Origin of the sequence: Fibrisoma montanum (genome assembly GCF_003583365.1) — a bacterium.
GTDB classification, from domain to species: Bacteria; Bacteroidota; Bacteroidia; order Cytophagales; family Spirosomataceae; genus Fibrisoma; species Fibrisoma montanum.
On the sequence record NZ_QXED01000002.1, the window covers coordinates 230,686 to 286,478 of the forward strand.

At 56.1% G+C, this 55,793-nt stretch carries 57 protein-coding genes (2 of these 57 only partly in view); 24 read left to right on the forward strand and 33 right to left on the reverse strand.

The features are described 5' to 3' along the window. Window positions 1-426: the 5' portion of a glycosyltransferase family 9 protein gene (locus DYU11_RS06760; protein ID WP_119666900.1), read on the reverse strand. The gene continues 579 nt to the left of window position 1, outside the view; only the first 426 of its 1,005 coding nucleotides appear in the window; the start codon lies at window positions 424-426; its stop codon lies beyond the left edge, outside the window. Window positions 427-454: 28 nt separating this feature from the next. Here DYU11_RS06760 and DYU11_RS06765 point away from each other — a divergent pair, with 28 nt between their 5' ends. The 3 genes from DYU11_RS06765 to DYU11_RS06775 all read left to right on the forward strand — a co-directional run bounded on the left by DYU11_RS06765 (window position 455) and on the right by DYU11_RS06775 (window position 2,898). Next, the gene (locus DYU11_RS06765) at window positions 455-1,693 is read left to right on the forward strand and encodes a M16 family metallopeptidase (protein ID WP_119666901.1); all 1,239 of its coding nucleotides are present in this window, start codon (window positions 455-457) and stop codon (window positions 1,691-1,693) included. Window positions 1,694-1,769: 76 nt separating this feature from the next. Then, window positions 1,770-2,096 (forward strand): nucleotide pyrophosphohydrolase, encoded by a 327-nt coding sequence (locus DYU11_RS06770; protein ID WP_009283616.1) that lies wholly within the window; start codon window positions 1,770-1,772, stop codon window positions 2,094-2,096. A gap of 205 nt (window positions 2,097-2,301) precedes the next feature. Beyond that, complete coding sequence (locus DYU11_RS06775) at window positions 2,302-2,898, forward strand: RNA polymerase sigma factor (RefSeq protein WP_119666902.1); 597 nt, start codon at window positions 2,302-2,304, stop codon at window positions 2,896-2,898. A 3-nt stretch (window positions 2,899-2,901) separates the two neighbouring features. Here DYU11_RS06775 and DYU11_RS06780 read toward each other — a convergent pair whose 3' ends face one another. The 11 genes from DYU11_RS06780 to DYU11_RS06825 all read right to left on the reverse strand — a co-directional run bounded on the left by DYU11_RS06780 (window position 2,902) and on the right by DYU11_RS06825 (window position 15,805). After that, complete coding sequence (locus DYU11_RS06780; protein WP_119666903.1) at window positions 2,902-3,180, reverse strand: DUF2147 domain-containing protein; 279 nt, start codon at window positions 3,178-3,180, stop codon at window positions 2,902-2,904. A gap of 6 nt (window positions 3,181-3,186) precedes the next feature. Beyond that, a complete protein-coding gene (locus DYU11_RS33775; protein WP_262697095.1) occupies window positions 3,187-3,321 on the reverse strand; it encodes a hypothetical protein in 135 nt (44 codons plus the stop codon). A 222-nt stretch (window positions 3,322-3,543) separates the two neighbouring features. Further along, entirely contained in the window at window positions 3,544-4,023 is a 480-nt protein-coding gene (rfaE2, locus tag DYU11_RS06785; protein WP_119666904.1) for a D-glycero-beta-D-manno-heptose 1-phosphate adenylyltransferase, read from the reverse strand. Window positions 4,024-4,030: 7 nt separating this feature from the next. After that, complete coding sequence (locus DYU11_RS06790) at window positions 4,031-5,080, reverse strand: lysylphosphatidylglycerol synthase transmembrane domain-containing protein (RefSeq protein ID WP_119666905.1); 1,050 nt, start codon at window positions 5,078-5,080, stop codon at window positions 4,031-4,033. Between the two features lie 136 nt (window positions 5,081-5,216). Beyond that, entirely contained in the window at window positions 5,217-5,570 is a 354-nt protein-coding gene (gene panD, locus DYU11_RS06795) for an aspartate 1-decarboxylase (protein WP_119666906.1), read from the reverse strand. A 166-nt stretch (window positions 5,571-5,736) separates the two neighbouring features. Continuing rightward, entirely contained in the window at window positions 5,737-6,918 is a 1,182-nt protein-coding gene (gene moeB / locus DYU11_RS06800) for a molybdopterin-synthase adenylyltransferase MoeB (protein WP_119666907.1), read from the reverse strand. 160 nt (window positions 6,919-7,078) lie between these two features. Next, complete coding sequence (locus tag DYU11_RS06805) at window positions 7,079-10,081, reverse strand: sialate O-acetylesterase (protein ID WP_119666908.1); 3,003 nt, start codon at window positions 10,079-10,081, stop codon at window positions 7,079-7,081. Window positions 10,082-10,310: 229 nt separating this feature from the next. Beyond that, window positions 10,311-11,483 (reverse strand): DUF4272 domain-containing protein, encoded by a 1,173-nt coding sequence (locus tag DYU11_RS33455; protein ID WP_199736685.1) that lies wholly within the window; start codon window positions 11,481-11,483, stop codon window positions 10,311-10,313. A gap of 3 nt (window positions 11,484-11,486) precedes the next feature. Further along, complete coding sequence (gene aspS, locus DYU11_RS06815; RefSeq protein ID WP_119666909.1) at window positions 11,487-13,283, reverse strand: aspartate--tRNA ligase; 1,797 nt, start codon at window positions 13,281-13,283, stop codon at window positions 11,487-11,489. Window positions 13,284-13,518: 235 nt separating this feature from the next. Beyond that, on the reverse strand, window positions 13,519-14,985 hold the full coding sequence (locus tag DYU11_RS06820; protein ID WP_119666910.1) for an amidohydrolase: 1,467 nt from the start codon (window positions 14,983-14,985) through the stop codon (window positions 13,519-13,521). Between the two features lie 82 nt (window positions 14,986-15,067). After that, window positions 15,068-15,805, reverse strand: coding sequence for a Fic family protein (locus DYU11_RS06825; RefSeq protein WP_119666911.1), 738 nt, complete (start codon window positions 15,803-15,805; stop codon window positions 15,068-15,070). A 112-nt stretch (window positions 15,806-15,917) separates the two neighbouring features. Here DYU11_RS06825 and DYU11_RS06830 point away from each other — a divergent pair, with 112 nt between their 5' ends. The 3 genes from DYU11_RS06830 to DYU11_RS06840 all read left to right on the forward strand — a co-directional run bounded on the left by DYU11_RS06830 (window position 15,918) and on the right by DYU11_RS06840 (window position 17,783). Continuing rightward, window positions 15,918-16,898, forward strand: a complete 981-nt coding sequence (locus DYU11_RS06830; RefSeq protein WP_119666912.1) for an HNH endonuclease — start codon at window positions 15,918-15,920, stop codon at window positions 16,896-16,898. Between the two features lie 215 nt (window positions 16,899-17,113). Beyond that, window positions 17,114-17,371: a hypothetical protein gene (locus tag DYU11_RS06835; protein ID WP_119666913.1), complete on the forward strand. Its 258-nt coding sequence runs from the start codon at window positions 17,114-17,116 to the stop codon at window positions 17,369-17,371. A 4-nt stretch (window positions 17,372-17,375) separates the two neighbouring features. Next, window positions 17,376-17,783: a type II toxin-antitoxin system VapC family toxin gene (locus DYU11_RS06840; RefSeq protein ID WP_119666914.1), complete on the forward strand. Its 408-nt coding sequence runs from the start codon at window positions 17,376-17,378 to the stop codon at window positions 17,781-17,783. 2 nt (window positions 17,784-17,785) lie between these two features. Here the strand turns inward: DYU11_RS06840 and DYU11_RS06845 are convergent, their stop codons facing one another. Then, a complete protein-coding gene (locus DYU11_RS06845; RefSeq protein ID WP_262697096.1) occupies window positions 17,786-18,199 on the reverse strand; it encodes an aminotransferase class V-fold PLP-dependent enzyme in 414 nt (137 codons plus the stop codon). 167 nt (window positions 18,200-18,366) lie between these two features. Here DYU11_RS06845 and DYU11_RS06850 point away from each other — a divergent pair, with 167 nt between their 5' ends. Then, entirely contained in the window at window positions 18,367-18,651 is a 285-nt protein-coding gene (locus tag DYU11_RS06850; RefSeq protein ID WP_147367893.1) for a hypothetical protein, read from the forward strand. A gap of 14 nt (window positions 18,652-18,665) precedes the next feature. Here the strand turns inward: DYU11_RS06850 and DYU11_RS06855 are convergent, their stop codons facing one another. From DYU11_RS06855 to DYU11_RS06865, 3 genes are all read right to left on the reverse strand, one after another. Continuing rightward, complete coding sequence (locus tag DYU11_RS06855; RefSeq protein WP_119666916.1) at window positions 18,666-19,916, reverse strand: asparagine synthetase B; 1,251 nt, start codon at window positions 19,914-19,916, stop codon at window positions 18,666-18,668. A 26-nt stretch (window positions 19,917-19,942) separates the two neighbouring features. Continuing rightward, window positions 19,943-20,407, reverse strand: a complete 465-nt coding sequence (locus DYU11_RS06860; RefSeq protein ID WP_119666917.1) for a YybH family protein — start codon at window positions 20,405-20,407, stop codon at window positions 19,943-19,945. A 153-nt stretch (window positions 20,408-20,560) separates the two neighbouring features. Then, a complete protein-coding gene (locus tag DYU11_RS06865) occupies window positions 20,561-21,472 on the reverse strand; it encodes a DMT family transporter (RefSeq protein WP_119666918.1) in 912 nt (303 codons plus the stop codon). A 164-nt stretch (window positions 21,473-21,636) separates the two neighbouring features. Between DYU11_RS06865 and DYU11_RS06870 the strand changes: the two genes are divergently transcribed. The 4 genes from DYU11_RS06870 (at window position 21,637) to DYU11_RS06885 (ending at window position 24,953) form a co-directional block, all read left to right on the forward strand. Next, entirely contained in the window at window positions 21,637-22,026 is a 390-nt protein-coding gene (locus DYU11_RS06870; protein WP_119666919.1) for a PEGA domain-containing protein, read from the forward strand. Window positions 22,027-22,119: 93 nt separating this feature from the next. Beyond that, a complete protein-coding gene (locus tag DYU11_RS06875; RefSeq protein ID WP_158600226.1) occupies window positions 22,120-22,791 on the forward strand; it encodes an outer membrane beta-barrel protein in 672 nt (223 codons plus the stop codon). A 173-nt stretch (window positions 22,792-22,964) separates the two neighbouring features. Continuing rightward, entirely contained in the window at window positions 22,965-23,147 is a 183-nt protein-coding gene (locus DYU11_RS06880) for a DUF1269 domain-containing protein (protein WP_158600227.1), read from the forward strand. Window positions 23,148-23,267: 120 nt separating this feature from the next. Further along, the gene (locus DYU11_RS06885) at window positions 23,268-24,953 is read left to right on the forward strand and encodes a serine hydrolase (RefSeq protein ID WP_147367894.1); all 1,686 of its coding nucleotides are present in this window, start codon (window positions 23,268-23,270) and stop codon (window positions 24,951-24,953) included. Between the two features lie 7 nt (window positions 24,954-24,960). Here DYU11_RS06885 and DYU11_RS06890 read toward each other — a convergent pair whose 3' ends face one another. Next, on the reverse strand, window positions 24,961-25,701 hold the full coding sequence (locus DYU11_RS06890) for an EcsC family protein (protein ID WP_119666923.1): 741 nt from the start codon (window positions 25,699-25,701) through the stop codon (window positions 24,961-24,963). 105 nt (window positions 25,702-25,806) lie between these two features. On the opposite strand from DYU11_RS06890, the gene DYU11_RS06895 reads away from it, so the two are divergent. Then, entirely contained in the window at window positions 25,807-26,499 is a 693-nt protein-coding gene (locus DYU11_RS06895) for a murein L,D-transpeptidase catalytic domain family protein (RefSeq protein ID WP_119666924.1), read from the forward strand. On the opposite strand, the gene DYU11_RS06900 is transcribed toward DYU11_RS06895, so the two are convergent. Next, entirely contained in the window at window positions 26,481-27,689 is a 1,209-nt protein-coding gene (locus DYU11_RS06900) for a L,D-transpeptidase family protein (RefSeq protein ID WP_119666925.1), read from the reverse strand. The genes DYU11_RS06895 and DYU11_RS06900 overlap by 19 nt on opposite strands. A 101-nt stretch (window positions 27,690-27,790) precedes the next feature. On the opposite strand from DYU11_RS06900, the gene DYU11_RS06905 reads away from it, so the two are divergent. Further along, the gene (locus DYU11_RS06905) at window positions 27,791-28,732 is read left to right on the forward strand and encodes an NAD(P)-dependent alcohol dehydrogenase (RefSeq protein WP_119666926.1); all 942 of its coding nucleotides are present in this window, start codon (window positions 27,791-27,793) and stop codon (window positions 28,730-28,732) included. A 222-nt stretch (window positions 28,733-28,954) separates the two neighbouring features. On the opposite strand, the gene DYU11_RS06910 is transcribed toward DYU11_RS06905, so the two are convergent. Next, the gene (locus tag DYU11_RS06910; RefSeq protein WP_119666927.1) at window positions 28,955-29,212 is read right to left on the reverse strand and encodes a hypothetical protein; all 258 of its coding nucleotides are present in this window, start codon (window positions 29,210-29,212) and stop codon (window positions 28,955-28,957) included. A 220-nt stretch (window positions 29,213-29,432) separates the two neighbouring features. Between DYU11_RS06910 and DYU11_RS06915 the strand changes: the two genes are divergently transcribed. Beyond that, a complete protein-coding gene (locus DYU11_RS06915; protein ID WP_119666928.1) occupies window positions 29,433-30,449 on the forward strand; it encodes a hypothetical protein in 1,017 nt (338 codons plus the stop codon). A 125-nt stretch (window positions 30,450-30,574) separates the two neighbouring features. Here DYU11_RS06915 and DYU11_RS06920 read toward each other — a convergent pair whose 3' ends face one another. Next, complete coding sequence (locus tag DYU11_RS06920; protein WP_119666929.1) at window positions 30,575-31,177, reverse strand: fasciclin domain-containing protein; 603 nt, start codon at window positions 31,175-31,177, stop codon at window positions 30,575-30,577. A gap of 267 nt (window positions 31,178-31,444) precedes the next feature. Between DYU11_RS06920 and DYU11_RS06925 the strand changes: the two genes are divergently transcribed. Then, window positions 31,445-31,912 carry an FKBP-type peptidyl-prolyl cis-trans isomerase gene (locus DYU11_RS06925; RefSeq protein WP_119666930.1) on the forward strand — a complete coding sequence of 156 codons (468 nt, stop codon included), beginning with the start codon at window positions 31,445-31,447 and terminating at the stop codon, window positions 31,910-31,912. A gap of 66 nt (window positions 31,913-31,978) precedes the next feature. On the opposite strand, the gene DYU11_RS33780 is transcribed toward DYU11_RS06925, so the two are convergent. Next, window positions 31,979-32,104 carry a hypothetical protein gene (locus DYU11_RS33780; RefSeq protein WP_262697097.1) on the reverse strand — a complete coding sequence of 42 codons (126 nt, stop codon included), beginning with the start codon at window positions 32,102-32,104 and terminating at the stop codon, window positions 31,979-31,981. 331 nt (window positions 32,105-32,435) lie between these two features. On the opposite strand from DYU11_RS33780, the gene DYU11_RS06930 reads away from it, so the two are divergent. From DYU11_RS06930 to DYU11_RS06940, 3 genes are all read left to right on the forward strand, one after another. Beyond that, entirely contained in the window at window positions 32,436-33,605 is a 1,170-nt protein-coding gene (locus tag DYU11_RS06930; RefSeq protein ID WP_119666931.1) for a serine hydrolase domain-containing protein, read from the forward strand. Window positions 33,606-33,689: 84 nt separating this feature from the next. Next, window positions 33,690-34,646, forward strand: coding sequence for an alpha/beta fold hydrolase (locus DYU11_RS06935; protein WP_119666932.1), 957 nt, complete (start codon window positions 33,690-33,692; stop codon window positions 34,644-34,646). Between the two features lie 17 nt (window positions 34,647-34,663). Continuing rightward, window positions 34,664-34,993, forward strand: a complete 330-nt coding sequence (locus tag DYU11_RS06940; protein ID WP_119666933.1) for a tRNA-binding protein — start codon at window positions 34,664-34,666, stop codon at window positions 34,991-34,993. 1 nt (window position 34,994) lies between these two features. Here the strand turns inward: DYU11_RS06940 and DYU11_RS06945 are convergent, their stop codons facing one another. Genes DYU11_RS06945 through DYU11_RS06960 form a run of 4 tightly spaced genes read right to left on the reverse strand, consistent with a single transcriptional unit; the run spans window position 34,995 to window position 38,727 of the window. Continuing rightward, window positions 34,995-36,053, reverse strand: coding sequence for a methyltransferase (locus DYU11_RS06945; protein WP_119666934.1), 1,059 nt, complete (start codon window positions 36,051-36,053; stop codon window positions 34,995-34,997). A 9-nt stretch (window positions 36,054-36,062) separates the two neighbouring features. After that, window positions 36,063-37,106, reverse strand: a complete 1,044-nt coding sequence (locus tag DYU11_RS06950) for an MlaD family protein (RefSeq protein ID WP_119666935.1) — start codon at window positions 37,104-37,106, stop codon at window positions 36,063-36,065. 27 nt (window positions 37,107-37,133) lie between these two features. Further along, entirely contained in the window at window positions 37,134-37,907 is a 774-nt protein-coding gene (locus tag DYU11_RS06955) for an ABC transporter ATP-binding protein (protein WP_119666936.1), read from the reverse strand. A gap of 4 nt (window positions 37,908-37,911) precedes the next feature. Beyond that, window positions 37,912-38,727, reverse strand: coding sequence for an MlaE family ABC transporter permease (locus DYU11_RS06960; RefSeq protein ID WP_119666937.1), 816 nt, complete (start codon window positions 38,725-38,727; stop codon window positions 37,912-37,914). Window positions 38,728-39,033: 306 nt separating this feature from the next. Here DYU11_RS06960 and DYU11_RS33785 point away from each other — a divergent pair, with 306 nt between their 5' ends. Beyond that, a complete protein-coding gene (locus tag DYU11_RS33785) occupies window positions 39,034-39,159 on the forward strand; it encodes a hypothetical protein (protein ID WP_262697098.1) in 126 nt (41 codons plus the stop codon). Between the two features lie 3 nt (window positions 39,160-39,162). Continuing rightward, entirely contained in the window at window positions 39,163-39,330 is a 168-nt protein-coding gene (locus DYU11_RS33175; RefSeq protein ID WP_158600228.1) for a hypothetical protein, read from the forward strand. Window positions 39,331-39,575: 245 nt separating this feature from the next. Here DYU11_RS33175 and DYU11_RS06965 read toward each other — a convergent pair whose 3' ends face one another. Further along, window positions 39,576-40,355 (reverse strand): lytic transglycosylase domain-containing protein, encoded by a 780-nt coding sequence (locus DYU11_RS06965; RefSeq protein WP_119666938.1) that lies wholly within the window; start codon window positions 40,353-40,355, stop codon window positions 39,576-39,578. Window positions 40,356-40,684: 329 nt separating this feature from the next. Continuing rightward, a complete protein-coding gene (locus DYU11_RS06970) occupies window positions 40,685-40,855 on the reverse strand; it encodes a DUF1059 domain-containing protein (protein WP_119666939.1) in 171 nt (56 codons plus the stop codon). 150 nt (window positions 40,856-41,005) lie between these two features. Here DYU11_RS06970 and DYU11_RS06975 point away from each other — a divergent pair, with 150 nt between their 5' ends. Next, entirely contained in the window at window positions 41,006-42,712 is a 1,707-nt protein-coding gene (locus DYU11_RS06975; RefSeq protein WP_119666940.1) for an IlvD/Edd family dehydratase, read from the forward strand. A gap of 129 nt (window positions 42,713-42,841) precedes the next feature. Further along, the gene (locus tag DYU11_RS06980; protein ID WP_119666941.1) at window positions 42,842-43,630 is read left to right on the forward strand and encodes an SDR family NAD(P)-dependent oxidoreductase; all 789 of its coding nucleotides are present in this window, start codon (window positions 42,842-42,844) and stop codon (window positions 43,628-43,630) included. 9 nt (window positions 43,631-43,639) lie between these two features. Here DYU11_RS06980 and DYU11_RS06985 read toward each other — a convergent pair whose 3' ends face one another. The 5 genes from DYU11_RS06985 to DYU11_RS07005 form a co-directional block, all read right to left on the reverse strand. After that, window positions 43,640-45,496, reverse strand: coding sequence for a serine hydrolase domain-containing protein (locus tag DYU11_RS06985; RefSeq protein ID WP_147367895.1), 1,857 nt, complete (start codon window positions 45,494-45,496; stop codon window positions 43,640-43,642). A gap of 44 nt (window positions 45,497-45,540) precedes the next feature. After that, window positions 45,541-46,179: a DJ-1/PfpI family protein gene (locus tag DYU11_RS06990; protein WP_119666943.1), complete on the reverse strand. Its 639-nt coding sequence runs from the start codon at window positions 46,177-46,179 to the stop codon at window positions 45,541-45,543. Window positions 46,180-46,241: 62 nt separating this feature from the next. Next, on the reverse strand, window positions 46,242-47,162 hold the full coding sequence (locus DYU11_RS06995; protein ID WP_119666944.1) for an EamA family transporter: 921 nt from the start codon (window positions 47,160-47,162) through the stop codon (window positions 46,242-46,244). A gap of 217 nt (window positions 47,163-47,379) precedes the next feature. Continuing rightward, a complete protein-coding gene (locus tag DYU11_RS07000) occupies window positions 47,380-48,810 on the reverse strand; it encodes a leucine-rich repeat domain-containing protein (protein WP_119666945.1) in 1,431 nt (476 codons plus the stop codon). Window positions 48,811-48,973: 163 nt separating this feature from the next. Then, window positions 48,974-51,787, reverse strand: coding sequence for a M16 family metallopeptidase (locus DYU11_RS07005; RefSeq protein WP_119666946.1), 2,814 nt, complete (start codon window positions 51,785-51,787; stop codon window positions 48,974-48,976). Window positions 51,788-52,064: 277 nt separating this feature from the next. Here DYU11_RS07005 and DYU11_RS07010 point away from each other — a divergent pair, with 277 nt between their 5' ends. Together DYU11_RS07010 and treZ are read left to right on the forward strand one after the other, a co-directional pair. Continuing rightward, entirely contained in the window at window positions 52,065-53,672 is a 1,608-nt protein-coding gene (locus tag DYU11_RS07010) for an alpha-amylase family glycosyl hydrolase (protein ID WP_119666947.1), read from the forward strand. 111 nt (window positions 53,673-53,783) lie between these two features. After that, the gene (gene treZ, locus DYU11_RS07015; protein WP_119666948.1) at window positions 53,784-55,631 is read left to right on the forward strand and encodes a malto-oligosyltrehalose trehalohydrolase; all 1,848 of its coding nucleotides are present in this window, start codon (window positions 53,784-53,786) and stop codon (window positions 55,629-55,631) included. 60 nt (window positions 55,632-55,691) lie between these two features. Here treZ and DYU11_RS07020 read toward each other — a convergent pair whose 3' ends face one another. Continuing rightward, window positions 55,692-55,793, reverse strand: the 3' portion of a protein-coding gene (locus tag DYU11_RS07020; protein WP_119666949.1) for a CsbD family protein. 84 nt of this gene lie beyond the right edge of the window; 102 of the gene's 186 nt are visible here — the last part of the coding sequence; its start codon lies off the right edge, out of view — the gene reads right to left on this strand; its stop codon occupies window positions 55,692-55,694.

The following is a 55,793-nucleotide window of genomic DNA, read 5'->3' on the forward strand; positions in this document are numbered from 1 at the left end:
CAGACTCCGGTTGCGGTCAACTTCGTGTACACCCGGCAGAATGTGGTGCGGAAGGGCGTAGGTAAAAAAACGGGAAAACGGATTTTTGTCGAAGCCAATCGTCGTTTTGGCATTGGACAGAGCCGTCAGCAGGCCCGTTGTGCCGAAGCGCTGCAGGTTTACGACGGCATCGTACGGCTCGGCCCGGATGCGCTGCAGCACCTGCCACAGACTCTGGTATTTTTTTTTCTTGTCCCAGACCAATACCTCGTTAAGAAACGGATGGCCCTGCAGCAACCCCTCATTACCTTTGCGTACCAATACATCGAGCCGGGCGTCCGGCCGGGTCTGGTGTATTTGTTCAAGCACCGCCGTAGCCAGAATCACATCGCCGATAAAGGCAGTTTGAATGATCAGGAACCGGGGTGAATTGGTTACGGTTATCATTAGTACGCTGTCGTGCGTAAATCTACGAATGGAAGATTACGAAATTTATACATTGCCAAACGGGATACGGATTGCTCACAAACAAATTCCGCACACCCAGATTGCCCACTGCGGCATCATGCTCGACATCGGTAGTCGGGATGAACAACCGCACCAACAGGGATTAGCCCATTTTTGGGAACATATGGCATTCAAAGGTACGGAGAAACGTAAATCGTACCACATCATCACTCGCTTAGAAACGGTAGGGGGGGAGCTTAACGCATACACCACCAAAGAAAAAGTTTGTTTCCACGCGTCGGTGCTGGGTGCTCATTTCGAAAAAGCAACCGAACTACTGGCCGATATTGCCTTTCATTCGGTCTTTCCGGAAAAGCAGATTGAGCGGGAGCGGGGTGTCATTCTGGAAGAAATGGCGATGTATTACGATTCGCCCGAAGATGCGATTCAGGACGATTTCGACCAGTTGATTTTTCCCAATCACCCGCTGGGGGGCAACATCCTCGGTACGCCCGAAACCGTGCAGTCGTTCCGCCGGGAGGATCTGCAGCGGTTTATCGCGGAGAATTATGACACCAACCACATCGTGTTTGCGTCGGTGAGTAATGAGCCGTTCAAAAAAGTGGTGAAAACGGTGGAAAAATACCTGCGCGACGTACCGACGCAGACGACGCAGCGCCAGCGTCGGGCCCCCTCGGTGTATGCGGCTCAGCATACGCAGGTGGAGCGGCCGATCACCCAGGCGCAATGTGCCCTGGGGCGACCCGCCTACAGCCTGACCGATCCGCGCCGACTGCCGTTTTTTATGCTTGTCAATCTGCTGGGCGGACCAGGTATGAACTCGCGGCTAAACATGAACCTGCGCGAAAAATTCGGGTTGGTGTATTCGATCGATGCCAGCTATACGCCGTTTCTGGATACGGGGTATCTGGGCATCTATTTTGGTACGGACCCCCGAAAGGTGGAACGTAGCCACGCGCTGATCATGAAGGAATTGAAGCTGCTGCGCGAAAAACCCCTGACAACGCTTCAGCTGCACCAGACCAAAGAACAGCTGATGGGACAGTTGGCCATGGCCGAAGAGAGCAACAACAGCTTTATGCTGATGATGGCCAAGAGTATTCTGGACATCGATCGGGTCGAAGCCCTGACGGATATTTTCAACGACATCCGGGCCGTAACGGCACCTGCCATTCAGGACATCGCTCAGGAGATGTTCGACGAGAGCCAGTTCAGTTCGCTGACGTTTGTACCGGAGAAGGATTGATGGTGTACGGTTTTCGGTAGGTCATTCGGCTTTGTCCAGCCACAAACCGAAAACCACAAACCAAACAACTAACGCTATGACCCTTAAAGAAGCACAGGACACCGTTGATCAGTGGATAAAAACGGTGGGGGTTCGCTATTTTGGCGAGCTGACTAATATGGCCATTCTGACGGAGGAGGTTGGTGAACTGGCCCGGATCATGGCCCGGCGGTACGGCGAACAGTCGGAGAAGGAATCGGACAAAAACCGCGACCTGGGCGATGAAATGGCCGATGTGCTCTGGGTACTCATCTGCCTGGCCAATCAGACCGGTGTGGACCTCACCGAGGCTTTTGCCAAAAACCTGGAGAAAAAGAACATCCGCGACGCTACCCGGCATCTGAACAACGAAAAGCTCAGGTAATCTTCCCTTTATTCCGGATATAGGACGAACCGTTGCCCGCCGACAAACTGACGACTTCACTACGTGTAGGCAGACAGGTACATTCGTTTTCTTCGGCCAGATATGATTTGAATAAGATCAAGTAGTAAAAAAACAGTATGCAGAATGTCGTTAAACTACGCGAATTGGTGTAGCTTTATCCATTTATAAGATTAAGTCAATAGGAGTGGAGGAGGTTCGTACATACGATCAGGCAACCGATGCCCAGATTTGGGATGACTTTCTGCAGGGCAGTAAGGCGGCCTACTCGTTCATGTACGAAAAATACGCGCGAATCCTGTACAACTATGGCTATAAGATCGCCCAGGACCGGCAGCTAACCGAAGATTGCCTGCAGGATTTGTTTCTGACCATACTCGAAACCCGCGAACGGCTGAGTCATACGGATTCCATCAAATTTTATCTCATGCGGGCGCTCCGGCGGGATATTGTCCGGAAGCTGAATGCCCAGCACCGATTTGCCGATGCCGCGGAACCGGAAGTGGGCTTCAGGGTCGAGTTTCACTACGAACCTACCTGGCTCGATTCACAGATCTCGAAGGAGCGTTCGGAAGCCCTGCTTGAGGAGTTGAATCAACTCCCCGCCCGCCAGAAGGAAGCCTTGTTCCTGAAGTTTTTCGACAACCTCAGTTACGAGGAAATTGCGGGGATTATGGGGATTGAGACCACGTCGGCCTACAAAGTAATCTATAAAGCCATCGCGTCGCTGCAAAAACGCATGCTGCTGGACCTTTTCTGCTGGGTAGCGATACTGAGCCAGTGACCCCTACGATGACGAACGGGTAAGGGTATATTCCTTGTGCAGCCAGCGGCAACCTTTGTAGACCCGGGCCACTAGGGTTCTGGAATCCTGAAGTTTCAGCTCCACATCAAAATGGTCGCCTGTTTTGGGATGGACCAGTTTGCCCCCCGACCAACCCGTGCCGTTGAACGATAGGTTGCTGATCAGCAACTGATTCTTGACGATGCCAAATTGTTGACGGCCCTTACCGCTTACATCGGCGATACGCCCAAAGTAGCGGTCGCCGGAACGGTATACCTCAATGCTCGACTATTTGGCCGGGAAAAGCCAGCGCCCCAGAATCAGATCGGCCGAACGGTCGTCGGATGGCTGGCCCGAATGGGGCCATAACAGAAAAAACAGCAGGCCACCAGCCCAGGTAGTACGTTGAAGCAGCAGTTTCATATAGGTATCCGGGACTTTATAGACAACTAACTCTATTGGAAAAGTCGTTGTTATAACGAAACTAACACGTGAATATGTGCTAATCTCACTAAAGTTATAAAATTCCGGGTTTTACTGCTACCCGTAAAGGCGTTCAGGTGCAGTCTGTCGGCTGGGTCAGGCCACAGGGCAGGCTTTGTGGAGACAAAAACGTACTGATCGTCAGGACGCTGGGCCGTTCGCTCAGAAACTGGTTTTGATACGTTCAATCAGCCGGGTGGTCGAATAGCCGGGTACCAGCGCAATGGTTTCGACCCGGCCGCCCCGGCCCAGAACAAAATCCGACCCGACGATATTGGCAACCGTGTAATCATCGCCCTTTACCAGAATGTCCGGCTGAACGGCCTGGATCAGTTCGAGGGGAGTCGGCTCATCGAATAAGGTAACCAGATCAACAAATTCCAGAGCGGCCATCAGCCGGGCGCGGGCGTATTCGTTCACCACCGGACGCAGCGGCCCTTTGATGGCACTGACCGACGCGTCGGTGTTCAGGCCCAGAATCAGCCGGTCGCCGAGGTGGCGGGCTTTTTCGAGGTAGTCGATATGACCCAGATGAACAATATCGAAGCAGCCATTGGTAAACACAAGCTGCTGGCCGGCCGCATGCCAGGCTTCGGCCTGCCGTATGGCTTCATCGCGGGAGACAATCTTGGAGGCTGTCATGCAAAAGTTACCGTTCGGCGTTGATGGGGGCGGGGTTATTGACCGGTACGTCTGCACCTGTCTGGTTCCGGCGCAGCAGAACAACCAGCAGGCTCAGAACGCCAAGGATGATGATCATGATCGTGGAAACGCCATGAATAAACGTTGCCAGCACCTGGCCGTCCTGGCTGGTCAGGCCGTAGAGCAAGGCCACCTGTCCCACCAGCAGGTGGAACGAACCGATACCGCCCGGCGTAGGCGCGGCCATACCGAGCGATCCGACCACGAGGATGGTTAGTCCCGCCAGCGGACCGAGATTGGCCGTACTGGGCAGCGAGAAGAACAGCGTATAGGACATGAAGAAATACATTGTCCAAATCAGGGCCGTGTGGAACAGAAACAACCCCGGCCGACGTAGTTTCCGGACGCTCAGCAGCCCTTCCAGCAGGCCACTGACAAAACCGCTTACTTTCTGGTAGAGCGGATGCCGACCCAGGGCTTCGCGGTAGCGGGTGTACAAAAACCAGCCGAGCACGGCCAGGCCCAGCAAAACGGCACCGACCAGCAGCAGAATACCCGCCCCACTGGTACCCTGGGGGAGCTTGCCGCCAAAAAACTCAATGAAAAACTGGCTGAGCCGGTTAAACTCCAGCAGGAACGTAACACCCAGCAGCACCAGCAGCATCAGGACGTCGAACAGCCGCTCGGCTACCACCGTTCCGAAACTTACGTTGACCGGTACGCCCGACAGCCGGTAGAGCGTACCGCAGCGCGCTACTTCGCCCGCCCGGGGCAGCGCCAGATTGGCCAGGTAGCCCGTCAGAACGCTCACCGTGGCATCGACGGAAGAAGGCCGGTGCGAAACAACCGGTTCCAGCAGCACCCGCCAGCGTTCGGCCCGGCTCCAGTGCGCCACGATCGTCAGAACGGCCGAGACCAGCACCCACCGGTAGTCGGCGGCACTGATTTTGCGCCAGAGGTCAGCCGCATCAATATGACTTTGCTGGAACGTAAACCAGAGCAGGCCACCCGCGATGACCAGCGAAATCAAGTATTTCAGAACGTTCGTGAGGTTCATACCGCAAAGTTGGGGAAAAAGGACGAAAGGAGGAAGGGGGATGAAAGGGAGGAGAGGAGGAAAGGAGAAAGGGAGGAAAGGAGAAAAGGGTATGGATCGATTTCCTTTTCTCCTTTCCTCCCTTTCTCCCCTCTTTTTACCCCTTCACCAATTGATTGTTATCGTCCGGAAACACAACCGTGGGCTTGAACGTACGGGCTTCGTCGGGTGTCATCATGGCGTAGGCGATGATGATCACGATGTCGCCCACCTGCGCCCGCCGGGCAGCGGCTCCGTTCAGGCAGATGATGCCCGAGCCGCGTTCGCCCTTGATGACGTAGGTGATAAGCCGTTCGCCGTTGTTGTTGTTGACGACGTGGACCTGTTCATTTTCCATCAGTCCGGCGGCATCCATCAGGTCTTCATCAATGGTGATGCTGCCGACATAATTTAACTCAGCCTGCGTGACTTTGACGCGGTGCAATTTCGATTTCAGTACGTTGACGAACATGAGTGTCAGTGAACAGCGGCCTGTGCGAGCACAAACCACGTAGTAGGCCCTTGGGCGCGGCAAAGATAGCGTAATCGCTGACCGATCCCAACGGCACTTCCAAAACAGCCGGCCGGCGGGCTTGGTTCCGCCGGAGTTTTCCGCTGCTTTGGTCTGACCCGAATGCTTAATACACGGCCATTTCGGGCTCGATCTCCCGCGCCCAGGCGTCGATACCGCCTTCGAGGTTGTAGAGATTCGTCAGGCCCTCCTGGGCGTAGAGGTAGTTGGCGACGTTGGCGCTGCGGATGCCGTGGTGACAGTACACCACCACCGGCCGATCCGTCGGGATGCGCTTGCGGTTGTTCGGTATCATGCCAATCGGAATCAGTACGGCCTGCTCCAGATGGCAGAGATCGTACTCCGGCCGTTCGCGAACGTCCAGCAAAAAGATCGATTCGCCCCGGGCAAGCCGGTCGGCCAGATCCCGCGCCGACATTTTCTGGGGGCCGGTTGAGGTGGCCGTTGCTGGTCGGTAGCCCGAGGCCAGTCCCTGCCGGGCCAGTTCGTCGGCGTCGGTCCGGCGTTTTACCTTGATTTTCTGCTGCTGCATCGACAGCAGGTCCATCATCAGCAGGTGCTCGTTCAGGGGTTGACCAATGCCCGTGATGAGTTTAATGACTTCGTTGGCCTGCAACGTACCGATCACGCCCGGCAGCACGCCCAGCACCCCCGTATCATTACAGTTCGGAATTTCAATATCGTTGGGATACTCCGGAAACAGGCAGCGGTACGTTGGCCCCCGGCGAACGGTAGGGTTTTTTCTGTCGTCAGACGTTCCGTCAGACGAGGGAGCGGGAATGGGGGCGTTCAGCACGGCTACCTGCCCTTCAAACCGGTGGATGGCCCCGTATACGAATGGTTTGCCTACCGTAACGCATACGTCGTTGACCAGATACCGGACCTTAAAATTGTCGGTGCAGTCGACCACAATGTCGTATTCTTCAATGATGCTGCGGGCGTTGCTGATATCCAGCGCCAGCGTGTAGGTGTTGAACTGAATTTCAGGATTCAGCCGCATCAGATGACTAACGGCAATCTTGGCTTTGGGCTTGCCCACTTCGTCGGTGGTGTACAGAACCTGCCGCTGCAGGTTGCTCATGTCTACCACATCGGGATCAACGACGCCAATTTTCCCGACGCCCGCGGCCGTCAAGTACAGCAGGACGGGGCAGCCGAGGCCACCGGCCCCGACAACCAGTACACGCGCATTCTTTAACCGAAGCTGGCCTTCCGGACCAATCTCGGGTAGATTCAGGTGCTTCTGATAGCGTTGTTGTTCGGTAGGTAATAAGGTCGTTGATTCCATAGTGTCACACGTTGAGCAACTGCCGTTGCTATATTCCAACAGGTTTGGCTCTACTAAAATTGCACCAAAACCCTAAAATTGTTCCAATATTTCGTAAGCGTCGACTCTAGGGGGTGGCGAAAATTTACCGCTGCCGGTTGTCTACTGACCAACAGCGCGGTTACCGTACGCGGATGCTGACGGCCGCTTCGTCGTCTTCGCCGGTGGTGTAGCCGTTGCCGGGCGTCGAGTCCGGATCGGCCGGCGTGGCGCTCTGAAGCTGGGACCGGATAGTGCCTGATCCACTCACCCGCACCGACAGCGACAGCGAGGCCGAGCCGCTGGGCGGAATGTTCGTCAGCGTACCCGTAACCGTCTGTCCATTGACCGATAGACCCGTGGTGTTGGTTAGCTGCCAGCCGGGGGGCAGGAGTGTCTGCACCGCAGTCGACGAGACCGTCAGGCCGCCCCGGTTGCTGACCTGCAGCGTGACGGTAATGACATCGTTCGGGCTGGGTACCTGATTGCTCACGAACGCGCCAAGGCTCAGGTCGGCTTTGGCTGGGTCGGGCGTAGGCTGGTTGCTCTGAACGGGTGGGAGGGGTGTCTGATTGGGATTGGCCGAAACAATCAGCGGACCGGTGGCGTCGGCCGTGCGGAAAAGGACCGTGGCGGCATCATCCTGGCCGTCGCCGGTGCCCGAATCTGGCTGGCTGTCGGGGTCGGTGGCGTTGCTGGCCGTAAGCTGAGCGGCCGTGGCGAATGTACCCGACTGCACCGCTTTCGCCCGGAACGAGTAGGTTACGGCGGTGCCATTGCCGATGGTCCCGGCGTTCACCGTCACGACGCCGTCGGCCGCGCTGAGGCCGGGTGTCGACGTATCGACGAAGCTGAGACCGGTGGGCAAAAGGCTTCGGGCCACGACCCCCGTTGCATCCTGCGGCCCATCGTTGGTTACCCGAATCGTATACGTAACGGGCTGGTCGATCCTCGGCGTCCGGCTGGTGAGCTGCATGGTCAGCGACAGATCGGCCGTGCCGCCTGCGACGGGACAGAGCGTAAGCGGTTCGCTGGGCGGGCTTTCGACTGCCGGGTTACTGCCTGTAATCTTGATGCGGTACGTAGCGCCGGTCGACAGGTTGTTCGGAAGGGTTGCCGTAATGGGACTGCTGGTGCCAGTGCCGATAGTCGTGGCATTGGTAAACGAACCCAGCGCGTCCGACAACAGCACCGAAAACAGATTGCCGGTACCCATTACCCCTTCGCTGACGTCGAAGGACACGGCGAATGACTGACCGGGGCAGGGCGTTGCCGGCGACAAACCCGTCTGGCTGATGATAGGAGGCACGGGCGCGGTGGCTTCCTGGCCAATGTACACGGTCTGACGGCCATCGAGCAGGTACGTTTCGATCTGGTAGCCGCTGCCCGTATCGCCCGTGCGCCGAACCGAGAGCCGGTAGCGACCCGGCTCAACGCCCCCCACGGCGAAGGCAACGGGGGAATAAAACCGCACAAAATTATAATCGGCAAACTCCGGATAGTCGGGGGCCTGGGAGCGGGGTGGAGCCTGGTGCCAGGCCGAATCGTCGAACGGGCCGCCGTCGATACGTTCCATCCGGACATCGATCTGGCTGGTGGCTTCGACCATGATAAAATAACCGTGGCTGCCTGATTCGTACCGGTAGCCAATCCGAATGATTGATGGGTCGGGGGTACCGTTGTAAATAACCCGGCCAATCGTTGATTGAGTAGACGTAGGAGAGGTGTCGAAGGTGACTGTTACCGGCTCGCCCGCGTGGCCGATCCAGGCAGGTTTGGTGCCCACAGTCCGAATCTGGTAACTGCCCGGTGCCAGATTCGCCGGAAGCGTCACCGGCAGCGGGTTCTGTAAGCCGGGAGCCGACTCGCTCACTACGGTCCCGTCCGACGGCCGGATCACCTGCGCCTTGTACGTATTGTCGGCTTCGGTGGGGTTGTTGCGCAAAGACGGAATCAGAATGGTTTCGCCCGGTCGGCGTTTCACGGGCAGCGTATAACCGGTGGTCAGTAGGGTTGTCGGATCGGAGGGCGTGAAAGGCTGCGACTGCGCAAAAAACGCGTCGGTCAGGCTTTCGTTCCAGCGGTCGGTTAGCCGCAGCATACCAATCCCGCTGAAGTGAACGCCATCCCCCCGGCGGTTCTCGTTGAGCATATCGTCGGTCGATGGTCCGGGAAAAACGTCCGGCACCTCCGCAATCAGCCGGTTCTGAGCCGAAATAACCGACGAATTTGTTGAGTTGTTGATGTAGCTCACCCGCGACACAAGCCAGGGCAGCCGGTTGAAGCCGGTCTGCTGCCGACTTTTATTGATGACGTACTGGATGTTGTTAAAATACTGCTGGGTACTGACACCGTTCAGGTTATCGCTTTCACCCTGGTGCCACAGTATGGCCCGCACACCGGTTCGGGCTACGTAGTGCAGCAACGCTACGCCCAGACAACGGTAGGGAACCGGTTGGTTGTAAGCCGGATCGTTGATGCCCTCCGCCGACTGCCGCCACTCCGTACTGCTGGTTCCGCCCTGGGCCGCGCCCAGGAACAGCACCGGTACGTTCAGCCGGGCAACCAGTTTATCCCCCAGCGGCCCCCAGATGTAGGGAGGGTTGGAGGGGGCTATGTTGGTACCACTACTGATTTTACTGAACAGGAGAGGAAACATCTGTTCATCCAGAGCCCGCTCCTGCCGGAAGTCGACGCAGGAAACGCGGTCGTCGCCGGCCCCTAATCCCGGTTCAAAGCCGCCGAGTGCGTTGGACTGGCCCGCCACCACAAACACCTCGCCGATACCGACCCGAAAGACCTGCTTCTGCTCAAGGAGTGTAGCCCCGTTTTTAGCCCGGACATCGAGCCGGTACCACCCGCCCGAAGCGGTCAGTGGTCCCTGAAAGGCCGTGGAGGAAGCCAGCCGTGGAAGGGCTACCCAAGCAGTCGGCTGCCCCTGACCAGCCACCAGCGGTACCAGCCGGGCTTCAACGAGGGTTGCAGCCGGAGGAGCCGTACCCGTTACGATGATTGTGGCCTGATTAGCCGGGTTGCGCTGAAAGACCATCCGTTGTACCGGATTGGTGATGACCAGTTGAGCAGATAAAGAGAGCGGAAGTAGGCAGCCAGCCAGCAACCCCATAACCAGTACATGTAGTTTCATGAACTATGGCAATACAAGTGGTATGAATTATTAAAATATGTAATATCGATAATTTAAAGGAATCGTAAGACCGCATAAACGCAAAAAAGCAGCCCTGACCGGGGCTGCTTTTTACAGAGCAAATTTCGTGCTGAGGACAACTAGTTTCGTAACGCATTGTCTGTGCGTACACGATTAATTCGCATCGGCTGCCTCAACGGGCAGGCTGGTAAACGGATTCAAGCGGATATCAGGTATCGGTACGTACCTCATCCCAAGGTTGATCCATATAGCGTGTAAGCCAATTGAAGGCGTAATGACGCTCATACACGACGCTCGCGTTGAGGCCGGCGGGGGCCGGCTGGCCCATGACCCGAGCATTGACACAAGCCCAGTCCAATCGATACGTAATGTCTGCCTGATCCAGAAGGGTGGCTGGGCTTCGAAGCGTAGCCTGGGCGAGCATGGAAGCGTAATCGCCCGTACGTTGAATTATGCTGGCTGTTGCTGGTACGTCACAAATCTGATCGGGAAAGGCCAGGTCGTCCACGAACGACAGCGCCCATAATAACACCCACAGGGATTCATACCGCCAAACGAATCGTAAGCGATCGTCGTCTGTGGGTTGAGCGATGTCTATAAACGCTCGTTCGACCGGTGAAAAGAACGGAGCTGCGTCAAACCGTCTGATTACTTCCTGAACGATGGCATCTTCCAGACCTTCAGCCTTTACCGCGACAATAGCGAGGGCAATGGTGCGTTGGACTATGTCTTGTTTCGTCCGGGGTTGAAGCTCTTCGTCGGCAATAATGCATGGTAAATGCTCGATAACCGGCACTCCCCGTTCACGCAGTACCGCCATGCTTCGATTCTTGCGGGCTACCTGCGATTCGTACAGGTTGTGCGGTGAGCGCTGATCGGCTTGTCCCAACTGGACAAATGCATCGGGCACCGGCAGGTCGTCGATTGCTGATTCACCGGCGTCATTCAAGACCAGTTGCCCTGTGTTATCAATAAAATGCGTGTTATCGATCAGCGCATAGCCACCAACGGCTTCTAAAAATCGAAGGATGTCGTCTTTGAACACCTCAACCCCGCCCGTACCAATCAGCACCAGCGACAGCTTTGTGTTCTGGATGATTGTCATCAACTTTTCCTGTACGTTCGGCTTATGAGCACGTATCGGGCCGGCGAGGTTCATGGCCCGTGTCAACACAGACGCAAACTCGTCATGACCAGCCGGACGGTACTGAATGATCAACGCTCTTCGTTTAAACCAGCCCAACTTCCTTCGTACAATAGCATTCTCCCACTGGTCGGATGGACCATAGAACGAAAGAGGTTGCCCGGCGAAGGTTTGTTGAAGTAAGCTGGTAACGGTTAGCGAATCCTCCGCCGGGAGAAAAATGGTACAGTGAACCATCGGTCAGGCAACCGGCTTTATCTTCAGTTCGTCCAGTTGCGCCTGGCTGATAACCGACGGTGAATCAATCATGACGTCGCGGCCGGAGTTATTTTTCGGGAACGCGATGAAGTCGCGGATGGAGTCTGCCCCGCCGAAAATCGAGCACAGCCGATCGAAACCGAACGCAATGCCGCCATGGGGTGGTGCGCCGAATTCAAAGGCGTCCATCAGGAAGCCGAACTGAGCTTTGGCTTCTTCGGGCGAGAAGCCCAGCAAAGCAAACATCCGGGCCTGCAGTTCGCGCTGGAAAATCCGGATGGAGCCACCCCCAACTTCCGTGCCGTTGATCACCATGTCGTAGGCGTTGGCCCGCACTGCCCCCGGGTCGGTGTCGAGCAGCGGAATGTCCTCGGGTTTCGGCGACGTAAACGGGTGGTGCATGGCGAACCAACGGCCCTCGCCAGGGCGGTGTTCGTCCTCGCCGTATTCGAGCAGGGGAAAGTCGAGCACCCACAGGGCTTTGAATTCATCGGGCTTGCGCAGGCCTAGCCGGCTGCCCATTTCGAGCCGCAGTTCGCTCAGCTGCTTCCGGGCTTTGGCTGCTTCGCCGGAGATGATCAGGATCAGATCGCCGGGCTGGCAGGTTTCGCCTTCGCCGTTGAACCGGGCGACCCACTGCATCAGATCGTCTTCGGAGTAAAACTTATCGACCGACGACTTGAGCGTTCTATCTTCGTTGTAGCGGACATAAATCAGACCTTTAGCTCCGATTTGCGGGCGCTTTACCCATTCCGTCAGCTCGTCGATCTGTTTGCGGGTGTAGCTGGCTCCGCCCGGTACGCAGATGCCCACGACGAGTTCGGCGGAATCGAACACGCCAAAGTTTTTGCCGGAGGTCAGGTCAACCGTATCGAACGTACCTTTCAGTTCGACGAACTTCATGCCGAAACGCGTATCGGGTTTATCCGATCCGTAGAGGCTCATGGCTTCGGCGTAGGTCATGCGGGGCACTTCAGGCAGATCGATATTTTTCACCGTTTTGAAGAGGTGACGTACCAGCCCTTCGAACATCTGAAGAATATCTTCCTGCTCAATGAACGACATCTCGCAGTCGATCTGCGTAAACTCCGGCTGGCGGTCGGCGCGCAGGTCCTCGTCGCGGAAGCATTTGACAATCTGATAATAGCGATCAAACCCCGACACCATCAGCAACTGCTTGAACGTCTGGGGCGACTGCGGCAGGGCGTAGAATTCGCCGGGGTTCATGCGGCTGGGGACGACGAAGTCCCGTGCGCCTTCGGGCGTTGACTTGATCAGTACCGGCGTTTCGACCTCGATGAACCCCTGGCCGTCCATATAAATCCGGGTCTGCTGGGCCATCTTGTGCCGTAGTTCCAGGTTCCGGCGTACGGTATTCCGGCGCAGGTCAAGGTAACGGTATTTCATGCGGAGGTCGTCGCCCCCGTCGGTATCGTCTTCAATGAGAAACGGCGGCAGTTTAGCCGGGTTCAGTACGTCCAGAGCGGTGACCCGAACTTCGATGTCGCCAGTAGGAATATTCGGGTTTTTCGATTTCCGCTCAACCACCTTGCCGGTGGCTTTGACGACGTATTCGCGGCCCAGCGTCCGGGCGGCTTCAAATAAGTTGGAGGCCGAAACGCCTTCTTCCAGAATAAGTTGTACGAGACCGTAGCGGTCGCGGAGGTCAATCCAGAGGACACCGCCCTTGTCGCGGACGGTCTGAACCCAGCCGGCCAGGGTAACTTGTTGATCAACGTTGGACAGGCGGAGTTCCCCGCAAGTGTGTGTTCGGAGCATGTTTTAATGAGTGAAAGAGCGAAAGAGTGAAAGAGTGAAATCGGACCGCCGAAGCGGAGCGACCTGGCTCCGAGTTTTTTACTCTTTCGCTCTTTCACTCTTTTACCCTTAGAAAGCTGGTTGCAAAGGTAGGGAGTTTGCCGCTACTGCGCAGCAGTTATCTATTTGCGCGTTCATTGATTCACCCTTTCGCTCATTCACCGCCCGGCGACCCGGTCATTCACCCTTTCACTCTTTACTTCCTATAGTCCAGCGCCGGGGCGCGGTCGCCGAGCAGGGCTTCGTATTTGAAATTGGCTCCGCGTTTCTGTTGCCATTCGGCGCGGGCTTTCTCGATCAGGGCGGGGGTTTTGTAGAGATCCAGCGCGGTCAGGGCCAGGGTTTTGGCGGCTACGAGCATACCTTTCTGGCCGATGCTCATACCACTGGCGGCCGTGGACTGCCAGCTATGCGCCGATGAGCCCGGTACCCACGTAGCGGTCTGGAGGCCAACCGTCGGAACGGCCCAGCTTACGTCGCCGACATCGGTAGAGCCGCCACTGGTCGCACTCTCCGACGCATCGCGGAAGTCTTTAACGAGGGCCGCGTTTGTGACGGGTACTTTCTGCCCTTCGCCGAAGGTTTCGCTGATTTTCTGCGCAAACGCCGTCTCCTCGGGCGTGTACTGGATACCGCCGACCGTTTGCAGGTTTTTGTGCATTGCTTCGGCCAGCGTCACGTTGGGCAGGAGGTTATAGACCCCGCCCAGCACTTCCCATCCCACTTTGGTGCCGGTGCCTTTGGCGGCTCCCTCGGCTGCGTTCTCGATGCGCTTCCAGACGCTCTGCAGAATATCGCGGTCCTTGTGTCGGGCGTAGTAATACACCTCCGCGAAAGCGGGTACGACGTTGGGCGCTTCTCCGCCTTTGGTGATGACGTAGTGAATGCGGGTGTCGGACGGAATGTGTTCGCGCATCATGTTCACCATGTAGTTCATGGCCTCCACACCGTCGAGCGCCGACCGGCCCCGTTCGGGCGAAGCAGCCGCGTGGGCGGCAATGCCCCGGAACCGGAACTTGGCGTTTTTGTTGGCCAGCGACGTACCGGCATCGGCGGCATTCTGCGAGCCCGGGTGCCAGTGCAGCACCACGTCTACGTCGCTGAACAGCCCTTCGCGGACCATGTAGACCTTCCCCGAGCCGCCCTCTTCGGCCGGGCAGCCGTACACGCGGACGGTTCCGGTATGCCCGGCTTTGAGCCAGTTTTTGACTTCGATCCCGGCGGCAACCGAGGCCGTACCGAACAGGTTATGACCGCAGCCGTGGCCGCCTTTCTGGCCCTGGATAGGCGTAAATTCGGGTTTAGCTTCGGTAGCCAGACCGGGCAGGGCGTCGTATTCGGCCAGGATACCGACAACGGGTTTGCCGCTGCCATACGTCGCGACGAAGGCCGTCGGGATGCCGGCTACGCCCGCTTTTACGTCGAAGCCTTCTTTCTTGAGCTGTTCCTGCAGCAACAGTGAGCTTTTTTCTTCCTGATAGCCCAGCTCGGCAAAATCCCAGATTTGTTTGGAGATGCCCGCGTACTCGGCGAAGCGGTTGTTCAGGCTGGCGATGGCAGCCTGTTTGTCTCTGTCTGGAGCAGGGGTGGCTGATTTCTTCGCCGACTGCGTATAGCCGGCCAATGGCAGCAGCAGGGCCAGGGTAAGTAGGTGTTTCTGCATAGCGGTTGTATCAATTCGTGGGTTGTGAATTGATAAAAATAGGGAAGAAGCAGAGAAAACAATACGAACGTGTACCGGAATATTACCGCAACAACGACAGTAGCCGCTCCAAAGCGGCCTGAACCGTATCGGCTACCAGCCGTATGAAATCGCTTTTGTCGCCGGACGTTTGGGCCGTTTCCAGGGCGTTGTAATACGTAATTCGGGCATCAGCATCGCCCTTGAGAATAGCCAGTGGAAAGCCATGACGAAGCAAGATCAGATTCATGATTAACCGCGCCGTTCTACCATTGCCATCGATAAACGGATGAATAGTGACAAGGCGTTCGTGAAGTTCGGCTGCCAGCACTACTGGATGAAGTGACTTTGTTTCGTTCTCATACCAATGAAAAAGGTCTTCCATTTGCCTGGCCACCAAATAAGGCTGAGGGGGTACGAACCGACTACCGCGAATCAGGACCGGAACCTGCCGATACCGACCAGCATTTTCCCGGTCAATCCCACGCAGAATCAGACTATGCAAATCCAGCAGGACCCGCTCTGACAAGTTAACACGCTGCTGTACAATATCTTTCATGTAGTCGAGAGCATCGCGGTGGTTAATGGCTTCCAGATGGTCTTTCAGCGGTTTCCCCCCGATGGTTAGTCCCTCATTGAGGACCAGGTCCGTCTCACGCAGGGTTAGCGTATTGCCCTCAATGCGGTTGCTTTCGTAGGTATATTCCAACTCCAGCGCCTGCCGAATGCGGTCGTTGTCACGATGACGTACGGTGTCGAGCTGGGCTTTAAGCTGGTCTAAATGGTCGAGCTGGGATTGCATGACGAATGAAGCTGGTAAAACGCAAGTGTGTTTTGTTGCTTAGCAAGCTACAAATTGTGTCTTTGCTGAATGGTAAATTTTACATCTTTGTAGAAGTAGCTATTCTTAATGCATGTCTGAAAACGCACTAACCTACTACCTCTACGCCTTTACCCATCTCAAGTTTGATAAGAGTAAAGGCGACGCTCCACACAAGCCTGTTCTGTTAATAAGCATCCTGCAAGCGTTTGAACGTAAACTCATTGCTGATAGCCAGATTTACATCACGCCCGAACTGACTGATCTGTTCAAAACGAATTGGAACTTACTTGTAACAACTAATCATACACTAGGTTTTGCGCTGCCGTTCTATCATCTTAAAAACGAAAGAGGTGGTTGGTGGGAATTGGTACCTAAGCCTGGCTGTGAGATTTGGTTGCAGAATGCTGGTTCAATGAAGACATTCGGTAACCTAAACGCGGCCGTTGCTTACGCTGAGATTGACCAAAATCTAACTATACTACTGAAAGACGAGCAATCACGTACCGTTTTGAAACAAGCCCTGCTGGAAACTTACTTTCCTGGTCAAGTTTTCACCAATCCAGGCTTTCCGAATAATCATTTGAACGACTTGAAACGCGAAATGCTGGAGGAGTCGCCGGCCGAATACATCGCTAAGTTAAAGAGTTTAAAGACGAGGCTTGATCCAGAAACGTATCAAATCGAAGTGTACTCACGCGATTCTATCTTTCGCCGGGAAATCGTCCGGCTCTACGACGATATGTGCTGTATTACCGGTGCTCGTGTATCAGCCCCCTATTCGTTTTCTATGGTTGATGCCTGTCATATTGTACCGTTTTACAAGACGTTCAATAACCATCCAGCCAATGGCATCGCCCTCTGTCCAAACCTTCACCGGGCGTTTGATAAAGGTGCTATTTCAATTGATGATGACTATTGTGTGATTGTTTCGACCACGTTTGTTGAGAGTGAAAACAGTGCATATAATTTGAAAATGCTGGCAGGAACACAAATTCATTTACCGAAAGACGAGCAGTTTTTACCTGATTTGAAAGCGTTTGCGTGGCATCGGGAGCATACCTACAAAGGCTAATCGAATAGGCTTAGCTATATCTGTCATGCTGCGTAGGTACTGCTGGTTACTTTGTAATAAGTTGAAAGAGTATTATAGGGCTGAATCTATTACCGACAATCGAGCTTATTATACGTTCGTGAGCGGCACCTCTCGAAGACGAGTTTGCCGATTTTAAGCAAGCAACTCAGATACCCTGGATTTCGTTATCTTGCTGGAAGATAAACAGGATAAGCATGGAAACAACATTTGTCGCTAAACCCAGCGAGCTGAAAGAACAACTTTTGGCGAAGATCGAATCTTTATTTTCTGACAGCGATACGCCGGTGACCATTACACTAAAGCAAGAAGAGGTTAAGCCACGTCCTGACCAATGGGAGATTTTCCTGAAGATGGAAGAAATCCGCAAGCGGACCGAATTAGTATCAGTGACCTTGCCGCCCGGAATGGACATAAACGATATTATTGATGGTGTAAACGACGTGGACTTATAACTTGATGCAATATTTCGATACCGACGTTCTAATACACTATCTGGTCAATCAGGAACCGCTCAAGCATCAGCAAGCTCGACAATTATATCAACAGGCTGCCACTAATCAGACATTCTTCATTTCGTTACTCTCATTGCAGGAGTTGACGTACGCACTGGCGAAACTACAGGTTACCAATATCGACGTTGAAGCATCAGCGATGAATTGGCATTCTACAAGTCTAATCAACTATACGGCCGAAAACTTTGCACGAGCGATTGAACTGTCGCGGCAGATTGGCTTTAAGCATATCAATGATTGTTTGCATATTGCCTTTGCTGAAGCTAATAATTGCTCAGAGTTATTAACTTATAACCGTAAAGAGTTTAGCCGCATACAGCCGCTAACCAGTCTGACAATTACCATTCTGTAGCTTTACACCAACGCCCGCAACTCCTCCACGATTCCTTTCACTGCATCGACCGTAGCCGCTACGTCCGCTTTGGTATTAAACCGGCCCAGACTGAACCGAAGGCATGAAAATGCTTCCTGCTCAGTCAGGCCCAGCGCCAGCAATACGTGGGAGGGGTCGATCGAAGCCGCTGTACAAGCCGACCCATTGGAGACGGCCATACCATCCAGGCCCATAATGAGCGCGTCGGAGTCGCAGTTTTCAAAATAGATGTTTGTGGTGTTATAAAGCCGATGTTCCCGCGGTCTGTCGCTACGGTTGCCGTTTACCCTTACCCTGGTGCCGGGAATCGTCAGCAAGGTAGTTTCCAGTTCGTCCCGTAGAGACGCAACATATTGTCGCTCCGGTGCCGGTACAGCAGATTTGCCAAGTCCCACAATACTCGGTCCTGGCGTCGGGACGACAAAAAATGCTCCTTTTATATTCCAGAGCTATTTATACCTCACGTTAAATTATGAAAGATAAGCAGCAGGCTGGCGTATACGTCGCAAAATTCTTACTTTTCATGCGACCACTGTCCGGTCAACTGACTAATCACAACCTTATGAAAAACATCACCATCACTTTGGATCTTAAATCCATCTGCATCGGGGCGCTGGGTGTATTCGCCATCATGTCATTGTCTAACTTTAACAACGCCGACGACCGCCGGAACGATGCCGCCGATGAAGTACGTCGCTACCAGGCCGTTTCTGGTCCGCAAGGGTTGATCATACTTGACACAAAGACAGGAAAGTATGTACACTCCCCGAGTTACGTCGGACGGACGCGCTGGATCAGGGGCGATTTTAACGCCAAGCTCAGCGATACGTCAACGAAGGAAGACTAAAAAAGGATAGAGTCTTACGTCTTCCGCTTCTTCTTGCGGGCCGACGGAAATAATACGTTGTTCAGGATGAGCCGGTAACCGGGTGAGTGGGGGTGGAGGTTCAGGTCGGTGGGGCTGCGGTGAAAGCCCCGGATGCCTTCGGGGTCATGCCCGCCGTAGAACGTCCACTGCCCATTGCCGATTTCGCCGTAGATGTAGCGGTGCGACGACTGGCTTTCGCCCATCACCAGTACGTTGGGTTTTACGGTGCTTTTGCGGAACGCCGTGGTCTGTCCGTGAAACTCCCGGATAATCTGCTCGTGGTTCTGCACCAGCATGGCCGGAATCATGTCAAACTTGGCCGAAAAATCGAACAGCTGGAAGTGTCCCAGCGACTGATCGTAGTACGACCGGCCGGCCGAGATGTTGATGTCGGAGAAGGACATGCCGCGATAGCCGTTTTCCAGTTCGAGGTTGAAATTATGGAAGGCCATCGTTTTGCTGAAATCCAGCTTCGACTGCGCATTGGGGTCCACCCCGTCGCCGTCGAAGCGGCTGTCTACGATATCCACGCCCTCGGCCGCCAGCGCTACGTCGAAACTTTCGGCCCCCGAACACATGGCGAAGAGGTAGCTGCCACTGGCGCAGAACGCTTTGATCGTTTTGGCAACGGCCAGCTTCATCTGCGACACTTTCGCGTAGCCGTATTTCTTGGCGATGTTTTCCTGCGCCTTGATATCCTCGGCCGACATCATGCCCGTGAACCGGCCAAACTGCCCCGTAAAATCTTCGTGGTGCAGGTGAAGCCAGTCGTACTTCGCCAGTTCGCCCTTCAGAATCTCTTCGTCGTAAACCACCTCGAAGGGAATTTCGGCGTATTTCAGGACCAGCAGGACGGCATCGGTGTTTTCAAACTCGGCCGGCCCAACCTTAATCGGCGAATACACCACAATTTTGGCCGCTTTGACCAGCTTGACCGCACTCATGTTCAGGTTCGGCGTGGCAATTTCCTGCTGGATGGCATTGGCGCGGGCGTCGGAGATCACCTCCAGGGAAACGCCCCGGATGCGGCACTCGTTTTCGACTTTCGCCGAGTATTTCATCATGAAACTACCGCCCCGGTAGTTCAGCAGCCAGTCTACCTCACCTTCATCCTTCAGCACGGAGTAGGCGATGCCGTAGGCTTTCAGGTGATTGGACTGTTGATCGTCCATCGGAATCAGGATGGAGTTGGCGTTGGCGCGCAGAAACAGGCAAACCAGCAGGAACGTAAGCAATAGTCTCATAGCATAGGGGTCATTGAGTAGTTGACTTACGAATGATCGTGGATCATCCGCCAGCCTTGTTTCGTACGTGTCCAGACGGTCGTGAACCAGCCGGTGCGGTCGGGGCGCCCCCCGCCGGTCAGCACAAACTGGCCCGTCACCAGGGCGGCTTCCTTACCCAGCATCCGCACCTCAACGTGTTCGTAGCGCAGTTGCTGAAGCGGCCGGCCTGTTTTCCAGAAACCATTCCGCATGGTCAGTTCAATGCGCTCGACGCCCCCGCGCGGTCCATCTGGCCCCATCTCGGTAGCCGTGGGTACGTAAGCGCTGAGGTACTGCGACAGATCGCCTTTATTCCAGCCCGATGACGTTGAATCAAGAGTCGCCCGGATTTCGGTTTCGGCCGGAACAGGCTTGATTCGGCCCGAATGGCCCCCGCGTGGTAGGGGTGCGGCATGAGCGGCAAGGGTAGTGAAAACAACGGCAACCGGCAGGAATAGACGTAAACGCATGGGTACTGACAGTGAAGCGGTTAATGGTAGGTCAAATTAAGAAATTAATCCAAAACATACCACGAAAGTTTTGCCTGTTCGCCACTTTACGAGCGAAAGGGGCAAAGGCGCGGCAAAGTCCACGTTGGTGAGGTTGCCCGCAAGTCGTTTTGTTTACCGGTACCCCGCCAGAATGGCCAGTTCCTGCCACGAAATCAGCCCGATGGCCAGCACGGCCAGGCCCAGCCCAATCTTGTTGGCGGTGGTCAGGTTCTCCTGAAAGAACAGGGCTGCCGTCAGGGCCGCGACCAGAATCACGCCGATGTTGTAGAGGGGATAGACGAACGCGCCGTTGCCGCCAAATTGCGACAGGGCCAGCAGCAGCGTATAAAAACTCAGGAAATTGGGCACCCCGAGCGTAAAGGCCGCAATGAAGCTGCGCGCCTGAATGGTTTCCCTGCCCTGAAGGAGTCGGATGGCCAGCATCAGCAGCCCGGCCACGATCGCGCCCAGGACCATCGTCAGCGTAACGACCACGGTTTTATCGGCCGAGGGAATGTAGCGCAGGTTGATGTAGTTGATCAGCGAATTGGTACTGCCGTAGAGCAGGAACACGGATACCGGCAGCAGCACGTTAGCGCCCAGGCGCTGGCGGCTGGTGGTTTTTTCTTTCTTGAACGTACTGAGCGCAACCGCCACTACGGCCAGAATCAGGCCCGCGTAGTTGAGGGCGTCGAAGGCTTTACCCCCGGTCTGAAACACAAACAGACTGAAACTGACCGGAATCACCAGCGACAGATTATTGGCCAGCGAGGTGGTTGTGATGCCCGTCCGCTGCGTCGATGCCCCCGACAGCAGAAACGTAACGATAAACCCGACGCCCAGGCCCAGCGACAGCCACGTCCAGGTCTGCCCGAAATCGATCGAGAACGACTGGCCGCTGGGCATCAGCAGAAAGCCGGTCAGGAAGCAGACCGGGTAGTTGAACACAATGGCCTGGAACGTATTGACGTTGTAGCGGGGAAACAGCCGGAAATTCAGCAGCAACAGAACCGAGAGCAGGATACTGAGAGCGAGGAAGAGCATAGAGCCAGACTACAGCGGGTTTGATCGGCGAATTTGCACGATGTTTCTCAAATCAGCAGCCATGTTAAGAAATAATGAGTTTCGGTGTCTACTGATTGGTAAATTGGATATAGTTACAGATATTGGTAGCATCTTCTTAAACACTTTAACGTATTTACTCCTTCATGAAACGCTTTTCTATTGGATTGGCTGTATCCGTACTGTCGATAAGCCTGACCAGCTGTGCTACCATCTTTTCGGGAAACCGCCAGTCCGTCCGCGTGGAGTCGGTGCCTGCGGAGGCCCGAATCGAAGTAAACGGCATCGATTACGGTACGACACCGGCTACGATCAGCCTAAAAAAGAGCCTCGACACACCCAGCATTCTGCTCCGGAAAGACGGTTACGAAACCAAGGCCTTCAGTCCCGAAAGTACGTTTAACATGGTCAGTATCCTTAATATCTTCTTTCCGGCGGGCTTCATTGTAGATGCCGTTACGGGGGCCATCAAAAAGTACGATCCCATCAATTACAACATTACGTTGGATCCGGCGCGGTCGGCAAGCAATCGATAAGCCGATCTGCCGGATTTCGTTCGAATGCTTATCTTGGCCGGGGCGCGTGAGTGCCCCGGCTTTTTAGCTGATTGTCAGACCTGGTTTATTGGTATGCAACGATTCAGGGGGCTGTTGCTTTGTGGAATGCTGCTGTATGGGGGAGGGGCCCTGGGGCAGAAAAACTACTCGTTGTCCATCACGGTCGCGCCGACCTATGCGTATACCGTTTACAAACCGCAGTTTCTGTTCCCCGACAGCGACGGGCAGGTGGTGGAGCCCATCCTGCTGACGGGGCGAAGCCATTCGGCCGGGTACCTGATCGGGCCAGCCGTCGAATACACCTACGCGCCGGGCTGGTCGGTGGCGTCGGGCGTCTGGTTCAACACGCTGACGTACCGGCAGGCCCGGCGGTCGGCCGACGGGCAGGTGCTGACGGCCATCCGCAACCGATCCCTGCGCGTCCCCGTCCTGCTGAACTACCGGCAATCGGCTGGGCGGTTAGCGCCGTACTGGTCGGGTGGACTGTTGCTGGAGTATCTGCTGCCGGCCCGCGTGCTGGTGCGTCGCGATGAGCAGCCCCGGCAACGCCTGGATCTGACCTACAACGGGGGGTTGGCTTTCCGGGTGAGCGTCGCGGGTGGGTGGTCGTACCGGCTGACCAACCGGATCAGACTGCTGGGGCAACTGATGGTGAACTACAATCTGGGCAAATTCGGGCAGGCCGCCACCCACAATCCGTCGCTTGAACTGAACGGGCTGATGCAGACCGCATGGACCTTCTGACCGCTTCTGACTACGGGATAAATTTCCCGATTTCTTAACAAACCCTACACGGTTTGGCGGATTGATTAGGGTTGAACCATAAACCGAAATGCGCATGAATACACTGATTGCGGTCGCGTTCGACCAGAAAAACGAAGCGGCAGACGTCCTCAATCGGCTGGGTCAGCTCCAGCGTGATTACCTCCTCGATCTGGCTGCGTAATGCGGTAGAGGACAAGGTACTCGATGAGTTGAAAGACGTCCGTGGCCGAATCCTGCGTACGTCCCTGTCGAAGGAAGCGGAGGAGCGCCTGACCCGCGTGCTGAGCGGCCCTACGGCTACCGTCGATAATCCGGCCCCAACGATGGCGCAGTAAGCGTATTGATCAGTATAGCCCAGGTGTCAACCCATCGGTGGCGCCTGAGCTATGTTTGTTTCAGTGCAACGATTCCGGTTTCCTGTGCATCTTTACGTCAGCACAGACCAATCGTCGCTCATGAAGCGTTTCGCTAGTTGCCTCCTTCTTCTCCTGGTTGTAGTACAACGGCCGGTTCAGGCCCAACTGACTCCCCGCCAGATCGATCCGGTTATTACCCGGATTATGGACAGTGCCAACGTACCGGGGCTGTCGATTGCCATCATTCGGAACGGAAAACTGGCCTACAGCAAGGGCTACGGACGTACCAAAGCTGACTCGACACAGCCTGTAACGTCGACGACCATCTTCGATGCAGCCTCGCTGAGCAAGCCGGTGTTTGCCTATGCGGTGCTGCAACTGGTCGAAGAGGGGCGGATTGAACTGGACAAGCCGCTTTACGAGTACATGCCGTATCCGGACGTAGCGGCCGACGAGCGCTACAAACGCATTACGGCCCGGATGGTGCTGAGCCACCGGTCCGGCTTCCCCAACTGGCGCCGAAACCGGCGGTCGAAGGAACTGACAATCAGTTTTAATCCGGGCGAACGGTTTGGCTATTCGGGGGAGGGCTTTGTGTATTTACAAAAGGTGGTGGAGACGATTACGGGTAAACCGATCAACGAGCTGATAACGGAGCGTGTATTTAAGCCGTTGCAGATGACCAGCAGCAGCTACGTCTGGCAACCCGCGTTCGACGCCAACTTCGCGCAGCCCCATTCCAACTTCGGTCAGCCTGAAACCAAGAATAAGCCAAATCAGGCCAACGTGGCGTATTCGCTGCAAACCACCGCCGACGACTACGCGAAATTTATCCTGGCCGTCCTGAACGGAAAAGGCCTGAAAACGACGACCATCGACCAGATGCTGAGCCCACAAAGCCGCCTGCCCAAGCAATATGGTGGGACCGATACGTTGTCGGCTGCGTTGCGCTGGGGCCTGGGGTTTGGTCTGGAGCAGACCCCAGCCGGCGACTATTTCTGGCACTGGGGCGACAATGGTACGTTCAAGTGCTACGTTACGGCCAGCCGGACGGACAAGAACGCGGTCGTGTATTTTGCCAACGGCTATAACGGCCTGGGCCTGATCAGCGCACTGGTCAACCGGTTTGTGGGGGGCGAACACCCGGCCGTGGCGTTCCTGGGCTACAATGCCTACGATGATAAGCACAGTCTGTTTGCGCGTTATGTACTGGACAAGGGCGTACCGGCGGCAATAAAGCCGTATCTCGACGCGAACGGTACATCGACACTGGCGGAGGATAAGCTGAACTGGGTCGGGGATCAATTGGTCAGCCTAGGACGCATGACCGACGCCCGGGAGGTGTTCCGGTACAATCTGGCGGCCTATCCAAAATCGGCCAATGCCCTGGCTAGTTACGCCTACGCAAGTCTCTATGCCGGCAACCCGTCGGAAGCCGTTACGTATTTCCGCAAGGCGCTGGAGCAGAAGCCTGATAACGACCGTCTGAAGAAACTCGTTGCCCAGCTGACTGCCGCCCCGGCCGGGCAGGGAGGAACCAGGCTGGTGCTGAAGGGCTACCCGGCTGCGAAGCTGGTGACGGTGGCCGGCAGCTTCAACGACTGGGACGATCTGCATACCTTCCTGATCAGGAAAGGCGACGTCTGGGAATGTTACCTGGATGTTAAACCCGGCTCGTATACCTATAAATTCGTGGTCGACGGCAAATGGATCACCGATCCGGCTAACTCCACAACGCAGCAGGATGAGTCGGGCAATGTGAATTCGCTGCTGACCATAAAGTAGTTCCTGATCATTCCACTAGTCTCGACGCTTTGTCGGCCAGCCACCGCATCCGGTAGGCATTCATGGCCGTTATGCCCAGTTGGTTAAGGAGCCGGTAGTTGACCACCAGCCCCACGGCCGCACCGATGCCGGGAATCAGCTGCGCCATTTTGGCCAGGTCAATGTAATCGCGGTACTCCTGCTGGAACGTCAGCCAGTCGAACTGGTTAATGTCTTCGGGAAGCTGGCGGCTGTGCTCAGCCCAATCGGCCATGTATTGGTACACCGTCTGCCGTCGTTCCTGGCTGGAAAAAGCCAGTTGAAAAATGTAGAGAATGAACAGCCGTTCGCGGTAGTCGCTGACGGAATGGCCGTAGAGAGCCGCAATTTCGAACAGCATCTTCATTTTCAGGCTGAGCAGTAACGGAAAATCCGCCAGTCCCCACCAGAGTCCGCCGGCACCGGTAGCCCCTCCTTCGGCCGCGCCAACTTTCTTGTAAAAATTAATCCGGTCCACTACGGCTGCTTCACGCTGGGGGAGCGTAAGGCCGTCGACGGGTGGTTTGGTCAGGTAGCCGGCCCCGAACAGTACGGCCCGTGTCATCTGCTTGATGGCGTTGGTAATCAGTTGATGGACCTTGTTCGGAATGAGTCGGTTCATCCGGCTTTGCAGGGCTTTTGACAGCCGGTTTGCCGATGACGGAGGCTTCTGCATTTGCTGCTGCCAGTAGCTCAATTCGTTCTGAACAGACGTTTCGTACGGTGACATGGCGAAATTTTAATGCAAAATATTCGTATTAACAGAATTTTAATTCAATCTAAGGCGTTAGATTAGCAACTCCCAATAACAGCTAGAAACCCCAACCCCGAGCTTATGAAAAAAGCCGTGCTCCTGCTTTGCGCCCTATTCAGCTTCGCCCGTGTTGGCAACTCCTCTCACACCCCCACCGTTCCTGCCCGTACTGTTAACGCAAACAAGGCTGCTGCTTATCTGCAGGTATACGACGAATTAAACCTGAGCAGTTCCGGACTGCGGAAAGAAATTTTTGATTATGCCCTGCGTGGCTGGCAAAAGATGGCGTCGGCCAAGCCCGTCATTTCCATTGTGGACCTGAGCCAGCCTTCCAATAAAAAACGCCTGTACGTTATTGATCTGGTAAACCGGAAGCTTCTTTTTCAGACGTATGTGTCGCACGGCCGCAATTCCGGCGATCTGGTGGCGAGCCGTTTCTCCAACGTGACGTCATCGTTCCAGTCGAGCCTGGGCTTCTACAAGACCCTGAAAACCTACTACGGGAAGCATGGCCTGTCGTTGCAGCTCAAAGGACTGGAAAAAGGGTTTAACGATAAGGCATACGACCGGAACATCGTGTTGCACGGGGCCGATTACGTCTGTGAGGATTTTATCCGCCGGACAGGCCGACTGGGTCGCAGCCAGGGCTGCCCGGCGGTTCCATACGCGTTGAGTAAGTCAATCATTCAGGCGGTCAAAGACGGCTCATGCCTGTTTGTGTACTCACCCAACGCCGAGTACCTGAAGCGCTCGACTTATTTGTCCAACGCGTAGATGTCTTTGTAGAACCGGAGCTGCCCCGTGGCGTCGATATCGGCCGTGTTGTAGGCGATAAACACCGGGAATGGCTTCGGTATTTTTAGTGTCTGCGGCTTCTGATCGATCAGACACCGGTCCATAAAGCCTTTATCAAATTTAGCCTCGCCCAGCACAAAGTTGGCCAGTTCGACGGGTTTCTGCACCCGGACGCAACCGTGACTCCGCCACCGGTCTTTGGTCAGCGTAAACATATCACGGCCGTTGGTGTCGTGCAGGTAGATGGCCAGCGGGTTCTCCAGATCAAACTTGATCAGCCCCAGGGCGTTTTCGCAGCCGGACGCCTGCCGGATGCGGTACGGAAAGTTTGTTTCCGACAGCGAAGCCCAGTCAACCTCTTCCGGATCAACCTCCTTGCCCCGCTCGTCGAGCACCTGCAGATTCTGCGAATACAGAAAATCTACGTTTCGCTGAATCTTGGGGAGCATCTCCTTGGTGGCGATGCTTTTAGGAACGTTCCAGTACGGATACGCCACAATGTCTTTGATGTAGGTTGTCATGCAGGGCGTCTTTTTATCAGGCTTCCCCACGATGGCGTGCATTGTCATCAGGCTTTTTCCGGTGCGGTCATAGACGTTCAGTTCGGCGGCCGGGATATTGACCATCACAAACCGATCCATGTCGAACCGGTTCAGATACCGGTAGAAGTTGAGGGTTTGCCGCAGGAGTCGCAGTGAATCCGTCACGGCCGGACTGCTGCCTGTCTGGGCCCGAAGACGTTGATAGTGAGCGGCCAGTTTGGCGTAGGGGCCAAATGAAGACGATTTTTTGGCCAGCTGAACCACCTGATCGGGTGCGTAGGATTGCGACGCCGTCCAGGAAGAATCGACCTTTTCCGACAAACCAGCGAACGTAATACGCGACGGCTTCTTGCCGTACCTGATCTCCATCAGGAGCCGTTTGGTTCGATCCTCTATCTCATCGAGGGTGGCAGTTGGGGCGGCAACGAACCGTGTTGTATCAATGCCGATGCCGTCGGCAAACGTGCGTAACTGACTCAGGGCAAGCTGGGCTTTCTGAACGTTGGCGTCGGCCTCGGCCTGACGTTTTCGTTCCGCCTGATTATTGAGAAATTCGCGGCCTAGAAAAAACAAAAGCACCAGCCCCGCTGCAACAGCGACGCCAGTCCAGATTCGTTTATTAGTCATAAGTCGTTGAGTGTTGTATTTTTAAGACGCCAAAAACAATTTATGATCGTACGTCTTACATAATAACGCATAAGTCTTCTGATAAGTTATACCTAATTTTTATGAGAGCAGCGGTCTTCAACGCCTACGGCCCGAGTAGTGTTCTGCACATTGCCGATGTGCCCATTCCGCAGCCTATGCCGCATCAGGTGCTGATCCGGGTTCATGCCGCGGGGATCAATCCCAGCGACTGGGGTATCCGGAAGGGGCAGCTCCGCTGGGTATTACCCATTACGTTTCCCAAAACGCTGGGGTCCGAGTGCGCCGGTGTTGTCGAAGCGGTTGGCGAACTGGTTATGCACGTTAAACCCGGCGATCGGGTGGTGGCGCTGCTGGGGCATAAAGGCGGTGGCTATGCCGAATACGCACTGGCGATTATGGAGCGGGTGGTGAAACTGCCCGACACCGTTTCGTTTGTGCAGGCGGCTGCCGTGCCGGTTACGGGCATCACTGCGCTGCAATCCCTGCGCGACCTCGGCCACGTCCGGCCGCGCGACGAAGTGCTCATCAACGGTGCATCCGGGGGTGTAGGTACGATGGGCGTACAGATTGCCAGACTGCTCGGGGCGAACGTAACGGGCGTCAGCAGCGGAGCCAACGAAGCCCTGGTTCGGGAACTTGGAGCCAACCGCTTCGTCGACTACCGGCAAACCGACTTCACGGAACGTACCGGCGACCGCTACCGGGTCATCTTCGACGCTGTTAACAAACGAACGTTTGCCGACTGTCGGCGCGTCCTGACGCCGGATGGTACGTATGTGACGACCCGGCCGTCGCCCGCCGTCCTGCTACGTTCTTTTTTCAACGGACCCGACCGCCAGAAGGCAAAGTTCATCGGGGCCAAAGACCGGGGCCGCGACGTAGAGTGGCTGATTAAACAGATGAGCAGCGGTCGGCTGCGGGCCGTGATTGACCGGACGTATCCACTGGAAGCCGTCGCCGAAGCTCACGATTACAGCGAGGGGGGGCATGTAAAGGGAAAATTGGTAATCGAAATTTTCTGACCTAAGCCGGCTGCGTACCACGATCCGGGCAACTACCGTAGTTGTGAAGCAGTCAGGCATACTAACGTACTGCTAGCCAACCATCGCCAGGGGGTGCCGTTTTCCGGCCGCCGGCAACCGAAAGTAGTGATGACCGCGGACGGGGCCGGCCACAACCGTACCTAGAAAAAAAGAGGGACCTGACTACGAGCCAGATCCCTCACAAAAGAGCAGTACCCTGCCTTACGAGCCGCCGTAGGCCGGCTTGTCTAGATCGGGCTTACCGTCGCGGTTACGGTTAGGGTGCATCTCGCGGACGTTCGCGCCCAGTTCGTCGCCGTCCATGTATTCGTCTTCCAGCTCGTCGGATGGTGCTCCGCCCATGGGAACCATATCGTCCGGGAGCTGGTCTATGTTATCGGCCCGGTCGCCCAGACCAGCGGGCGAAATGGCCTGCTTGGCACGGATTTGATCTTCTTTGTCGGGATCCTGATTTTCCATAACGTTTGTGGTTTTACAGATTGGGTCAATCGGCTACTGCCGTACTAGCCTTAACTGTCCTGTATTCGTATTGTTTGCTGATATACCTGATAGAGTAGAATGGCGATCGGTCCGCCCTGTGTTCACCTGTTCATTTTATCAAATTATTACGCTTACGATCCGGGCTTTTTCCGCCCGGCGACCGGTGTAGTTTTGTGCGGTTATCTCCTTACCTACCTCCATGAAAACCTTTATCTTCCAGCCGATTAGAGCGGCTGTTGCCGGGCTTGCCCTGCTCGTATCGGCTTGTAACGTAGCCACGGTTCCGGAGCCGGTGGTGCCCGTTGAAACCACCCGGGATGGCGCCCGGATCAGCGCTACCAGCGCGGCCCACGCCAATTTGGCCCTGCGCTGGGCTCCGGTCCACTACCAGGATACGGACGTAACGGGGTCGCACGGCCTCAGTGGCAAAGGCGACTACATCAGCGCGATCAATTTTGACAACGACTGGGTCGCTACCAACAACTGGAACAACCTCGCCAGCTACCCGGCTACCGGCCACTGCTATTACTCCGTCGTTGAAACGGGTACGCACTGGTACATCATCTACGCCTTCTTTCACGCCCGCGACTGGACCGACAATCCGTTCCTGTACAACATCGACGAACACGAGAATGACCTGGAAGGGTTACTGGCTGTAGTGAAGAAAGATGGGTCGCAGTACGGTAATCTGCAGGGCATCGTAACGGTGGCCCACTCCGATTTCTTCTCATTTACCCCGAGTGGCAGCCCGTTGCAGAGTAATGAAGAAAGCATCGACGGTACGCTGACCATGGAAAGCTACAACGGCCAGCTCCGTCCGGCAACGGCGCAGGAAGCTAAAGGGCATGGTCTGAAAGCAAACCCGTACTACAAGATCAACGGCGACGGCCTGAAGTACCTGCCGTCTACAACCGGTACGGCCGAAGCCCCCGCCAATGCCGACGACCGCGACGTGAAATACAAACTGGTCGACATCTTTGCGCCGGGTGGTTTGTGGGAGCAGCGGTTCAACACGAACCTGTTCGTGAGCCCTGAAGGGTCGTTTAAAAAGAGCGTGGGCAATGGTGGTGCCAATGCCCCCTGGCGGTGGGACGACAAGGACGATCGGCCCGGAGCCGGAGCACTGGCGAAAGATCCGGCTGGTCTGGTGCAGTCGTACTTCAAAAACCTGGGTACGTTCGATCGAAACTACATCGATAATAAATACCTGCAATAACAAACGTTCGGCTTCACTTTGATTAAAGCAGCGCAGCCCGCCAGAACTGGCGGGCTGCGCTGCTTTGAAAGCCCTGTCTTCACCCCTGCCCATCTCGCATTGGGGCCTGGGGTAACATGCCAGGATTAGTTAGCCGAAGCCGGTGCCAGAACGGTATCGATGGAATGGATAACGCCGTTGGTGGCTTCAATGTCGGCCTGGTTGACCGTAGCCGTATTACCGGCCGCATCGGAAATGGTGACCGTTTCGCCCTGTTTGCTGACCGTCAGTGTCTTACCCGTTACGGTCTTCAGTTTCTGACCGTCCTGCAAATCCCCGGCGTTGAACTTCCCTTTCACAACGTGGCCGGCGAGCAGGTTGACCAGCTTCTTTTTAGCGGCTGGTTTCATCAGGTCGTCCAGCGTACCAGACGGTAGTTTGCCAAAGGCGTCGTTGGTGGGCGCAAAGACGGTATAAGGTCCTTTACCGGCCGCCTGGTCCGTCAGGCCCGATACCCGCAGCGCCCGGAACAGGATCGTGTGATCGGCCGACTTGGCGGCACTGATGGCCAGGTCTTTGCCGGTTGAGCCACCCGGCTTCATGCCGCTTTCCGACATACTACCCATGCTGGTGGTACCGGTAGAGTCCGAACGGCTCATGGTATTCTGAGACTGGGCCAGGGCACCGGCATGAATGCCTACAACCATGGCCAGGGCGAGCGCCCACATACGATTTGATCTGTTTCGCATAACGCGGATCGTTTAGTGAAAGACTGGTAATGCTCAGGGCCCGAAGGCGGATGAGCGGTGGGGAGGCTCCCAACTTGTTGATTGAACGGTGGCTTAGTGGTGAATGTTTTATCGGGGGGCAGTATATGAGCGAATGACACGGGTTTGGAAGCGGATTGTAACCGGTTGATAGGTAGCGGTTTTCATACGCTCACTTTTTGAGAAAATCCCGTCGCCTGACTGTTTTATTTATTTCCTTTGGAGAAAACATTGGTAAGCCGATAGATCATGCAAATCACAAAACACAAGGTAGCCGGTATTCATTATACCCTTCGGGATAGCAACGGAAACGTGCTGGATTCGAGTGAGGGCCGTACACCGCTCTACTACCTCCACGGCGAGGGAAACCTGATTCCGGGTATGGAAGAAGGACTGGAAGGAAAATCAGAAGGCGATAAACTGCACCTGGATGTGGAGCCCGAAAAAGGCTACGGACGGCGCGACCCGCAATTGATCGGCGAAGTGCCCCGCGATGCGTTCGGTACTCAGCAGGTTGAAGTAGGGATGCAGTTTGAAGCCAATCAGGGTCAGGTCATTACGGTCACGCAGGTAGGCCCCGATACCGTAACGGTTGACGGTAACCATCCGCTGGCCGACCAGAGTCTTCATTTTGATGTGGAAGTGGTGGAGGTGCGTAATGCTACGCCCGAAGAAATTGCCCACGGACACGTACATGGTCCGGGTGGCCATCATTAATCAGTTTGGTGTTCCAGGTTTGATAAGTGTGAACCTGGAACACTAAACCTGGAACGCCGGCCCCGATTATTTCGAGAAAACACCTTTCGCAATCAGGTACGGAATGATCAGCCAGAGCAGGCCTTTGATCAGGAAGAACAGAAAACCCAGCCAGCCAACCCGCTTGAGCCATACTTTAAACCGCTCGTTCATTGGTACGTCGTAGTTTTTGGTTGCAGGTTCCGGACCCGCTGATGTACATTCACTGTAATAACCGTCTGTTTGCCGGTTTAGTGCGCGACGATAATTCCAGGCTGGGGTGTTGCGCAAAAATAGTATAAGCCGCTGCGGCAGCAACATAATCCGGCCGCTTACGCAAACCTGGCGGCCTGCACCTTCCTTCACTACGATCACGTACTACAACGGCGTAGCCAAAACCGACGGCTGGCCTGGTGACGAAATTAACCCTTCATAGCATTCAGCGGGTCGTGCAGCAACAAGCTTCCTGATTACCTTTGCCGTACGGTTATACACCCTGATCTCTATGCGTCTGCGTCAGCTTCTTCTCCTTGTTCATCTGCTGGTTGCTGTATCCTGCCAGCGGCCACCCCAGCAAACAGCCACCCAGGCTACCTCGTCGACGGTTTATTTTCCGCCTAAAGGTGATGCCTGGCAGCGCAAAAGCCCGGCCGAGATGGGCATGGATGCCGCCTTGCTGGAACAGGCCGTGGCGTTTGCCAAAGCGACAGAAACGAAACAGATGCCCCGTGATTTTTCGACGCAGGAGGAAATCTTCGGCAAACTGCTGGGACCAATACCAAACGACCGGGCGGCAACTAACGGCATCGTGCTTCGGCACGGCTACATCGTGGCCGAATGGGGCGAAACCCAGCGGGCCGACCCGACCTACAGCGCTGCTAAGAGCGTTCTGTCGACTATTCTGGGCATCACCGTCGATCGTGGTATGATCAAAGACGTCCGTGATCCGGTGGTGAACTACATCACTGATGGGGGCTACGATTCTCCGCACAACCGCAAAATCACCTGGGAACACCACGCCCGGCAGACCAGCGAATGGGAAGGCGAGATGTGGGGTAAAAAATGGGATTTCGTCGGCAGGGAAGCGTTTGGTCGGGGCGAACGGCCCCCGCGTGAGCTGAAGGAGCCCGGTACGTACTACGAATACAACGACGTGCGGATCAACCGGCTGGCCCTGTCGCTGCTGCGCTTATGGAAAAAGCCGCTGCCCGAGGTGTTCCGCGATGAAATCATGAACCCCATCGGAGCCTCCGATACGTGGCAGTACATTCCATACCCGAACGCGTACGTCGATATTGACGGCAAGCGGATGCCATCGGTCAGTGGCGGAACGCGCTGGGGCGGTGGTTTGTGGATCAACTCCCGCGACGAAGCCCGGTTTGGCCACCTGATTCTGCGCAACGGCCGCTGGAACAACCGGCAGATTGTGTCCGAAGGCTGGCTGAAGCAGGCCGTTACGCGGGGGCCGGTTGGTCCCGATTACGGGTACCTCTGGTGGCTCAACACCGAAAAGAAAGCCTGGCCCGATGCGCCGGCTACCAGTTTTGCGGCAATCGGGGCCGGCTCCAACATCATCTGGATTGACCCCGAACACGACATCGTGATTGTCTGGCGCTGGCACGACGGAAACCCCAACGAACTTTTCAAACGGGTGCTGGCCGCGGTGAAGCCGTAGCTCAAACCGGCTGGCGGTGTTCAACAATCGGCCGCGTTTGGGGGTTGTTACCCGGAGGCCGGCCTATCCTGTCGGCACAATAACATGCGTACTGTCATATTGTGGCTGGTTGTTGGATTCATCAGTGCTGGGCGTGTGGCGGCTCAGGGGGAGGTTACCTATCCGTATCCGGTACAGTATCTGTCGCTTACCATCGAGTCGCAGCCGGTTCAGATGGCGTATATGGACGTAAAGCCCGCCCAGCCCAACGGCCAGACGGCACTGCTGCTGCACGGTAAAAATTTCAACGGGTTTTATTGGGCCAACGTGATCCGGTGGCTGAGCGACAGGGGCTATCGCGTGGTAGTGCCCGATCAGGTGGGGTGGGGCAAGTCCTCGCATCCGAATATTCACTACAGTTTTCCGCTCCTGGCCGACAACACCCGTCAGTTGCTGGATAGACTGAAGATTGATCGCGTCGTTGTGCTGGCGCACTCGATGGGTGGCATGCTAGGTACGCGGTTCACCCTCATGTTTCCGGATCGGGTCAGTCGGTTGGTGCTGGAAAACCCCATTGGTCTGGAAGACTACAAGACGTTCGTGCCCTACCAGTCGATTGATGCGCAATACAAAAAAGAAGTCAAAGCGACGTACGAGTCGTATAAGCAGTATCAGAAAACGTACTATCCCGACTGGAAGCCGGAATACGAAGCCCTGGTGAAGGCGCAGGCCAGCGATCTGGATAAGCCCAACTTCGAGGAGATAGCCTGGGCCAATGCGCTGACGTACCAGATGATCTACGAACAGCCCGTTGTGTACGAGTTCGACCGCATCCGCGTTCCAACGTTGCTGATCATCGGTCAGGAAGACCGCACCGTGGTCGGCAAGGCGCTGCTACCTAAAGATCAGCAGGCGAAGTACGGGCAGTACCCGGAACTGGGGAAGCAGACGGCCCGGCGCATCAAAGACAGCAAACTGGTCGAACTGCCGGGCGTCGGGCATATTCCGCATAGTCAGACGCCGGCGTTGTATTTTAAGGCGCTGAATGAATTTTTGCCTTAAAACCCCTCCAATCAATCATGCTTACCTGGGACGAGTTTGACAAAGTAGATATGCGCGTCGGGACTATCATCGACGTTAACGATTTTCCAAAAGCCCGCAAGCCGGCTTATCAGCTTACCATTGATTTCGGCGAAGCAGGTATCAAACGCAGTTCGGCGCAGATTACCCGGCTGTACAGCAAAGAGGAATTGGTTGGCCGACAGGTGATTGCGGTCGTCAACTTTCCGCCCAAACAGATTGCTGACTTTCAATCCGAATGCCTGGTTCTCGGGGCCGTGGGCGACAACAACGAGATTACGCTGCTGCAACCGGAACGCCCCGCTAAAAACGGGCTGCGCATTGCCTGAGTTAACGTAGCGGTTTCCTGGCCCAGATCAGGCCGTAATCCATCTGCGTGGGAATGTCCTTACTGGTCGGCTCCAGTCCGGCTTCGGCAAACCAGCTGCGATACTCCCGGCGGCTGTAGCAGCGTCCTTTCGTGACCCAGAACAACTGCGCTGAGTAGTCCGTCACGGCCAGCGGTCCGTCGAGGGTATCGTCCAGAAAAGCGTCGTGTACCCAGAGTTCGCCCCCGGGCCGGAGTGCTTCCGCAAAGCGACGGGCCAGCTGTCGGCAGGTGTCCGTCGGCCAGTCGTGAAACAGGCTCGCGGCCAGCAGCACATCGGCTTGGGGGAGGGCGTCGGTCAGCATATCGCCGGGCTGGAACGTAAGGCGGCTGCGGACCGTATCGGCGCCCGGCCGACCGTTTTGGCTGAACGTATCGAGCAGTTCGTCGGCAACGGCCAGTACCTGCGGCCGGTCAACCAACGTAGCGGTCGAGGTGGGATTTGCCAGCAGCCATTCGAAGGTAAAAAAGCCACTGCCACCCGCTACGTCGAGCAGATGACCCGGGTGTTTCGGCATCCGGTCGGCCACCAGCGGAGACAAGTGCTGAGCCCGGCCGGCCAGCCCCAGCGTCAGGAAGCGGGCCTGCTGCGGGTCATCCATCGGCGAGTGCGCGTCGCCCTCTTTAACGAACGCCAGCCCCTCCGGGGCCTGCCGTGGGCCGTCGTTCCGTAGCCGTTCAACCATGCCCAGCACGCCCGGATCGTTGCCTTCGAGACCCAGATAACCGGCCAGCGTAGGGCGGTTGCCCGGCGTCAGGTATTGGCCAAGCGCCGTAAGAGCCAGCCGGCCAGCCGTATCGTACTGAAGCATGCCCATGGCGCAAAGGGCCGGAAACAAGACCATGGCGGGCCGTTCGGCGAGGCCAAGGCGGTCGCGGAGGGTACCGGGCAAAAGCGGGCCGTCGCTGAGGTGATCAAAAACCGACAGGTGGTGAACGGCGGCAATCAACAGCCGGGACCCGAACATGGCCCGCTGGTGGCGGGTGATGGGGGCCAGGTCAGGCGCGGAATGGGTTGGCATGCCGCAAAGTTACTGCACGGAATCTTTTGGTGCTACGCCCGACTGCTCCTGTTCTTTCTGCTGTTTAGCCCGCTCTTTTTCCCGCTTTCTGAAGAAACCGCGCAGCAGGAAGTTGTGCTGGGCGGCTTCCAGATCCTCGTTGAGCAACTGGCTGCCCCGGTTCAGATTCCGCAGCGTAGTTTTCAGGTTGCGCGACGTTTCTTCATCATTGAGCAGGGTTCCGATCGCATTGTTGTTCGAGGTAAGCTTAGTGGAGGCCTGATTCAGCCTGCCGGACGCCTGACTTAACGTACTGACGGTTTCCTGCGCTTTGGTAGCCACTTGTTCAAGCTGCCCAATCGACGACCGAATGCGGCTGAACACGACGGTATCCGTAACCAGTTCGTTAGCCAGGCCACCCTGCTTGTTGAGTTTGCCGGCAAATTGGGTCACCGCCCCCGACAACTGAACGGTGTTTTCGGAAGCCTGCTGCAGGTTGGTCATGGTTCGGCGGAAATTGGACGCCAGTACCGAATCCGTCAGCACCGCCCCAATCGTACCTTTGCCCCGTTTGATGTTGCCCAACAGGTCTTTCACGTCGTTGGTGACGCGCAGCAGGTTCTGGTTGTTTTCCTGAAGGGTCTCCAGCAGCTCGTCCGAACTGAGGGCTTCGCGGGTTTGGAGCCGGTCGCCTTCTTCGATCGGTTCGGCCTGGGTCGTACCGCCGAAAATCTCAACGATGCGGTTCCCGATCAGCCCGTCGGAGCTGATGGTAGCGCTGGCATTCTTGCGGATGTAATCCTGTGAGCTTTTCTCGACGTTCATCTCCACTTCGACCTGGGCATTGCCGAGAAAGTGAACTCGCTTGACGGTGCCGATTTTCACCCCGGAGAACCAGACGTTGTTGCCCGCCCGCAACCCGCCGACGTCTTTGAACACCGCATTGATCCGGATGCTGCTGGTAAACCGTTTCTGCTGGCCTCCCAGTACCAGAACTCCGGCAACCAGAATAATTAAACCCAGTATGATAAATATGCCGACGACGATTGAACGTCTGTTATCTCCCGCACTCATGGTGGTTAGTTGATTTATAGCTGTCGATTATTCAATGAAATTATAGTGGTAAAACTGTTGAACGCGCTCGTCGTTGGTGGCAAACACCTCGTCAAACGTACCCTGCCGCTCAAACCGGCCGTCCAGCAGCATGGCCAGGCGGTCGCCGGTTTCCTTGGCGCAGGTCAGGTCGTGGGTAATGATGATGGACGTAGCCCGGTGGCGTTCCTGCACCTCGTTAATCAGGTTGTTGATGTCGTTGGACGTAATGGGGTCCAGGCCGGCCGTCGGTTCGTCGTACAGCATGATGTCCGGTTTCAGAATGAGCGTCCGGGCAATACCGATCCGTTTGCGCTGCCCGCCCGATAGTTCGGAAGGCATCTGGTTGATGGTCTGGCTCAGGCCAACATCCTCCAGGGCTTCTTCCACGGCCCGGTTGATCTCCTGACGGCCGAGGTTACGCACGTTCCGAACTAGCGGAAACTCCAGATTCTCGCGGATGGTCATGCTGTCGTAGAGGGCGCTGCTCTGGAACGAAAAGCCAATTTTTAACCGTAGCTGATCCAGCTCCTTGACCGACAGGCTGTCTACATTGTGCCCCAGCACGTTGACCGTACCGGCGTCTGGTTTCAGCAGGCCGACGATGATTTTGATCAGTACGGACTTACCCGTTCCCGAGCGCCCGAGCACGACCAGGTTTTCACCCTGATACACATCGAGGTCCACGCCCCGCAGTACGTGCAGATCGCCGAACGATTTGCGCAGGTCCCGGATCGAAATGACGACGTTGTTGTAGTCGATATGTTCTTCGGTTCTTTTCATGTCTTTACACCGCCCGTAGAGCCGCTACAATCTGCAGCGCCAGCAGTTCTTCGATAAAAACCAGAAACATGGACGTAACGACCGACGAGTTGGCGGCTTTCCCGACGCCTTCCGTACCCTTCGACGAGTGGTAGCCCTTGTAGCAGCCAACCATGCCGATGGTAAACCCGAATACGAACGATTTGATGACCGACGAAAACACGTCGAGGTAGGTGATGGCCCCGAAAAACTGTTCGATGAAGGCCGGAAAGCTCGTGGCTTCGTTGGCATTGACGTTGATGAACGCACCGACCATGGCCACAAAAATGGTGTACATTGTCAGGGTCGGAATCATGAACGTAGTTGCCAGAACGCGGCTAACGACCAGAAACTTATACGGGTTCGTGGCCGATACCTCCATCGCGTCAATCTGCTCGGTTACTTTCATCGATCCCAGCTCGGCCCCGATGTTGGAGCCGACTTTACCCGATGCAATCAGGGCCGTGACGAGCGGAGCCAGCGCCCGAACGATCGCGATGGCAATCAGCGACGGCAGCCACGACGTAGCGCCAAACTCAGCCAGCGATGGCCGCGACTGGTTGGTGAAAACGATGCCGGTAATGAAACCCGTCAGCGAGATGAGTCCGAGGGATTTATAACCAACCTCGAAAAACTGGCGAATAATCTCTCTGCCCTCATAGGGAGGCACGAGAACTTCCTTAAAAAAGCGGCCAACAAAAACCGCAACGTTGTAGAGTTCCAGAAAAACGCGGTCGAGCCGTCGCGAAACGACCGGTTTCTCGGTAGCTGCTTCTTCTGGTTTCGTAGTAGTGGACTCCATTCACAAAGTTGTAACCTGGCCATTATTCAGTCTTCTGACCAGCGTAACCTTCATAACGCGAATAGCGAGTGTGGGGTTTGAATTTGTTATGAACCGAACCCAAAAGAACGGCAGTCAGTAAGAAAATCTGACTGTCCGGCGTCGTTCGGCCCGCCGACAGTACCTGCCGTTCTCAGGATTTACCCCTTCGACGATCTCTGACAACTTTCGGGCAAGTAATGCCGTGAAGCTGTTTGGAATTCAAGGAAAGAAAACAAGAAGATTCCTCTGTTCACCCTGGATGATTTTCGGGCCGGAAACGGTAACATGATCAACCCTCTGCCCGCGGCCAACCGCATCCGGTGCATCCGTGAAGAGCGCTGGAAGTACGCCTACTATTTCTACATCGCTCCCCCGGAGCAGATGCCGCCCCAGTCGTATCCGCAGGAATAGGAAATGTATGACCTTGAGGCCAATCCGCAGGAGACCAACAACCTGGCTAACCCCAGCCATCCGAAATACAACGATCCGGTTATTGCCGCCGAACGCGACCGGCTTCACCAGAAGCTGCTGCGGCTGGAGCAGGAAAAACTGGGTGCCGCTGCGCTGGCCGTAGAAGCATAACCGACCGCCCTGACGCAGAGTGTGCCAGCTGAAAAGCGGATAGTGTAGGCGTATGGGTCAACGTGATTCCCGGGTCACTAAGTGTTAGTGTTTCAACGGGGCTGCTGACGATGACCTGGCAGTCAACCGGTTGCACCTGTCCGCCGTTACGTCGGCGGGACGCGTGTAAGCGATCACAAACCAAAAGAGGGGCCTTTTCAGGCCCCTCTTTTGGTTTGTTGGGTAAACCGATACGGCGACCGGGCTCACGCAGCCTGACGATAAAACGCGTCGGGCCGGACGTGGTACGTCGTTAATCGCTCCGTCGACAGAAACGAGGAGTAATCGTCGGGGCGCGACAGCAGTTCCTTATACAGCAGGACGCGGTACAGATAAAACCGGGTCTCACGCGGCAACCGCATCTGGTAGTAGCTGCAATCGGCCTGGCGTCGGAGTTGTGCTTTAATAAACCCCGGTCCTGCATTATAGGCCGCGGCTACCAGCGACCACGAGCCAAACTGGGTGTAGAGCCGGCGGAGGTATTTGCAGGCCGCTTCGGTGGCTTTGCGGGTGTGGAACCGTTCGTCAACCCGGCCGCTTACCTTCAGGCCCAGTTCGCGGGCGGTGGCGGGCATCAGTTGCCAGTAGCCCCCCGCGCCTTTCCGCGATATGGCTTTGGCATTCAGGCCGCTTTCGGCCAGGGGGACGTACCGGAAATCCGGGGGTATGTCATACTTCTCCAGGATTGGATCAATCGTGGGGAAAAAAGATTCCGATTTTTGCCGGAGACCACCCAACTGGCTGCTGTGTGGCCGGAAGCTGGTGAATACGTGTTTCCAGCGGCTAACGACATCGGCCTGATCGAGGGGCATGGTTTCGCCACAGAAGTTAACGTCCAGCAGTGGGAGGTCGGCCTCGTTGATCGCGTGCCGCAGCATAGAAGATGCGGCATGATCGGCAAAAACGGCTTTCGTGTTGTCTTTAAGGATGATTGGCGACGCGACAAACTTGGTTGCGGCCATAGCGGCTGGGCGAACTACGGCCATCAGCAATGAAAATCCAACTCGTTTAATCAAAACACATTCACACTTGATACTGCTATCCTAACGTTGTCGAACGTGCGAATCGTGCCTGATTATCAATATAATGCAGGCTTTTCTTCTATTGTAACAAAAAACGCAGTGTAACCGGAAGCGCCTGTTTACACTGCGTTTTTTACGTATATTTATCGGTTAGACTATCTAGTAGATTTAATAAGTAGTGTTAACCTATGTTTTCGCTTCCGTTTCTGGTATGGATAGATCTATTTACTAGGATTAGCTAAACTTTTACCAATTGGCTGAACGGTCACTATCCGGGCGGGTGACGGCTCCGGCTATTCGTCGCGGATCAGGGTACGAATCTGGCCCGCCATTTCAGGGGTTACCTGTGTGTTGTGGGCGGTTTGTGCGTGAGCAGCAGCCTGTTGAAGAACTTCATCTTCGCTGGCTGCGTGAATCTCGGCGTCGCAGTCAAAGCCGGCGTCGCGGCAACGGAGTGTTTTCATGGCGTGGTTGGGTTCAGAATTAATTTCGTAGCTAAATTTAAACGGATTTTTTCAAACATTGACCGGGAATTTTCACCTATTTTTTGAGCGGTAGGGGTGTAGTAAAACTGATGCCTCTGCTGCTTTTTACAGTATACTTTTCGCTGAACAATGCCCCTTCGCTCCCAAGAATGGTTTGGCCGCACCGGTAAAGACGGCTTTATCTACCGCGCCTGGATGAAAAACCAGGGTTTCCCGCATCACGAATTTGACGGCAAGCCGGTCATCGGTATCTGCAATACATGGTCTGAGTTAACGCCCTGCAACGCCCACTTCCGCGACCTGGCCGAGGCCGTGAAGCGGGGTGTCTGGGAGGCCGGTGGTTTTCCGCTGGAGTTTCCGGTGATGTCGCTGGGCGAGTGTCAGATCAAACCGACTGCCATGCTGTTCCGCAACCTGGCCAGCATGGACGTTGAAGAATCCATCCGGGGCAATTCACTGGATGCCGTTATCCTGCTCTGTGGCTGCGACAAAACCACTCCTTCGCTGGTGATGGGGGCCTGCAGCGTGAATCTGCCTACGCTGGTTGTGTCGGGCGGACCCATGCTGGCCGGCCGGTTCCAGGGGCGGAAAATTGGTACCAGCGACCTCTGGCGCTTTGCCGAGGACTACAAAACGGGCAAAATGACCCAGGCCGAATTTGTAGCCGCTGAAGCGAGCATGGCCCGCAGCCAGGGGCATTGCGCCGTGATGGGAACCGCGTCAACGATGGCCGCCATGGTCGAATCCCTGGGCCTGGCCCTGCCCGACAATGCTACCATCCCGGCCGCCGACTCGCGCCGGAAGGTGCTGGCTCATCTGTCGGGTATGCGGGCGGTTGAACTGGTTAAAGAAGACATCAAACCGTCGGATATTCTGACGCGGCAGGCCTTCGAGAACGCAATCATGGTGAACGCGGCCCTGGGCGGTTCAACGAACTTCATCATTCACCTGATGGCCATTGCCGGACGGGTAGGGGTGGAACTGTCGCTCGATGATTTCGACCGGTTGTCGGCCAAAATTCCGCTGCTGGCAAACCTTCAGCCGTCGGGCGAACACTTCGTTGAGGACCTCTTTTATGCTGGTGGCCTGCCCGCCATCATCCGCGAACTGCAGGGGTTTCTGCACAACGATGTACTGACCGTCAATGGTCGTTCGCTGGGCGACAACTGCGTAACGGCCCAGTGCTACGACCCGGCTGTTATTGCGTCGGTCGATAAGCCGTTCAAGCCGGAGTCGGGCATTGCGGTGCTGAAAGGAAACCTGTGCCCTAACGGCGCGGTGCTGAAACCGTCGGCCGCTACGCCGGAACTGATGAAGCATACCGGCCGGGCCGTGGTGTTCGAAAATATCGACGATTACAAAGCCCGGATCGATGACCCGGATCTGGACGTTGACCCGAGCTGCGTACTGGTCCTGAAAAACGTAGGACCCAAGGGGTATCCGGGGATGCCCGAAGTGGGAAATATGCAGCTTCCGGCCAAAGTACTGGCCCAGGGCGTTCACGACATGGTACGGATCTCCGACGGACGGATGAGCGGTACGGGTTTCGGAACGGTCGTGCTGCACGTATCGCCCGAAGCGGCCGTGGGCGGCAACCTCGCACTCGTTCAGAACGGCGACCTGATTACGCTCGACGTGGAGCAGCGGCTTCTGCATCTGCACGTATCGGACGAAGAGCTGGCCGGTCGGCTGGTGCATTTCAAAGTGCCGGAACTGGGCTATGACCGGGGCTACGTCGGGTTGTACATCCGGCACGTTACGCAGGCGCACGAAGGGGCTGATTTTGATTTCCTGCGCGGAGGGTCGGGTTCGGTGGTGAAGCGCGATTCGCACTGATTGGCTTGCCGATAAACGACCATCGTATGAAAATAAGCCGTTTGACAACGTATTGCATCAGCTCCGCACCCTATTGAAAGAGCTTACCAACCGCAGTTTTCAGTACCTTTCGGCGCAAGGCTACGTAGCATGACTCCATTCACCCAGTACCCGTTTCAAGATCAAGTGGCTGTTATTACCGGTGCCGGACAGGGGATCGGATTTGCCATCGCAAAAGCGCTGGTTCGGCAGGGAGCCGCCGTGCTCCTGAACGATTACGACGAGACACTGGCCCGTAAGGCCGTTGACGCCATTCAGCAGGAAGATCAGGAGGGGGGGCGTTGCGAAGCGTATTCCGGCGATGCCTCCGACGTAGCGTTTATTCAGCAGATGGTCAACGCGGCCGTGGAGCGGTTCGGGAAGTTAACCATCGCCGTCGCCAACGCGGGCATTACGGTTTTCGGGGATATTTTCACGACAACGCCGGAGGCCTTTCAGAAGATAGTGGACCTGAACCTGCGCGGTAGCTTTTTTCTGGCCCAGTTGGCTGCTACGCAAATGCGCGATCAGGGGGCGGGCGGCAGCGTTCTGTTCATGTCGTCGGTGGTGGGGCATCAGGCGCACCCCGGCCTGCCGGCCTACAGCATGACCAAAGCCGGTCTGGAAATGCTGGCCAAACAACTGGTCATTGATTTTTCACCGCTTCAGATTACGGTCAACGCGATCGCGCCGGGGGCCACCCTCACGGAACGGACGCTGGACGATCCAACCTACATTCCGATCTGGTCACGCATCACCCCGATGGGTCGCCCGGCTACGGTCGAGGATATTGCCAACGCGGCTTTGTTCCTGGTGTCGCCTGCATCGCGGCACATCACGGGACAAAGCCTGGTTGTCGACGGCGGCTGGACGAGCATAAGTCCTCCGCCGGTGTCGTAACCGGAATGCTCAGAAGCGAATGCCTATCCATCCGTTCGCAAACAGGAGTCCGGCGACGTAGCAGCTTGACAGAATGGTCACCAGCAGATAGGTCTTCAGCCAGCCGCTCTGCAGAAACTTCCACCGGCGCACCAGCAGATAAACCGCTGCGAGACAACAACCGGCGAAAGCCAGTGTACCCACGAACAGGATGGTAGCGGGTCCGGTTTCGTCCGGACTGGCGGTTAAGTTGCCCACCAGACTGCCCAGGGCGGTAACGACCGCAATCAGGGACAAGGCGCCCAGACCCGGTAGTAACCGCAGCCAGGCATCGGGGGCTGCGTAACTACGCTGAAAGGTAAAAATAAGCCAGACGATTCCGGCAAGAATTGAAACGCCAACGAAAGCGAGGCTGATCAGGAGCAGCAGTCGCAGTCCCCACGCTTCCAGCCACGAGCTGTGTCTGAAATAGCTGCCCTGTTCGCTCAGCACCCGATTCCCGTCCGCGTCGACCGTCAGGACGATACTGGGCAGGTTTTGGTTTGCTTTACGGAAGGTGAGCGGACTGGTCTGAACCAGGCGGGTTGCCTCGCCGAACGCCCGGCTGAGCACCAGTGAGTCGCCGTCCATACGAAGCGATACCCCCGAAAGCTGCCGTTCCAGAAATCCTAAGATCTCATTGCGTGGGCTTCCGGCGCGGTACTGCCCCAAATACGGGTCAACGGCTTTCTTGTCGAGGGGCTGGGCGGCTACGCTGGGCGAAGGTGCCTGGCGGGTCAGAAAAGCCGCCACCAGTTTATTGATGGATGTTAACGGGTTGCTCCCGTTATTCGACAGGGCGTATCCAACACCCAGCTCCCGGTTGTAGCTGAATACCGATATAAAACCGTCAATACCGCCATTGTGACCCTGGTACGGGTATTTGCCGTCCAGGTTGCCGGTGTAGTTGGCCAGTGCGTAACCAGCCCTCAGGCCCGCTTTGGCGGCTAGTGTGCTGTGGGGTGTTTCCATCGCCGTCAGCACAGAGTCCGGTAGCCACTGACCCGTCTGGGTTTGCCAGTCGTTGAGGAAAAACTGAATCCAGCGGGCCATGTCAGCCGCCGTGGCATTCAACGAACCGTCGGCTCCACCGTAAATTGGCAAAAACGGTACCTTTTGGTATGAACCGTCGGCCCATTTATAGCCCTGCACGTACCGGCCAGACGGATCAGCGCGTAAGTTCAGATTGCTCCGGGTCATACCGACCGGGCGCATAACCTGCTCCGTCACAAACTGGTGCCATGGTTGACCGCTCAGTTTTTCGATGAGGTAACCAGCCACGACATAGCCCGGATTGCTATACGAAAACCGCTCGCCCGGTCGCCAGCGACACGTTAAGGCCTGCTCAAATTCCTTCACAGCCGCCAGTCCCTGCGGGTCGGTTGCCTCGTGGTTGTAAACTTTGTTGAACGGCATATCGTCAAATCCGGCGGTATGCTCCAGCAGATTGACCACCCGAACGGGGTTTGTAGCCGCCCAGTCGTTCCGGATGGGTACTTCCGGGGCGATTTTGCTGACGGGGTCATTGAGCGCCAGTTTGCCCTGACTGACCAGTTTCAGAATGCCCAGGGTAGTAAACATCTTGGTGATCGACCCCATCCGAAACAGATGCTGAGCCGTAACGGGGGTTTTACGATCAACGTCCGCCAGTCCGAGTCCTTCAGCAACCAGCACCGAGTCTTTAGTGGCCAGCACCAGCATAAGGCCGGGAATGTGTTCCCGCTTCATAATCGTCCGGATCGAGTCGCGCAGGTCCGCCAGGGTAGTGATGGACTTGGGTGGGCGTGGTTTGGCCTGGCTACCAATGGGTAAGGCCAGGCATACCGCCAGCAGCAGGAAGAAGCGCATAGTGAAGCGAGTTTGCCGTAAGTTGACAACTTTCCGGTTGGTTGTCAATCTGAGTTGTATAAACGGTTTAAACCGGTCATGGTCCAGTAGTCATACTGCATGTACCGGGCCGTACCGGAAGCCACATCGTTGCCCAGTAATTTTCCAACTACGTAGAGCGCGAGATCAATACCGGCCGAAACCCCGGCTGAGGTCAACACGTTGCCGTTGTCAACGTAGCGTTCGGCGGGGAGAACCTTTGTATTGGGGGCAATCTGTCGCAGACTTTCCACGGCGGAGAAATGAGTCGTAGCGGATAAGCCGTCCAGCAAACCGGTTTTCGCCAGGATCAAGGCGCCCGTACAGACCGACAGGACCAATTCGGCGGTTTCGGCTGTGCGACGTACCCAGGTCAATACCGCTGGATTATCCATCTCGCGCCGGGAGCCGTAGGGTGTTCCGTCGGGATGGTAGCCGCCACCGCCCGGAATTAGAATGAGGTCGGCGGGCGGGTGATCAGTCAGCAGGTACGTTGGCTGAACCACCAGGCCGTTGCGGGCGTACACAGGGGTCCGTTCGGCAACGGTAAATACGGTGAACGGCCGCTGTCCGGCGTAGTGACCAGCTACGCCGAAGACTTCGAAAGGTCCGGCAAAATCGAGAACTTCAACCTCGTTGAAGAGAAGAATGGCTACGTTGCGCATGGTGGCTGATTGACTGGCTGACCGGTTAAATTTTGGTCACAAGTATAGTCAATCCGTCACCGTTATTTTTTGCCGAACGTAATCAACACGACGCCACCCAGCGCAATCAGCGCCCCGAGGAGGGATTGGGCCGAGAACGTTTCCCCCGCAAAGAACACACCCAGCAGCATCGCTACAACGGGGTTCACGAAGGCATACGTTGAGAGCAGTTGCGGGCGGGCGTTACGGGCCAGCCAGGCATACGAAGAAAAGCCGATGATGCTGCCGAACACGACGAGGTAGAGCATGGAACCGATGGCTTTGCTGGGGGCGTCGAGAATACTCAGGAGCGTGACGGGCTCAACCGCCAGACTAATGCCCATCAGGATAAACCCCCCGACCAGCATCTGGATACCGCTCGAAATGATCTGCGACGGCAGCGATACGCGTGGGGCCAGCAGGGTACCAACGGCCCATGAGAAATTGCCGACCGTTACCAGTCCGGCACCGATAAGATTGGCGTCAACACCGCCGGTCGTGTGCAGGCGGTCGGGTTTCACCAGAAAGTAGATACCCAGCAGACCCACCGCTAACCCGGCGAGCGCCATGTTCGATGGACGTACTTTGCCGAACGAAACCCAGTTGAGCGTAAGCAAAAACACGGGCAGCATACCACCCAGCAGGGCCGCCATGCCGGTCGGAATGTATTGCAGCGCGATGGTGAGCGCACCGTTGGCGATGGTCAGCAGCAGGATGCCAACCAGCCCGGCCGACTTCCAGTGCTGGGTTGTGGGGCGGGGTGTACCCGTCAGGCGGGCGTAGCTGTATAGCAGCGTCCCGGCAATGATGTAACGCAGCGACGCCATATACAGGGGCGGCATTCGCTCGGTCATGAAGTGGATAAACAGATACGTTGATCCCCAAAGAATGTAGACTGACCCCAACGCAGCCCAAAGCGTCGTTCGCTTGGATGGGGTGATGACCGGAGTAGTAACCGCTTGCATAACTCGTACTGCTTGTTTGCCACAGTAACAGCAGCAAGTTGACTTTTTCTCCGTTGAGTCTCAAGTATTTTACACAGTTCCTAAATTAATTATGAAGATTCTAAGCAAAAGGATATTTGGGGGAGGAAAGGAGAAAGGGAGGAGAGGAGGAAGGAATGTACAGTAATACTTCCCTCTTTTCCCTTTCTCCTTTCCTCCCTTACCTCCCTTCCTCCTTTCAATAAAACACTTCCGTCTGGTTGGCTTCGAGTTGCTTGATGAGCTGGGCGTAGGGACCGGATCGGGCATCGCGCTGCGACAGGGGATTAGCCCGCAGGTAAACTTTTTTGAGGCTTTTGAGGCTGCTGAGTGCGATGGGCAGCTCCTGCAGGTTATTGTTGCTCATGTCCAGTTCCTCCAGCGACGGCAGTGATGCCAGGACCGCAGGGGGGACTGTGAACCAGTTATAACCAATATCCAGCACCCGCAGGTTCTTGAGGGTCTTGAAAGATTCCGGTAGTTCACTGATGCGGTTGTGATGCGCGTACAGGACCTGTAGTCGTTTCAGCCGGCCGAGCGTACTGGGTAGGGCTGTAAAGGTATTATGGGCCAGAGCCAGCTGCTCCAGGCGTTTCATCCGGCGCATCGACCGGGGCAGGGTTGTTAGTTTATTGTAGTACAAATCCAGTACGTTCAGGCGACGCAGGCGACCGAAGTTTTTGGGCAACTGGGTCAGGCCGGTGTTGTACAGGTTCAGATCGTTGAGCCGACGCAGGCGACGAAGTGGTTTGGTCGTGAACGCCTGTAGTTTATTGTTCCCCATCCACAAGCTCTCCAGCCGACGGTTGTTACCGACCGATTGCGGAATACGCGTGAGCCGGTTCCCCTGTAGATTCAGCGCGATCAGGTGGTTATTTTTTGGGAAAAAGACGCTGTCGTTCGGGAGGCTGTTGTACAGAAAGCTCAGTCGTTTCAGCGTGGGGATGCGCTCGGTTAATTCCGCCGGAACGTAGCGGAGCCCATTCTTCGACAAATCCAGCTCTTCCAGGTTTGAGAAGCGGTAAACAACGTCGGGAATGTCGGTCAGGTCGAGCTGGTTGAAAGCCAGCATTTTTACCGTGTCGGGGCGGTCGGTTTTGCGGGCGGCTTCCAGGGTAGCGATGATACCGGGCCCCCGTCGGGGTTTGCGGGGTTGCGGGACGTTGCCTATCTGGGTGAAATTACTCGTCCGGAAGCCGGTGGTCGTTCGGATGGGAAACGGGTGCTGTGTGTACCAGTCCGTCAGAAAAGTCAGGAGTGCCGTGTTTTGAGCATCCGTCAGGGTGTCGGTTTCGAATCGACAAAACACCCAGTCGTAGCTGCCGTCGGGTTTAATGAATTCCTGGACGTTTAGGAAAACTCCTTTTGCTGGCAGGCGTTTCCTGTTGGTCTCCATGAACTTGAAAAATCGCATCATCGACGCATGGGTACTATCCATGAATCGTTTGCCGTGTCGCTCGAAAACGCCTGTTTCGCCACTTCTTGTCGCCAGCGCCGGCGGATAGGTCTTCGCCAGTGTCGCAGGCGATACGCCCAGTCGAGCCGTATCGCTCAGCAAAACAACCCGGGGCTGAGCCCAACCGGTTAACCATATCAACCCAAACAGGGTGGAAAGAACGAGCTTTTTCACGACCTAACGTTTTTTTTAGTGAAGTAACGAAATTTATAGTTACTATGCTGCAAAAATTGGGATGTATCTGATTAAAAATGATCTGCTGGGTATGGTTAACACCAGCTGAATCCGTTTCAATCAGATACACCCCGGGGAGCCGCCTGGGCGGTTTAGCTACTCGTTAATCCTTCTTCCCGCTGCCTACTGACGCTGCGGGCTGTTTCTCGGCCAGCTTCTTGGCGGCTTTCTCGAAATCGCCGGCTTTAACGGCTACCATCTTGCTGTAGTCGAAGTATTTTTTCACGGCTGCGTTCACCTGATCGGGCGTGAGGGCTTCAATCTTTTTCTCGAAGTCGGCATCCCAGGCCAGGGTGCGGTTCAGATCGAGATAGCCGTTTAGCCGACCGGCCAGCGCCCCGTCCTGCGACCGCGTTACCGACCGGCTCTGTAGCCAGCCGCTCTTGGCCGCTTTGATTTCGTCGGGGGCAAAGCCATCCTTGCCCATCTTCTCAAATTCCTCCCGGATGGCTTTTTCCAGCTTCTCCGCGTTTTCGGGGTTGTAGATAGCGTAGGTGCCAAACGAAGCTATTTTGTCGCGGGGGTCGGCGTTCATGTATGAGCCAATGCCGTAGCTAATCCCTTCTTTCTGCCGGACGCGGGTAGCCAGCCGCGAGTTCAGGAAACCGCCACCCAGCATGTAGTTGCCCAGCACCAGCGCCGGATAATCCGGATCGTCGTCGCGCATTGGCAGGTTAAAGCCGGCCACAAACATGGCGTTGGCCTTGTCGTTGGTCTGGATCGACTCACCACCCGGCTTGATGTCCCGGTACGTCCGGGCGATGCGGGTGTACGGCTTCGCAGCTTTCCACTTGCCCAGGTCGTTTTTAATCATGTTGCGGAGGGCCGCTTCATCGAAATCGCCGACGACCGCCACGGTTGAATTGTCGGCCCCGTAGAAGTCTTTATAAAACTGCTTAACGTCGTCCAGCTTCAGGGCCTTAATGGCTTCGATTTCTTCGTCGAACGTCATGGTGTAGAGCGGGTGCCCTTTCGGATAGGGGCTGAGCAGCCGCTGGCTTACGTTGAACGCGATGGCCTGCGGTTCCTGCTTCTGCGATTCAATCTGCGCCAGCCGTTCTTCCTTCAGCTTCTGAAATTCGGCTTCGGGGAAAGTCGGGTTTTTGAGGTAGTCCGTCACGATTTTCATCACGGCGGGCAGGTTCTCCTTCGAGGCTTCGACAAACACTCCGGCCGTTTGACCGCCCCCACCCACGTAGGCGCGGGCTTTCAGCTTGTCGAGTTCATCCTTGATCTGCTGATACGACCGGGTTTTGGTGCCGCGTTCGAGCATAGACGCCGTCATGCTGGACACCACCGATTTGTTCATCAGGGTTTTCTCGTCGCCGTAGCGGATGGTCATCTGTACGTTTACGCTGCCACCCCGGGTGCTTTTCGGCAGCAGGGCGTACTTGACGCTCTTCGGCTCCTGGCCGCGCTTAGTGCGGGATTCGATGTTGGCGGGCGATACGTCGAACGCTTCGCCGGCGGCAATGGCTTTCTCGCCTTTGTAGTCTTTTACCAGTTCCGCTACGTTCGGCGCTTCCGGAACTTCAGCCCGGTCGGGTTTCTGGTCGGGAATGAACACGCCCACGGTACGGTTGGACGGCTTCAGGTAAGCCGACGCAACGCGCTGCACGTCGGCGGGGGTCACCTTGCGGATGTTATCGCGGTAGAGGTAAACCAGACGCCAGTCGCCGGCACCCATCCATTCGCTCAGTTGCAGACCAACGCGGTCGGTATTCTTGAACAGCAGGTCAATGTCGGCCAGCAGCTTCGTTTTCGACCGATCGACTTCTTCCTTCGTGGGGGCTTTGCGGGTGATCTCATCCAGGGTATTCATCATCACCGTCCGGGCCGAGTCCAGCGACTGTTCCTTACGTACTTCAGCATAGAAATACGCGAAGCCCGGATCATGTACCGAAGGCGCCCAGCCGTATTGAAAAGCGGCTTTTTTGCCTTCAACCAGGGCTTTGTACAAACGGCCGGACGGCTCATTGGTCAGGATGTCGATAACGACGTCCATCACGGCATAATCAGGGTGAGAGCCGGAGGGAGTATGGTAGGCAACGCCCACGGCCTGAGTATCGCCCACGCGTTTCAGCGTCACATTCCGTTCGCCGTCCTGCGTTGGCTCAACGGTGTACGGCTTTTGCAGTACGCGTTCCGGGCGCGGAATGGGCCCGAAATACTCGTTGATCATGGCCAGGGTTTTGGGCTCGTCGAACTTCCCGGCCACCAGCAGAATCGCATTGTCGGGCTGGTAATACTTTTTGTAAAATGCCTTCAGGTTGTCGATGGGCACCCGCTCAATGTCCTCTTTCGAACCGATGGTCGATTTGCCGTAGTTGTGCCACAGATACGCCGTCGACAGAATCCGCTCCATCAGCACGTACTGGGGCGAGTTTTCGCCCATTTCGAACTCGTTGCGCACGACCGTGAACTCCGTCTCCAGGTCTTTCTTGTCGATGAAGCTGTTAATCATCCGGTCCGATTCCAGGTCGAGGGCCCATTTCAGGTTCTCGTCGGTGGCCGAAAACGTTTCAAAATAATTGGTGCGGTCATACCAGGTGGTTCCGTTTGGGCGGCAGCCATGTTCGGTCAGTTCCTGCGGGATATTCTTGTGTTTGGTCGACCCTTTGAAAACCATGTGCTCAAGCAGGTGAGCCATCCCGGTTTCGCCAAGTCCTTCGTGCCGGGAGCCCACCAGGTACGTAACGTTTACGGTGATGGTTGGCTTTGAGGGGTCGGGGAAAAGCAGCACCCGGAGGCCGTTTTTGAGCTGATATTCCGTGATTCCTTCGACCGACGTGACCTTCGTAACGCCGTTGGGCAGGGCGCCCGCAGCCTTGTCCTGCGCGGGCAATACGGCAACGCTGCCGGCCAGCAAAGCGGCTGCCAGCAGCCATTTTCGAGTAGAGTGGTTCGGGAAAAACATGAGGGTAGCAATTATGTGGAAACTATTCGTATAGTTAACAATACGTAGCTGCAAAATCAACTTCTGTTACAACTTTTTAACAAAAGGGGTTTTAAGCTGATGTATGGCTATCCCGTTACTAATCAGGCTGCAAAAACGCTTCATTGTTTGTAAGGCAGCGGTGGTTAGGTCGGGTCATACCAGCCCGGCAGATAAAATATGCCGGTTCGGGGTAGCTCTCGGCAGCGGTTTTGGGTTATTCTGAAAAATTCAGAACCACCTAAAACTTCACCAAACCATGCAGGAAGGCCAGGAAACATACCTTTGGTGGCAGACAGGCGTAGTTTATCAGATTTATCCCCGCTCCTTTCAGGACAGTAACAGCGATGGCGTAGGCGACCTGCGCGGGATCATCCAGCGGCTCGATTACCTCAAATGGCTGGGAATCGACGCCGTCTGGCTGTCGCCGATCTATCCCTCGCCGATGGCCGACTACGGCTACGACATTTCCGATTACCGGGGCATTCATCCGCTGTTCGGTACCGAAGCGGATTTCGACGAACTGCTCCGGGAAGTCCACAGCCGGGGCATGAAGCTGATTCTGGACCTGGTGCCGAACCATACGTCCGATCAGCACCCCTGGTTTCTGGAATCCCGCTCCTCGCGCGATAACCCGAAACGCAACTGGTACATCTGGTGCGACCCGCTCCCGGATGGCTCCGTGCCGAACAACTGGCTGAGTGTTTTCGGCGGCCCGGCCTGGGAGTGGGACGAAAGCACGCAGCAGTATTATTACCACGCTTTCCTGAAAGAGCAGCCGGATCTGAACTGGCGGAACCCCGAGGTGCAGCAGGCCATGCTCGACGTTATGCGTTTCTGGCTCGACAAGGGCGTCGATGGCTTCCGGGTGGACGTGATGTGGCACATGATCAAGGATGAGCAGTTCCGTGACAATCCGGTCAACCCCGACTATCAGGCGCACATGGCTACGTACGAACAGCTCCTGCCGGTGTATTCGACCGACCAGCCCGAAGTACACGACATTGTCCGGCAGATGCGGAACGTACTCGACGGCTACAACGAACGCATGATGATCGGCGAGATCTACCTGCCCATTCAGAAGCTGGTAACGTACTACGGTATCGACGGAAAGGGGGCGCATCTGCCCTTTAATTTCCAGCTGCTGTCGCTGCCGTGGGATGCCCGGCAGATTGCCTCGGCGATCGACCAGTACGAGGGGGCATTACCACCGAACGGCTGGCCCAACTGGGTGCTGGGTAACCACGACCAGCCGCGTATCACGAGCCGCGTTGGTATGCAGCAGGCGCGGGTAGCGGCCATGCTGCTGCTCACCCTGCGGGGCACGCCCACCATCTACTACGGCGATGAAATCTGCATGCGCGACGTACCGATACCGTTCGAGGAGGTACAGGATCCGCAGGGGCTGAACATGCCCGACAAAAACCTGAGCCGGGACCCCGCCCGGACGCCCATGCAATGGGACGACAGCCCCAACGCCGGTTTCACCGATGCGAAACCCTGGCTGCGGCTGGCGGCTAACTACAGCCGGGAGAACGTTGCGGTACAACGCAACAACGACCTGTCGATGCTGAGCCTCTACCGGCGGCTGATCGACCTGCGTCGGAATGAGCCGGCCCTGCAGGTCGGGACGTATACGCCGGTTTATTCGGACATGAACCTGGTCGCCTTCAAACGGGAAGCCGAAGGCCACGACAGCTTCCTGATTGTGCTTAACCTGAGCCACCGGCCGGGCTACTTCCGCCCCCAGCACTTCCCGTTCAGCGGAACCGTAGAGATGGCAACGTATCCGGAATCGGAGGGGGTCAGCGTCAGCGATGCGCTCAACCTGAGTGGCGACGAAGGGCTGATTATCCGGTTGCACTGACCAGGTCCCAACCCTTCTCCCTGCTAAGGAGAGGGGCAGTCTGGCCCGATTAAATGAACGTAATTCATCATTCCTTAACCGGCCGATACAATCCTGTCGGCCAAACCATTCATGAAACCAGTTGGTGCTATTTATGTAGCCAATAACCGGTGCCGTTTTACGGTGTGGGCACCCGAAAAAAAGAGTATGATGCTGCATATTGTGCAGCCTGCCGACCGAATCATTCCCATGCAGGCCGAATCGTTCGGGTATTTCAGCGTCGACGTTGACGATATTCCACCCGGTACGCGTTATTTTTTCCGGCCCGCCGATCAGCCCGATACGCCCGACCCGGCGTCGAATTACCAGCCAGAGGGAGTACATGGGCCATCGGCCGTTGTGGATCACGGGGCGTATACCTGGCAGGACGACGGCTGGCGTGGCATTCCCTTCAACGATTTGGTTTTGTACGAACTTCACGTCGGTACGTTCACCAGTGAGGGAACCTTCGACGCGATCATCCCGCGGCTTGACGACCTGCTTGATACGGGCATCAACGCCATCGAAATCATGCCGGTGAACCAGTTTCCCGGTGACCGGAACTGGGGCTACGACGGCGTGTATCCGTACGCCGTGCAGGCGTCGTATGGAGGGCCGGATGGTCTGAAACGGCTGGTCGATGCCTGCCACGCGCGTGGTATGGCCGTTTTGCTGGATGTGGTGTACAATCACCTGGGTCCCGAGGGGAATTACTTCAACCGCTTCGGGCCGTATTTCACGAGCCAGTATTGCACCCCCTGGGGCGACGCGCTGAACTTCGACGGCGACTGGTCGGACGGAGTGCGGGAGTTTTTCGCGGGCAACGCGCTGTACTGGCTCGAAACGTATCATCTGGATGGACTGCGGTTCGACGCCATTCATACCGTGTTCGATTCGGGAGCGGTGCCGTTCTGGGAGCTGGTCAACCGGGAAGTCAGGCAACTGGAACAGAAACTCGGCCGAACGCTGCACATGACTGCCGAAAGCGACCTGAACAGCCCCCGGGTGATCCGGCCGGCAGACGTCGGTGGGTTCGGGTTCAGTGCGCAGTGGCTCGACGATTTTCACCATGCGCTCTACGTCCTGATCGACGAAAACGGCCGCGAACGGTACGAGGATTTTGGCCGGATGGAGCAGTTAACCAAAGCCTATACCGATGGATTCGTACACAGTGGCGAGTACGTCAGCTTCCGGAAACGCCGATACGGGGCCTCGTCGGCGGGCATACCCGGCGATCGGTTCATCGCCTTTAATCAGAACCACGATCAGGTTGGTAACCGCGTTAAAGGGGAGCGGCTGTCGGTACTGGTCGATTTTGATCGGCTGAAGCTTGCCGCGGCTGCGTTGCTGCTGTCGCCCTATGTACCGCTGCTGTTCATGGGCGAAGAATACGGCGACGATGCGCCTTTCTACTATTTCGTCAGCCATTCGGAGGAAGAGCTGATCAGGGCCGTCCAGGAAGGCCGCAAAGAGGAATTCAAAAGATTTCAGTGGGATGTTGAACCACCTGATCCGCAGGCTGAGGAAACTTTCCGCGACTCAAAACTACAGTGGCACAAACGTACGGAAGGTAAATACGCCCGGTTGCTGAACTGGAATAAAACGCTCATTCAGCTCCGTCGTACGCATCCGGCTTTACAGACCGTAAGCAAAAACACGGTGCAGGCGTATCCGGTAGGGCAAGCTGGGTTTGTACTGGTTCGGCGGCCGGAAGATGGTCAGCAGCAGTTGATCGGTCTGTTCAATCTGTCCGACGATGCACTTGTGTACAGCATGCCCCCCGCCGACGAGGGGTGGCACAAGATACTGGATTCAACCGAGGAGCCGTGGCAGGCCGAGCCGGTACCGAACCCGGTGACGCTGCCGGGTTCGGTACGTACCGGCGAGACAGTGAGCCTGCCCCCGCGGAGCGTCGTGGTGTTTGAAGGACGGATAGAGTAGGTACAAAAAAAGCCGCCCCTCACGCGAGGGGCGGCTCATTATCTATCGACTTCGCTTACATTACATATCGGCGATGGCTTTGTTGATCTCGTCTTTAGTCTTGCCGGTCTTCTGCTGGAGTTTACCCCACATTTCGTCGGCCTGACCTTCTTCGTACGCCAG

Coding starts and splice junctions, on each gene's coding strand:
- DYU11_RS06765 (WP_119666901.1), top strand. CDS start 455: ATGGAAGATTACGAAATTTATACATTGCCAAACGGGATACGGATTGCT.
- DYU11_RS06770 (WP_009283616.1), top strand. CDS start 1,770: ATGACCCTTAAAGAAGCACAGGACACCGTTGATCAGTGGATAAAAACG.
- DYU11_RS33775 (WP_262697095.1), bottom strand. CDS start 3,321: ATGAAACTGCTGCTTCAACGTACTACCTGGGCTGGTGGCCTGCTGTTT.
- rfaE2 (WP_119666904.1), bottom strand. CDS start 4,023: ATGACAGCCTCCAAGATTGTCTCCCGCGATGAAGCCATACGGCAGGCC.
- DYU11_RS06790 (WP_119666905.1), bottom strand. CDS start 5,080: ATGAACCTCACGAACGTTCTGAAATACTTGATTTCGCTGGTCATCGCG.
- panD (WP_119666906.1), bottom strand. CDS start 5,570: ATGTTCGTCAACGTACTGAAATCGAAATTGCACCGCGTCAAAGTCACG.
- moeB (WP_119666907.1), bottom strand. CDS start 6,918: ATGGAATCAACGACCTTATTACCTACCGAACAACAACGCTATCAGAAG.
- DYU11_RS06805 (WP_119666908.1), bottom strand. CDS start 10,081: ATGAAACTACATGTACTGGTTATGGGGTTGCTGGCTGGCTGCCTACTT.
- DYU11_RS33455 (WP_199736685.1), bottom strand. CDS start 11,483: ATGGTTCACTGTACCATTTTTCTCCCGGCGGAGGATTCGCTAACCGTT.
- aspS (WP_119666909.1), bottom strand. CDS start 13,283: ATGCTCCGAACACACACTTGCGGGGAACTCCGCCTGTCCAACGTTGAT.
- DYU11_RS06820 (WP_119666910.1), bottom strand. CDS start 14,985: ATGCAGAAACACCTACTTACCCTGGCCCTGCTGCTGCCATTGGCCGGC.
- DYU11_RS06825 (WP_119666911.1), bottom strand. CDS start 15,805: ATGCAATCCCAGCTCGACCATTTAGACCAGCTTAAAGCCCAGCTCGAC.
- DYU11_RS06830 (WP_119666912.1), top strand. CDS start 15,918: ATGTCTGAAAACGCACTAACCTACTACCTCTACGCCTTTACCCATCTC.
- DYU11_RS06835 (WP_119666913.1), top strand. CDS start 17,114: ATGGAAACAACATTTGTCGCTAAACCCAGCGAGCTGAAAGAACAACTT.
- DYU11_RS06840 (WP_119666914.1), top strand. CDS start 17,376: ATGCAATATTTCGATACCGACGTTCTAATACACTATCTGGTCAATCAG.
- DYU11_RS06850 (WP_147367893.1), top strand. CDS start 18,367: ATGAAAAACATCACCATCACTTTGGATCTTAAATCCATCTGCATCGGG.
- DYU11_RS06855 (WP_119666916.1), bottom strand. CDS start 19,916: ATGAGACTATTGCTTACGTTCCTGCTGGTTTGCCTGTTTCTGCGCGCC.
- DYU11_RS06860 (WP_119666917.1), bottom strand. CDS start 20,407: ATGCGTTTACGTCTATTCCTGCCGGTTGCCGTTGTTTTCACTACCCTT.
- DYU11_RS06865 (WP_119666918.1), bottom strand. CDS start 21,472: ATGCTCTTCCTCGCTCTCAGTATCCTGCTCTCGGTTCTGTTGCTGCTG.
- DYU11_RS06870 (WP_119666919.1), top strand. CDS start 21,637: ATGAAACGCTTTTCTATTGGATTGGCTGTATCCGTACTGTCGATAAGC.
- DYU11_RS06875 (WP_158600226.1), top strand. CDS start 22,120: ATGCAACGATTCAGGGGGCTGTTGCTTTGTGGAATGCTGCTGTATGGG.
- DYU11_RS06885 (WP_147367894.1), top strand. CDS start 23,268: ATGAAGCGTTTCGCTAGTTGCCTCCTTCTTCTCCTGGTTGTAGTACAA.
- DYU11_RS06890 (WP_119666923.1), bottom strand. CDS start 25,701: ATGTCACCGTACGAAACGTCTGTTCAGAACGAATTGAGCTACTGGCAG.
- DYU11_RS06895 (WP_119666924.1), top strand. CDS start 25,807: ATGAAAAAAGCCGTGCTCCTGCTTTGCGCCCTATTCAGCTTCGCCCGT.
- DYU11_RS06900 (WP_119666925.1), bottom strand. CDS start 27,689: ATGACTAATAAACGAATCTGGACTGGCGTCGCTGTTGCAGCGGGGCTG.
- DYU11_RS06905 (WP_119666926.1), top strand. CDS start 27,791: ATGAGAGCAGCGGTCTTCAACGCCTACGGCCCGAGTAGTGTTCTGCAC.
- DYU11_RS06910 (WP_119666927.1), bottom strand. CDS start 29,212: ATGGAAAATCAGGATCCCGACAAAGAAGATCAAATCCGTGCCAAGCAG.
- DYU11_RS06915 (WP_119666928.1), top strand. CDS start 29,433: ATGAAAACCTTTATCTTCCAGCCGATTAGAGCGGCTGTTGCCGGGCTT.
- DYU11_RS06920 (WP_119666929.1), bottom strand. CDS start 31,177: ATGCGAAACAGATCAAATCGTATGTGGGCGCTCGCCCTGGCCATGGTT.
- DYU11_RS06925 (WP_119666930.1), top strand. CDS start 31,445: ATGCAAATCACAAAACACAAGGTAGCCGGTATTCATTATACCCTTCGG.
- DYU11_RS33780 (WP_262697097.1), bottom strand. CDS start 32,104: ATGAACGAGCGGTTTAAAGTATGGCTCAAGCGGGTTGGCTGGCTGGGT.
- DYU11_RS06930 (WP_119666931.1), top strand. CDS start 32,436: ATGCGTCTGCGTCAGCTTCTTCTCCTTGTTCATCTGCTGGTTGCTGTA.
- DYU11_RS06935 (WP_119666932.1), top strand. CDS start 33,690: ATGCGTACTGTCATATTGTGGCTGGTTGTTGGATTCATCAGTGCTGGG.
- DYU11_RS06940 (WP_119666933.1), top strand. CDS start 34,664: ATGCTTACCTGGGACGAGTTTGACAAAGTAGATATGCGCGTCGGGACT.
- DYU11_RS06945 (WP_119666934.1), bottom strand. CDS start 36,053: ATGCCAACCCATTCCGCGCCTGACCTGGCCCCCATCACCCGCCACCAG.
- DYU11_RS06950 (WP_119666935.1), bottom strand. CDS start 37,106: ATGAGTGCGGGAGATAACAGACGTTCAATCGTCGTCGGCATATTTATC.
- DYU11_RS06955 (WP_119666936.1), bottom strand. CDS start 37,907: ATGAAAAGAACCGAAGAACATATCGACTACAACAACGTCGTCATTTCG.
- DYU11_RS06960 (WP_119666937.1), bottom strand. CDS start 38,727: ATGGAGTCCACTACTACGAAACCAGAAGAAGCAGCTACCGAGAAACCG.
- DYU11_RS33785 (WP_262697098.1), top strand. CDS start 39,034: ATGATCAACCCTCTGCCCGCGGCCAACCGCATCCGGTGCATCCGTGAA.
- DYU11_RS33175 (WP_158600228.1), top strand. CDS start 39,163: ATGTATGACCTTGAGGCCAATCCGCAGGAGACCAACAACCTGGCTAAC.
- DYU11_RS06965 (WP_119666938.1), bottom strand. CDS start 40,355: ATGGCCGTAGTTCGCCCAGCCGCTATGGCCGCAACCAAGTTTGTCGCG.
- DYU11_RS06970 (WP_119666939.1), bottom strand. CDS start 40,855: ATGAAAACACTCCGTTGCCGCGACGCCGGCTTTGACTGCGACGCCGAG.
- DYU11_RS06975 (WP_119666940.1), top strand. CDS start 41,006: ATGCCCCTTCGCTCCCAAGAATGGTTTGGCCGCACCGGTAAAGACGGC.
- DYU11_RS06980 (WP_119666941.1), top strand. CDS start 42,842: ATGACTCCATTCACCCAGTACCCGTTTCAAGATCAAGTGGCTGTTATT.
- DYU11_RS06985 (WP_147367895.1), bottom strand. CDS start 45,496: ATGCGCTTCTTCCTGCTGCTGGCGGTATGCCTGGCCTTACCCATTGGT.
- DYU11_RS06990 (WP_119666943.1), bottom strand. CDS start 46,179: ATGCGCAACGTAGCCATTCTTCTCTTCAACGAGGTTGAAGTTCTCGAT.
- DYU11_RS06995 (WP_119666944.1), bottom strand. CDS start 47,162: ATGCAAGCGGTTACTACTCCGGTCATCACCCCATCCAAGCGAACGACG.
- DYU11_RS07005 (WP_119666946.1), bottom strand. CDS start 51,787: ATGTTTTTCCCGAACCACTCTACTCGAAAATGGCTGCTGGCAGCCGCT.
- DYU11_RS07010 (WP_119666947.1), top strand. CDS start 52,065: ATGCAGGAAGGCCAGGAAACATACCTTTGGTGGCAGACAGGCGTAGTT.
- treZ (WP_119666948.1), top strand. CDS start 53,784: ATGAAACCAGTTGGTGCTATTTATGTAGCCAATAACCGGTGCCGTTTT.